We start from the raw sequence: 54,400 nt of genomic DNA on the forward strand, positions 1-54,400 counted from the left end.
CTTGCCCGCCAGCGGCAAGCGATACTTCGCGATCTGACCGATCCCGATGTTCCGGTATTCCGGCCTTGGTTTTTTTAATGCTTCAGCCACATTAGACCCCTTCCCAAACTGATTGACGATTCGCGCGCCGTCGACGATCGACACGGGCGCGACCCGCCCTGCCGATTCGCTTTGACGAGCAACCGGCAACGTATTCGGGGATAGTTCTAGCCCGCGCACTGCGCGATAGCGGTATTTTGTCGCGCGATTGATATACTGTCCAATATCTATCTCGTCTTTCTGAAATAGCTTTTTCATATATCGCATGGAATTGCGACATCTCCGCTACTTTCTGGCCGTCGCCGAGGAACGCAATGTGACGCGCGCGGCCGAGCGGCTCGGCATCGGACAGCCGCCGCTCAGTCAGCAGATTCACGCGCTCGAAGACGAACTCGGCGTGCGGCTCTTTCGCCGCACGGGGCACGGCGTCGTGCTGACGGAAGCCGGCGAGGCGTTCGCCGCCGACGCGAAGCGTCTCGTCGACGACGCGCGTCTCGCCGTCGAGAAAGCGCAGAGCGCGGGGCGCGGCGAGATCGGGCAGCTCAATATCGGCTTCACGGGATCGGCGGCGTTCAATCCGGTCGTGTCGAAGCTCATACGGTCGTATCGGCAGGCTTATCCGAACGTCATGCTGACGCTGACCGAAGGCAATACCGCGCAACTGCTCGCGCATCTCGACGCCGGCCGCGTCGATGTCGCGTTCGTCCGTCTCGGCAGCCAGTCGCCCGCGGGCGTGCAGATCAATCACATCGCGATCGAGCCGATGAAAATCGTGCTGCCCGCCACGCACAAGCTCGCGAAAAAGCGCAAGGTGCCGTTGGCGACGCTGGCGGAGGATCCTTTCGTGATGCTTCCGCGCGAGGCAAGTCCGACATTGCACGACGTCATCATCGGTGCATGCCGTGAAGCGGGATTCGAGCCGGTCGCCGGACAGCAGGCGCCGCAGCTATCATCGGTCGTCAATCTCGTCGCGGCGGAATTCGGCGTGTCGCTGGTGCCGGCGTCGGTGTGCCAGATTCAGGTCGATGGCGTCGCCTACACGGATGCGCTCGGCAGCGCGATCACGATTCGTCTGGCGCTTGCATCGCGCATCGATGCGACAGCCGCCAAGACCGCCAACTTTCTCGATATCGCGCGGCAGATCGTTACGTCATCGACCTGACATTGTCATCAGAACAAGCGTGCATTGCATTCGACGATTTTTCGTCCAACACTTCATCTCGCAAAGAGCGTTGAAGAAGGCCGATTCCCGTCAGGTCGAGGAGCAAGGTCATGCGCGAAGATCTGAAGCATCCGCTGCAATGCACGCCCGCGTGCCGCCGGAGCTTTCTCAAATCAGTTGCGTCTGCAACTATCGCCGGGCTCGCGGTTCCGCCGCTCCTCATGACATCCGCTCACGCCGACGCGTTGACGCACGCGCAGCGCGACGCGATGTCGCCCGAGCAGATTCTCGATGCGATGAAGCGCGGCAACGAGCGTTTCCGCAGAGGCGAACGCAAGGCGCGCAACTACCTTGCCGAACAAAAGACGAGCGCAAAGGGACAATATCCCGCGGCCGTGCTGCTCAGTTGCATCGATTCGCGAGCGCCCGCCGAGGTAATCATGGATCTGGGCATCGGCGATATCTTCAACTGCCGCGTCGCGGGGAACATCGAAAACGACGACATTCTCGGCAGCATGGAATTCGCGTGCAAGCTGATGGGCGCGAAAGTCGTGCTGGTGATGGGACATACGTCTTGCGGCGCGATCAAAGGCGCGATCGCCAATGCCGAACTAGGTCATCTCACGGCGTTGCTCGCGCGCATCAAACCCGCCGTGGAAGCCACGAAGTACGACGGCGAGCGCACGGCGACCAATTACACGTTCGTCGACATGGTGGCGCGCAAGAACGTCGAGTCGACCATCGCGCAGATTCGCCAGGAAAGCGCCGTGCTGAGCGACATGGAGAATCAGCACGCCATCAAGATAGCCGGCGCGATGTACAACCTCGGCACCGGCGCGGTGGACTTCTTCGGCTCTTAACTTTCGACGCGCTCGCGAAGTTCTTCCGTTTGCCTGACGACACCGCGCTTCGCGGACCAATACTCGGTTCGCACGCCGATGTCCTCCGACACGAACGGTCCGCCGCGCGTCGAGCGGTAGTGCGCGAGCGCCTTGTACACGAGACGTTGCCCGATCAGCAGAATCGGCACGTTGAGCAGCACCATCACGATGTTCATCAGATCGGAAAGCGCCCACAGGTTAGGCAATTCGAGTCCCGCAAGCACGGTGAGCGCGCCGAACGGCACGAACACGAGCGAGCCGACGACGCGAATGCCGATGATGAAACCTCTGCTTCGTGAAATGAAGTTGGCCGAGATTTCGGCGAACGAAATCATGCCGAGCAACGTCGTGAACGCAAAGAGGCCGTAGCACACGCACATCACGATCTTGACGACATGCGCGACCGAAACCGGCACGAGCGTTTCGACCGATGCGAGATAGACCGTGATCTTCGATGCCCTGACCGACTCCCACGCCTGACCGTCCACCGTGCCGGTCCATACGTGCGCCATCACGACGATGAAGCCGGTCATCGTGCAGATGACCATCGTGTCGAAGAACACGCCGAGGCTCTGCACGAAGCCCTGTTCGCAAGGGTGATCGTTGTCGGCGATCGCCGCGGCCATCGTGATGGTGCCCTGCCCCGCTTCGTTCGACATCAGCCCGCGCTTGACGCCTTGAGCGAGCGCCGTGCCGATCGCGCCGCCGAAGAGCGCATGCGGCGCGAATGCACCGACGATCACCTCATGAAAGAAGTAGGGAATCAGCGGCAGATTGATGACGATGATGACGAGCGACATCAGACAAAAGAGCGTCGCCTTGATCGGCACGAGCACATCGGTATAAGCGGTCACGCGGCGAATGCCGCCCATGATGATGAACGAGCACGCTGCGATGAGCACCGCCGCGATGACGTAATACACCGTCGACTGACGCCCGAGATGCGTGCCGGTCACCGTATCGGCGATGGTGCCGATCGCGGTGAACACGTTGAACGTTTGCGGCGGCACATTGAAAAGCGCATAGACGATGAATACGAGCGACAGCAACGTGCCGACGAAGCGCTTGTCGCCGAGAATGCGCCGCCCATAGAACGGCAAGCCGCCGACGAACTCGTCGTGCTTTTTCTCCTTGAAGAGCTGCGCGAGCGTCGATTCCATGAACGCGGTCGCCATGCCGAAGAACGCGGCCACCCACATCCAGAACAACGCGCCCGGTCCGCCGACGGAAATCGCGCCCGTAATGCCGACGATATTGCCGGGCCCGGCACGCATCGCGAGCCCGAGCATGAACGACGCAAGCGCGCTGACGCCGGTTTTCGACGACTGCCTGCGCAGCATCATGCGAACGATCTTGCCGACGTTCATCGTCTGGATGAAGCGCGTGCGGATCGTGAAGTGAATGCCCACGCCGACAAGCAAAAGGATCGCGAACGAAAACTGCCCGAGCACGGGGATTTGTGAATAAGCCTTGAAATTCGTGGGGAAATCCCACAAGAAATCCGAGACGGGCGCAATGCAGGCAAACAATGCATTCACGGATTGGAAGAGACTTTCCACGCTTGGGCGTTCCTTTCTTGCTTCGGCCTGTCTGAGACAGGGGTTCGGGATGTTGATAAACGAGTCGTCGCGCGTGCCGCAATGGACGCGCAAACGTGTGCGAGGCCGCGATTATACGGGTCGGCGTCGTACATTCATCCGACGATCGTTTCGTGCAGAAAGGCGCTGGCGCAACGAGACAGTTAGTTGCAGCGAGAAATCAAGCTCATCTCATTCTTCTCTTGCACAATCACGTTCCCAACGCTGCTGGAGAATGAAGATGAAGATGACCGAACGCCTCGCGAAACTTCTCGTCGTGGCTTCGATGGCCCTGCTCGCGTCGCTCGTCAGCTTTGGCAATCTGACGGACTACGGCAGCAACCTGCAGTTCGTCGAGCACGTCATGCGAATGGACACGACGTTTCCCGGCAACGCGAACATGTATCGCGCGATCACGTCGCCGGTGCTTCAGCATCTCGGCTATGACGCGATCATTTTTCTCGAAACGCTCACCGCGCTTCTTTGCTGGACAGGCGTCATCGCGATGGCCCGCGCACTGCGCCAGGAGAGCGCGGCCTTCGCGCGAGCCAAACGCTGGGCGATCGCGGGCCTCACGCTCGGCTATCTCACCTGGCAAGTCTGCTTCATGTCGATCGGCGGCGAATGGTTCGGCATGTGGCAATCGCAGCAATGGAACGGCACCGAAAGCGCGTTTCGCTTCTTCATCACGTTTCTTCTGATATTGATCTTCGTGGCGCGTAGCGAATCAGGTTGAACGCCGATCAGTTCAACGCGACCGCAGCCGCCGCGCCAACGGGCGTGCCTTCGATCGCCACCGACTTCTGCCCGTCCGGCCCCACGGGCACATCGCCGACGAGCGTCGTGCGATACAACTGGCGATCGAAGTCGAGATCGAAGATATCCGTCGGCGCGAGATGCGCGGTCGTGCGGTTGTCCCAGAACGCGATGCTGCCCGGCTCCCACTTGAATCTCACCGTGAATTCCGGCCGCGTCACATGCTCCCATAGCAGTTCGAGCAACACCTGACTTTCGCGCGGCGCGAGCCCCGCGATGTGCTTGAGAAAACCCGGACTGACATACAGCGCGCGTTCGCCGGTCTCCGGATGCACGCGCACCAACGGATGCTCGGCGACGAGCGTGTGATCCGTCACGGCCTTCGTGAACGCATCGGTGCCGCTTGCGCCTTGCGGCGGCGCGAAACGATGCACGCCGCGCAGACCATCGACGAACGCGCGCAGCGGCGCCGACAGCTTCTCGTATGCGATCACGAGATTGGTCCATTGCGTATCGCCGCCATAGGGCGGAATCGTGACGCCGCGCAGGATCGATGCGAACGGCGGATTCACCGCGGCAGTCACATCCGTATGCCAGCCCGTCCACGGACGCAGCACCGATTGCCCTTCGAAGCGCGTGGCCTTGCGAAACTTCGAAATCGAGTAAATCTCCGGATGCCCGTCGACGTGGCCGAACACCGGATGCCCCACCGTGAGCTCGCCGAAGTGCGCCGAGAACGCGATGTGTTGTTCGTGACTCAGGAACTGCTCGCGGAAGAAGACCACGCGCCATTTGAGCAACGCGGCGCGAATTGCTTCGACCTGTGCGGAAGACAAGGGACGCGTAAGGTCGACGCCGCCGATCTCCGCGCCGATATGCGCCGACAGCGGGCTGACAGTCACTTCCGTTTCATTCCCGATGGCCACTGCATTCATTTCGGATTCCTTTGGATGATGGATAAATGAAAGACGTGTCAACTGCCTTGCGCGCTCGAATCGTCAGCGAAGAAATAGTCGCGCCATGATTTCGGCTCGTGACGAATCACGCCGACCTTATGCAGGAATGTGCCCAGTTGGAGCGTGTTTTGCGGCGTCGTCGCGAAGCTCGCTTCCTTGTCGCTGAGAATGCGCTCGACGAACGCAGGCGAGAGCTTCGACCCGTCCTGACGAATATAGATGGCCGCCGCTTGAGCCTTGTCCTTCTCGACGAGCTTCGCCGCATCGTCGAGCGCCGCGCGCACGGCGGCGTAGGTCTTCGGATTGTCCTTGCGCCATTTGTCGGAAGTCACGACAACACTGCCCGTCGACGGTCCGCCGAGGATTTCGGTGGAACTCGTGACCTTGTGGATCTTCGGATCTTCGAGTTCCTGATACTGATAGGGCGCGTTGGAGAAATGCAGATTGACGACCGAGTTGCCCGATAACATCGCGGTCGTCGCATCGGCGTGCGGCATGTTGACTTCGAAACGGTCGAGCCGCGCATACTCGGCATCGCCGAACGCCCTGGCCGACGCCAATTGCAGCAGACGTCCCTGCTGCGACACTGCGACGGACACTACCGCGATGCGATCCTTCTCGCCGATATCCCTGATGCTGCGAATGCGCGGATCGTTCGTCACGAGATACACCGGCACCGCGCTTTGCGCCGCAATGGCCCGAAAATCCTGATGCCCGCGCGTGCGATCCCAGATCGTCATCAACGGCCCGATGCCGATAGTCGCGATATCCGCCGCGCCTGAGAGCAGCGCTTCGTTCACGGCCGCGCCGCCGGAAAGCGTGTTCCACTGCACGTCGATATCGAGGCCCGCGCGCGCGCCGGCCTTCTCGATGAGCTTCTGGTCCTTCGCGACCTTGAGCAGCAACGAGCCGATGCCATATTGATCGACGATCTTCACCTTGCCTTCGGCGTGCGCGCGATGCATCGGTAAAGCACATGCCGCCATCAACGCGAGCATGGCGAAGAGGCGATGCAATGAAGTCGTCGGGATCATGCGGGGATATCGTGGATGAGCGGCGAGCGATCAATGTACTAGCCGCTTCCTCACACGCGAACGAAGAAATCCCGATACGGATAGCTTCGTTCGCGATAAGCGCCAGGGCGGCGCTCACGACGATTCGATGCACTGCGCCGTTCGAAAGACGCAGTGCGGTGCAACATGCTTACCAGTGATAGTTCATGCCGGCGAACACCTGACGTCCGTAACCGAACGCACACCAGCTGCCGTAGTAGCACGACGCGACGTATTCCTTGTTGAAAAGGTTCTGCGCGTTCACATACAGCTCGACGCCCTTGAACTGCGGCATGGCGCGGCCGAGATCGTAGTTCAGCGTGGCATCGACGAGGAAGAAGCTCGACACCTTGAAGCTGTTGTCGCTGCTATACGTCGTGCCGGTGTAGCGTCCGCCCGCGCCCATCGAGAGACCGGCGAGCGGTCCGCGATTGACCGTGTAATACGCCCACAACGAAGCCTGATTCTGCGGAATCGCGGGCAGGAACTTGCCTTCGAGACCGCTGTTGTCCTTCGTGTACTTCGTGCTGAGATACGTGTAGCTCGCCGTGACGTTCAACGAATCCGTGAGGCTCGCCTTCGCTTCGAGTTCGACGCCGAGCGAGCGCGCTTCGCCGACCGCCGACTGGAAGTTCGGGTTGTCCGCATTGACCGTCAGCAGATTCTTGCGCGTCAGGTCGAACAGCGCGGCCGAGAAGAACGCGTTGTAGCCCTTCGGCTGGAACTTCACGCCGACTTCATACTGACGTCCCTTCTCCGGCGAGAACTGCTGACCGTTGATGTCCGTGCCCGCTTGCGGCGTGAACGATTCGGTGTAGCTGACATACGGCGCGATGCCGTTATCGAACACATACGTGAGGCCCGCGCGACCCGTGAACGCGCGATCGAACTGATGCGACACGACGCCGTACGTCGTGTTGTTCGAATCGCTGCTCGCCCAGTCCTCGCGTCCGCCGAGCGTGAGAATCACGTTGCCCCAGCGCGCCTGATCCTGCGCATACACGCCGTATTGCGTGCCGCTCAGGATCTGGTGATAGCGGTCCGGCGGCGTGATCGCCTGGTTGTAGTTCGGCGCGAACATGTCGAGCGACGGCGCGGTGCCGAAGCCCGCATCGAAGTTGCTCGCATAGTGCTGGTAATCGAAGCCGAACAGCAGCGTATGGTCGATCGGGCCGGTCGAGACGTTGCCTTCGAGCTGATTGTCGAGCTGAATCGTGTTCAGGTTGTCCTTCGACGCAGCCGTGCCGCGATCGAGCGTGCGCAAGTCGTCTTCGAGCGCGCTCGCATAGACGCTCTTGTAGTCCTGCGCGAGATGCAGCAGACGTCCGTTCGAGCGGAACGACCACGCGTTGTTGAGCTTGCGGTCGAACTTGTAGCCGATCGATTCCTGCACGCGATTGAAGCTCTCGAAGTTGTGATCGCCGTCGTAAAAGTCGCTCGGCAGCTTGCCGTTCGGGTTGTAGAGCACCGTGCCTTGCGGCGGCACGCTGCCGTAGGACGTGCTGTCCGGATCGTGCTGATAGAGGCCGTACAGCGTGAGCGAAGTCTTGTTGTCCGGACGCCACGTGAAAGACGGCGCGATCGCGATGCGCTTGTTGTACGTCGATTGCACTTGCCCGTCTTCCGAACGCGCGATGCCGGTGATGCGGTACAGATAGCGATCGTCGCCCGCGATCGGCCCGGAGAAATCGAACTTGGCCGACTTGTGCGCGTAGTTGCCGAACTCGATGCCCACTTCATGCAGCGGCACGACCGTCGGCATCTTGCTTTCCTGATCCAGCAGGCCGCCCGCCGCCGCCTGACCGTACAGCACCGAGACCGGGCCCTTCAGCACTTCGACGCGCTCCATCAAATACGGATCGATCTGCGGCACCGCGTACCAGCCGTTGTCGAGCAGCTTGAGACCGTTCCAGTACTTGTCGGCGTCGAAGCCGCGCACTTTGAGCATGTCGTAACGCGTCGCGATGCCGCCGCGCGTTTCGGGCGTCACACCCGACACATAGCGCACGGCCGCATTGAGCGTCTGCGCGTTCTGCTGATCCATCTGCTCGCGCGTGACGACCGAGACGGACTGCGGTGTCTCGAGGAGCGACGTGCCCGTCTTGAGCGCCGTCGATTCTTTCGCGACGTAGCCTTTCGTCGGACCATACGGTTCATCGACGTTCTGCGCCGTGACCTTCACCGCGGGCAGCGTGCTTTCGGCCGGCGCGTTCGACGCCGCAGCCGCCGATGCACCCGACGGCGCATCCGCGGACTGTGCGTGGGCGAGCGGCGCTGCCGCGAACAGCAGCAAGGCGGCCAGTTTCAAAGGCCGCATCGCGACCGGGCTCGTCGTTCCTGTCTTCATGCTCATTTCTTTTGGAAGTCCATTGCGTGTGAATGCGAATCGTTATTATTTGCGTCCGCATTGTGACAAGATGTTTTGTCTTTGTAAAGAATCGATTGGAAATCTTTAGTCCAAAAACGACACTCTCGATCTGCCCGAGCCGCGCCAGGCACGCATGGCCTGGACTGGATTCGTTAATGCGGATGCGGTCGACATCGCCGCATTCATCGGCGCATGGACGCGCGCAGCTCAACGAGCCGCTTTCTTCTTCGCTTTCGTCTGATTCAACGAGATCGCCGCGCGCACGAGATTCTTAAGCGCGTGTGCATCGATCTTGTCGCCTTCGAAAAAATCGATTGCACGCCGCGCGTTGCCTTCGAGGCTCGCGTTGAAGAGTTTGTCGGGGTCCGGCAGGCTCGCTCCGTGCGCGAAGGTGAGCTTCACTTTGTCCTTGTGCGCGTTGCCCACCGCGATCATGCCGTCGCGATACCAGACCGGGCTGCCCATGTACTTCCACTCCTCGACGATCCCTTCGTCCGCCGCGAGGATGATCTTGCGCACATTGGCGAAGGTCTCGCCGCGCCAATCCGCGATGCCCGCGATCAGTTCGTCGATACGTTCCGATGCATTCATGCATTTCTCCTGTTTTTATTCGTGAGCGACATCAGCGGACGAGGCCCGGACTGCCTATGGTGATTTGCAGCCTTTGCGCCTGATCGAGATGAAAGATGAATGAAGGACGCGAGCGGATCAGCAAGGTTCGCGCGTCCGCGCTGCGCGCCGTGCGGATATAGCCTTCGACGGTACGCACCAGCTTCTGCAACGAGACGACCTCGTGTTCGAGATACGCTTCGTCGAAATCGTAGGTGCTGGTTTCATCGAGCTCGGCGATCTCGCTGTTGCTTTGCTTCGTCAATGCGTCGCTCGTCGCGCTGCGTTGCGGCTCCGTGCCGAAGCGCTGCGTCAGCGTCATGATCTCCTGATTGACCTGCGCGTGTTCCGACACGATCCGTTTCGCGTAGACCTGCAGGCTGTTGGAGCGCGTCTTGCGCAACGCGAGATTGGCCGCCGCGATCTCGGCCTGATTCGCGACGAAGACGACGCCGAGCATCTGTTCATCCGTAAGCGAAGGCTCTTGCGCGTACACACGAGCCGTCCAAAAGAGCAACACGAGCAACGCCGCGACGATGCGCTTGCCGTTCATGCGCGCCTCCCGATCATGTCGACGGCGATGACTTTACCTTGAAACATGTGCTTCACCTGTCCGAAACGGTGGCCTTTCGTGTTCGATATGCGAGCCTTCAGGTCGCCCACTCCTCGCAAAGCAGCGTCCAGTATGGAGTGCAGGCCGATGCGTGGACTAAGATGTAGCCTTTGATCCAAACCAAGCTCCTGCCGCTTTTTACGAAGACGGCGGCACATCAACTTTCCCTTCAACTCTATGAACGCCGAAACGGTTTGGCCCGAGCAATCCTTCGACTGTGAAGGCTGGCGCGGCGAGATGGCTTCGCGCATCGCCAGCTTCGACTGGTCGGACACGGCCATGGGCCCGATCGATCGATGGTCGAAGAGTCTGCGGGCAGCCGTGCAACTTCTGCTTGCTTCGCCTGTGCCGCTCGTCATGCTCTGGGGCCGGCGCGGCACGATGATCTACAACGACGCCTATGCGGGCTTCGCCGGTGGACGTCATCCGTTTCTGCTCGGCAAGCCTGTCGAAGACGGCTGGCCCGAGATCGCCGCGTTCAATCGCAATGTCGTGGACACCTGTTTGTCCGGCGCAACGCTGTCCTACGCCGACAAGCGTCTCACGCTGCATCGCAATGGCCGGCCCGAAGACGTGTGGATGGATCTGCACTACAGTCCTGTCGCAGAAGACGACGGTCATCCGGCAGGCGTGATTGCCGTCGTCGTCGAAACGACTCGCAAGGTACTTGCCGAAGACAAGCTGCTCAAGCTCATGCAGACGCTGGAAGAACGCGTCGCGGAAGCGGTCACGGCGCGCGTCGAGGCCGAGGAGCGGTTTCGTCAGGTGCAGAAGCTGGAAGCCATCGGCAATCTGACGGGCGGCGTCGCGCACGACTTCAACAACGTCTTGCAGATCATCTCCGCGAACCTGCAGTTGATCGAACTCGCGACGCGCGACAAACCCGATCTCACACGCAGGCTGCGCGTGATGAGCGAAGCCGTCGCGCGCGGCGGCAAGCTCGCCTCGCAGATGCTCGCCTTCGCGCGACGTCAGCCGCTCAATCCCGCCGTCGTCGATCCGGCGAAGCTCGTCGCGGACATGTGCGAGTTCCTGCAACGCGCGCTGCCCGAATCGATCAAGCTGAAGACCACGGTATCGTGCGATGCCTGGAATCTCTTCGTCGATCGCCATCAACTGGAAAACGCGCTGCTCAATCTCGTCATCAATTCGCGGGACGCGATTCATGAAGGCGGCAACATTCAGCTCGAAGTCTCGAACGCGACCCTCGGCGATCAGATGACGACCGGTCTCGCGTTGCCCGCGGGCGATTACGTGAAGCTCGTTGTTACCGACGACGGCGATGGCATGCCCGACAGCGTAAAAGCACGCATGTTCGAGCCTTTCTATTCGACGAAAGCCGAAGGCCAAGGCACCGGCCTCGGCCTGAGCATGGTGTTCGGCTTCGTGTCGCAAAGCGCGGGCTGCGTGGATGTCGAAACGCAGGTGGGCGAAGGCACATCCGTCGCGTTGTACTTCCCACGCTGCACGCAAGTCGAATCGACGAATGCGCACGGCGCGCGCCCGCGTGCATCGAGCGGCGGCGAAGTGGTGCTCGTCGTCGAGGACGATGCCGACGTGCGCCTCGCGACCATCGACATGGTTGCGCAGCTCGGCTACAAGGTGCTGTCGGCGCCGAGCGCGGAATCGGCGCTTGCCGTCCTGCAGAAGCATGGCCACGTCGATCTTCTTTTCAGCGATGTCGTGATGCCCGGCACGCTGCGCGCGAACGAGCTCGCGAAGATCGCGAGCGCGCCGCCGTATAACGCGACCGTGGTGTTCGCATCGGGCTATACGCGCGACATCATCTTTCACGAAGGGCGGCTCGACAAAGGCGTCGTGCTGCTGAAAAAGCCCTTCACGTTCGATGACCTCGCACGCACGATCCGCCATGCGCTCGATGCGCGGCGCTGAACGTCAACGCGACACGCGCGCCTTCGCCCAGTCGGCCTTCTTCGCAAGCGCGATGAACGCCGCGAGATATTCGACGCTGACATCGGCTTCGCGCGTGCCGAGATAAATCTTCTTCGCAATGCCCTTCCTCCCTAGCTTGAGCACGGCGAGCGGCATGCGGTCCGCGTATTCTTCCGCGAGCCAGCGTGGCAGCGCCGCGACGCCACGCGCACTCGCGACCATCTGCATCATGATGTCGGTCGTCTCGATCGTCTTGTGCCTTCTCGGCACGACATTCGCGGGCGTGAGGAACTGGGTGTAGATATCGAGGCGATCGGTTTCGACCGGATACGTGATCAGCACTTCCTGCGCGACCTGCTCCGGCGTGACATGAGCGGCATCGGCGAGCGTGTGCGCTTCGGGCACGACGAGCACCTGCTCGTAATCGAAGACGGGCGTGAAGCGCAAGCCCGGTTTCTTCAGCGGATCGGGTGTCACGAGCACGTCGATGTCGTAACCGAACAGCGCGCCGATGCCGCCGAACTGAAAGCGCTGCTTCACGTCTACATCGACATCGGGCCAGCGCGCGAGATACGGCGACACGACCTTCAACAGCCACTGATAGCACGGATGACACTCCATGCCGATGCGCAAGGTGCCGCGCTCGCCTTCGGCATATTGCTTCATGCGCGCTTCGGCGAGTTCGAACTGCGGCAGCATGCGATTGGCGAGGCCAAGCAGATACTGGCCCGCCTGCGTGAGCCGCATGCTGCGCCCTTCGCGCGTCCACACCGCCGTGCCCAACTGCTGCTCCAGCTTCTTCACCGTATGGCTCAGCGCGGATTGCGTGAGGTTGAGCACGGCGGCGGCGGCGGTCAGCGAGCCTTGGTGCTCGACTTCTCGCACGACCATCAGATGCGCGCGTTCGAGCATAGGCGTCTCCATGAACAAATTTAATCGATGCATGAAATTAAACCATTTTTATTCATGCATGGGAAATTCTATCATCGTCGCCATTCACTCTCTTTCCGACGAGAACACGCAACGATGGCCACGACACATAACCTCGGTTTCCCGCGCATCGGCGCAAACCGCGAGCTGAAGTTCGCGCTCGAAAAGTACTGGAAAAAAGAGTCATCGCGCGACGAGTTGAAGGCGGTCGGCGCTCACTTGCGCGAGCGCCACTGGAAGCATCAGTCGCGTCTCGATCTCGTGCCGGCCGGCGATTTCGCGTTCTACGATCAGGTGCTCGACATGAGCTTCACGCTCGGCAATCTGCCCGAACGCGTGCGCGGCTTTCACGGCGATGCGCTCGACAACGCCTTCCGCGTCGCTCGCGGAGGCTCTTCCGAAAGCGCTAAGGAACATGCAGCGTGCTGCGAGGGCGTGGCTGCGGGTGAGATGACGAAATGGTTCGATACCAACTATCACTACATCGTCCCCGAGTTCGATGCGGCGACGCAGTTCACGCTCGATACGTCGCGTCTCGTCGAGCAGCTCGGCGAAGCGCGCGCGCTCGGCGTGAACGCGAAGCCCGTCATCATCGGGCCGGTGACGTATCTCTGGCTCGGCAAGGCGAAGGACGACTCCGACAAGCTCGCGCTTCTCCCGCGCCTGTTGCCCGTCTATGCGGCGCTGCTCGATCACTTCGCGGCGCTCGGTATCGAATGGGTGCAGATCGATGAACCCGCGCTCGTCACCGAACTCGATACGCAATGGCGCGACGCTTTCGTCACCGCTTACGATGCGCTCTCACAACGACGCGTGCGCCTTCTGCTTGCGACCTACTTCGGCCAGTTGCAGGAGAATCTCGATCTCGCGTGCAAGCTGCCGATCGACGGCCTGCATATCGATGCGATCAACGCGCGCGATGACGTCGGCGCCGCTGCATCGCTGTTGCCGGATTCGTCGGTGCTATCGGTCGGCGCGATCAATGGCCGCAACATCTGGAAAACCGATCTGAACGCCACGCTCGACTGGCTCGAACCGCTGCATGCATCGCTCGGCGACAGGCTGTGGATCGCGCCATCGTGCTCGCTGTTGCATACGCCCGTCGATCTTGCGAGCGAAATGAAGCTCGATGCCGAAATCAGATCGTGGCTCGCATTCGCGCTACAAAAGCTCGATGAACTCGATGTGCTCGCGCGCGCCTTGAACGACGGTCGCGCCAGCGTCGCCGATGCGCTCGCGTGCAACGCGGCCGCGATCGCGAGCCGCCGCGCATCATCGCGCGTGCATAACCCGGCGGTGAAAGAAGCGCTCACAAAGATCGACGCGACGCTCGGCCAGCGCGCGAGCGCATACGAAACGCGCGCGCAGAAGCAGGCCGCGATGCTCGCGCTGCCCGCCTATCCGACGACGACCATCGGCTCGTTTCCGCAAACGAACGAAATCCGTCATGCGCGTCGTCAGTTCAGGAGCGGACAGCTCGATACAGCCACCTATCGCGCCGCGATGGAACGCGAAATCACGCGCGCCGTGAAGGAACAGGAGGCGCTCGGGCTCGACGTGCTCGTGCACGGCGAAGCCGAGCGCAACGACATGGTCGAGTACTTCGGCGAGCGGCTCGACGGCTATGCGTTCAGCGAGTTCGGCTGGGTGCAGTCGTATGGATCGCGCTGCGTGAAGCCGCCGATTCTGTTCGGCGATATCAGCCGTCCGAAGCCGATGACCGTCGAATGGACCCGCTATGCGCAAGCGCAAACCCGGAAGCCGATGAAAGGCATGCTGACCGGTCCCGTCACGATCCTGAACTGGTCGTTCGTGCGCGACGATCAACCGCGTTCCGAATCGTGCCGGCAACTCGCGCTCGCGATCCGCGCTGAAGTGCTCGATCTGGAGGAGGCCGGCGTTCGCGTGATCCAGATCGATGAGGCCGCGTTGCGCGAAGGCCTGCCGCTGCGCCGCGCGCAATGGGATGGCTATCTGCGCTGGGCGGTGGAAGCGTTTCGCATCGCCGCGAACGGCGTGCGCGACGAAACGCAGATACACACGCACATGTGCTATTCGGAGTTCAACGACATCATCGCATCGATCGCCGATATGGATGCCGATGTCATCACCATCGAAACGTCGCGCTCCGACATGGAACTGCTCGAAGCCTTCGACCATTTCAAGTATCCGAATCAGATCGGGCCGGGCGTGTACGACATCCACTCGCCGAATATCCCGAGCGAAGCGCAAATCGTCGCGTTGATGACGAAGGCAGCGGAGCGGATTCCGCGCGAGCGTCTGTGGGTGAATCCCGACTGCGGACTCAAGACGCGTCAATGGGGCGAAGTGATTCCCGCGCTGCGCAACATGGTCGCGGCCGCGCATACGCTGCGTGCATCGGCGTAAATCGCTTCATACGGTCAGCATGTTGCGGCCCGCGAGCTTCGCACGATATAGCGCGACGTCCGCATGGCGGCATTGCGGCATGGCCCTTGCTCGCCGAATACACATATCCTCGTCCAAAGGAGACGCGCATCATGAAGCTCTATTACGCGCCCGGCGCATGCAGTCTCGCCGATCACATCGCGATGCACGAAGCCGGCCTGACCTTCGACCGCGTGAAGGTCGATCTCAAGACCAAGGTGACGGAAGACGGCACGCCCTTCGGCGAAATCAACCCGAAGAGTTATGTGCCCGTCGTCGAGTTCGACGATGGCAAGCGTCTCACCGAAAACGTCGCGATTCTTTCGTGGGTCGCGCAAAAAGCGCCATCGCTCGCGCCTTCCGGCGACGACGGCCATCTGCGTCTGCTGGAAATGCTTGCGTTCATTTCGACCGAGATCCACAAGCAGTTCGGACGCGTGTTCCGGCCCACATCCGATGCGGAAGCGTCGGCGGCGCGCGAGAAAATCGGCCAGCGCTTTGCGTATGTCGCGAAGACGATGCGTGGCGATTATCTCTTCGGCAACGATGTAAGCGTCGCGGATGCCTATCTCTTCACGATGCTGACGTGGGCGCAGAAAATGGGCGTCGATATGCCCGCCGAGCTCCAGGCGTTCTACAAGCGCATGCGCGAGCGCCCCGCAGTGAAACTTGCGTTCGAGCACGAAGGGCTTGAATGAGGGAAACGCGTTGCTGGCCGCAAAGCCCGGAACGCGCCTTGCGCCATGCTTCGTACCAACATCGACATACGGAGGCAGGTCATGCAAGCGAACAGAACCATCGCGATTTCGGCTTTACTGATGGCGCTCTCGGGCGGCGCATTCGCCGCAGCCGATCAGACGCAGCCGGGCGCAAGCCACGGACCGTCGAGCGCGAGGAACGCGCAGGATGCGGCCGGCATCACGCCGAACTCCGGCCACAGCAGCGCGCCGTCGACGGGGCCGTCCGGCGTGGGCGGCTCATCGAATGGAACGAGCGGCGCGGGTGCGGGCACACGCCAAGGATCGGGCGGCATGCAGCCGCGTCTGAACGGCAGCGGCGGCACGAACGGCCAGACGAGCCCGTCGACGACCGGCGGCGGCGCGCAAGGCTGGTAATGCGTCAGGGCGTGTCGGGTGTGTCGAACCAGTCGTCGGCGGCGCGAAGTTCGAGCGAGCATTCGTTCGCGTTCGCCTGACCCGAGCGCGACTGGTCGAACGCACTCCGCACGTGCGCGATCACGCGATCCTGCACGATGAGGCGCTGCGCGGTATCCATCGCGCCATATCGCTCGAACTGACGCGCCGCGATGCGCAACACGACGCTGCAACGCGCATCGAGCGTCGTGTCGCGGCCCGTCTCGATGGCCCACGATACGTTGATGACGATGTCGTCGCCTTCGTCCACCACGCCTACGAACGGCGTCTTCCGCGCATCGAACGCACGCGACAACGCCACCTGCAATTCCTCCACGCGCTGATCCTGATCGGTGTATTTCATTCCTCGCTCTCCTGGATGCCTGTTCGATAATCGCCCAGCAAGCCGCGCTCCTGTCTGTAACGCGAACGGGTCCGTTGCTTGCTGCGCCCGATACGAAGGCGCGCGCCGCGTGCCGCATCACGATTCCGGGAGGCACATCATGACGCCAGACAAGCCCGTGCCGCATGCCACCGCCGACGATATGGACGAACCCGTAGGCGAAGACACGAAGCAGCATCAACTCGACGAACGCGAAAAGCGCACGCACGACGCATCGGAAAACGAATTGCCGTCGACGCAGGAAAAGAATCCCGTTCCGCCCAATTCCAACGCAACGTAGCCGATGCATCGCGCAGGTCATTCAACGAGGGATCACATCATGTCTACCGAGACTTACGTTCGCAACGGACATCGCGTCGAGATCACGATCGATCACGATCCAACGGGTCAATGCACCTGGTCCTACACGATCGATGCGGACGGCTTCACTGAAATGCGCGATCGGCCGTTGGAAAGCGCGGACGCCGCGAGGGAAGCGGCCACGACGCACGCGAACGCCAAGGCCGACGCACTGCCCCCCGGCGACGAGGCCGGGGCCTAAGCGCTCCGGCGGTCTTTGATTCGGCGGATCGCCGATGGGATGCGGCGCGCCATCGGGCGGCACGGGATCGTCATCCGGTACGGAAGGATCGGGATCGACGTCGGGCGGCGGGATTTGCATGCGTTGGTCGGCGTCTGCGGAAAAGCGCGGTGAGTTCATCCTCATCTCCGGTTTGTCGGTCAGATGAACTTCCGCATTCCCCATGCCGCGGCCCTTGTCATGGCAACAACGTCGATGAATCCAGATCGGCGAGCTTGCCGAGTTCTTCGCGCCGCGTATCGCATGCATCGCGCACGCGCTGCCCAAAGCCGATCCAGATCGCGAACGCGACGACAGACAAACTTCCAAGCGTGATGAACGCCGCCGGATAGCCATAGTGATGCGCGATCCAGCCGCCGAGCATCGGGCTCAGGCACGCGCCCGCCGCCTGGACGCCAAGCACCGCGCCCTGCCCCAGATTCACTCGTCCGCTTCCGTGCAGGAGATGCACGACGAGCGCGGGCACCGCGACGGTCTGCAAGCCCGCGCCGATGCCATCGAGCACCTGCACCGGCACGATGCCCCATGAAGGCGCGATCCACGCGGCCGTCATCGCGCGCAGCGGCAGCGTCGCGAGCGTGACGAGGATGATGCACCAGAAGCCCCATCGGCGAATCAGGCGGCTCGCATAGGCCGCCGCGACGAGCATCACGATCTGCGAGATCACGATATTGGCGGCCGTCACATGGCTGGGATCGGCAGTATGCGCCGACGCGACCGCGAGACTGTAGAGCGGCAGCATCGCGGAATTGCCGAGGTTGAACGCCGCGAGCGCGGCCGCCAGCACGAGCAGCGAGCGGTTGCGCAGCAGAACCTGTATGGCATCGGCGCGCGTGTCGGAGGGATCGTCGTTGTCGTCCTTTGCAATGCCGCGCGCGAAATGCCGATGCACCGAGCGCGGCGGAATCCACAGCGCCGCGAAGATGCAGCCCGCACCGAACGCCGCGCTCAACGCGAAGATGTACGGCATGCCGAGCCACGCGCCGAGCCAGCCCGAAAGCACCGCGGCCGCAATATTGCCCGCGTGATTCGCCACCTGATTGCGTCCGAACTGGCGATCGAAATCCTGCCGTCCGACGATGCCGAGCGTGAGGCCCGCGAGCGCGGGGCCCATCGTCGCGCCTGCGATCGCCGTGGCCACTTGCGACAGTGTGACGGGCCAGAAGCCTTGCCACATCCAGATGATGATCGCCGCGACGATGGACAGCGCGCTCGCGACCGCGACGATGGCGCGCCGGTGCGGCGTGGCATCGACGAGCGCGCCGGCGGGCGTCGTCACGAGCATGCCGACGATGCCGCCGATGGTCAGCACCGTGCCGATGCGGTCCGGCGTCCAGCCGTGCGCTTGCAGATAGATACCGAGAAACGGGCCGACGCCCGCCTGGACGTCCGCCGCGAAGAAGCTCACGGCGATGAGCGGACGGGTTGGCTTCACATTGTGTATTGGCATGTTTTGGATTCAGAGCACGACCTGCACGCTAGGTTCGACGACACCTTCGCTTCGAAGTCCGTAGTATTTTGCGCTCGATGCCGAATGGATCTTAGCGCGCAGCATGAGCCCGTTAACGCTTGCTTCGGCGCTGGCGTCGATCGACGATCGATGCCGTCATCGCGCGCGGGGCGCAAGGCGCGATGCTCGCGTGCATCGTTCGATGTGAGTGTCATCCGAGGTATGCGTCTCCTTTATGCCGTGCCGAACGCACAGCAAATCGCATTCCGCGTGCTCGCGAGCAGTGGCGAACTGGGACTGTCGCTTGCTGCCTCTTCAACGTTCTGACCTTTTTCGGGAAATGTTCATGAACACCTTTGAAGAAGCGCGGGAACGCATGGTCGAACGTCAGTTGAAGGGGCGCGGCATCAGGAACGCGCGCGTGCTCGAATGCATGAGCGCCATCGCCCGCGATGCCTTCGTTCCCCCAGCCCTTGCCGAATTCGCCTACGAGGACAGCCCGTTGCCGATCGCCGCGGGTCAGACGATCTCGCAACCGTACATCGTCGCGCTGATGCTCGAAGCCGCCGACCTGCAACCTGGCGATCATGTCCTCGACATCGGCACCGGCTCGGGTTATGCGGCGGCGATCGCGGCATGTATCGCGGCGCGCGTCGATACCATCGAACGGCATCGCGAACTCGCCGACGATGCCGCCGCCTTGCTCAAGGCGCTCGGGCTCACGAACGTCAGCGTGCATCATGCGGACGGCACGCTCGGCATGCCGCAGCACGCGCCCTTCGACGCGATCATCGCGGCGGCGGGCGGTCCATCCGTGCCCGACGCATGGCGCGCGCAACTCAAGATTGGCGGACGGCTCGTGATGCCCGTCGGCGACGCGCGCGAATCCCAGCGTCTGATGAAATACACGCGCACGGACGACGATGTGTGGCGCGACGAAGACCTCGGCGGCGTGATGTTCGTGCCGTTGATCGGCGCGCAAGGCTGGAGCGACGAACCCGACATTCGCACGGACAAACCCACGCTCGAGGAGTCCGTTGCGCGCACGTTGCCCGATCTGATCCGCGCATCGGCGGTGCGTCTGCCCGCGCTCGGTGCGCCCGACTTCGCACATGCGTTCGATCGTTTCGCGGACAAGCGCGTCGTGTTGCTCGGCGAAGCGAGCCACGGCACCGCCGAGTTCTATGTAGCGCGCGCCGCCATCACGCGGCGTCTCATCGAACGGCACGGCTTCAGTTTCGTCGCGGTGGAAGCGGACTGGCCCGATGCCGCGATCATCGACGAGCACGTTCGCGGCCGTCCGCGCGCGCGACCCGAAGCACGACCGTTCACGCGTTTCCCTACGTGGATGTGGCGCAATACCGAGTTCGCCGCGTTCGTCGCGTGGCTGCGGCAGCACAACGCCGCGTTGCCCGACGAGCGCCGCGCCGCGTTCTATGGACTCGACCTGTATAGCCTTTCCGAATCCATCGCCGCCGTGCTCGCGTATCTCGACGCACAGGACCCGGGCGCGGCGCGCATTGCCCGCGTGCGCTATGGATGCCTCACGCCCTGGCAGAAAAACCCCGCTGTCTATGGACGCGCCGCGTGGCAGGCGGGCTTCGGCACATGCGAGGAAGCCGTCGTCGCGCAATTGCGCGATCTGCTGGACAGACGGCTCGCCACGTCCGCGAGCGATCACGGACTGCTCGACGCGACGCATAACGCGCGGCTCGTCGCATCGGCGGAGCAGTACTATCGCGCGATGTACGGGGCATCGGCGGAAAGCTGGAATCTGCGCGACACGCACATGTTCGACACGCTCGACAGCCTGCTCGATGCATGGGGACCGGACGCGCGCGCGGTCGTATGGGCGCACAACTCGCATCTCGGTGATGCATCCGCGACCGAGATGGGCCGCATGCGCGACGAGTTGAACGTCGGTCAGCTATGCCGCGAGCGCTTCGGCGACGACGCCGCGCTCATCGGCTTCGGCACGCACGCGGGCACGGTCGCGGCGGCATCGGACTGGGAGGAGCCGATGCAGATCATGCAGGTGCGGCCATCGCGCGCCGATAGTTACGAGCATCAGTTTCATCTTGCGGGCGCGAGTCCGTGCCTCGTCGATCTTCGTGCCGGCGTGAACGATGCACTGCGCGACGCATTGGGCGAGGAGCGGCTCGAACGCTTCATCGGCGTGGTCTATCGGCCCGATACCGAGGTGTACAGCCATTACGCGCAAGCCGAGCTGTCGGCGCAATTCGATGCGTTCGTGTGGTTCGATACGACGCGCGCGGTCAGCGCGATCGAGCCTTCACAAGTCACGCACGAGACGCCAGAAACCTTTCCGTTCGGCGTCTGACGCGCGTTTGCGCGTAATGGAGCGCGTAATGGAACGTAAGCGTTGCTTACACATGCTCACGTCATTTTCGTTGCCCATTGCGTACAGTCCGGGCATCCAGAACATCTCTTTGCCACTTCGAGAGGAACGAACATGAAGAAGAGTCGAATCGTCGCCGCACTGGTTTGCGCGAGCATCGGACTGACGACGGGCGCCGTTTTCGCACAGCCCGCACCCGGCGGTCCGGACGGCTATCACGACGCGCATCGCGCACCGGGCGGTCCGGGCGGTCCCGCTGCCAAGGGCGGTCCCGGCGCGCCGGGTCATGGTCCGGAGATGAATGGCCGCGACGCGCCCCGCCCGCCGCAGCATGCCAACGATGAGCCGCGTCGCGACTGGCGCAAGGGCGAGCGTCTTGATAACGATTACCGAAGCCGTCAGTACGTCGTCGACGACTGGCGCGGACAAGGCCTGCGTCAGCCGCCGCGCGGTTATCAGTGGGTCGGCGTCGGTGCGGACTATCTGCTGGTTGCGGTCGCGTCGGGCGTCATCGCGCAGGTCGTGTTGTCGCATTGATCTGCGTTGAATGCGCATAAAGAAAAGCCCGCCTGTCGAGGCGGGCAAGATGCGCTTAAACGAGAGGGGGTCGAAGCGCACATCCAACGCGGTACGTTACGAATGATTCGTGCGACTACAGCTTCCTGCGAATCGTGCCGGGCGAATCGGCGCTTTCCGTGGTCCTTGCCGGCGGGTCCGGCACAGCGACCGTCTGATCGAAAACGAAGCCCATTGCGATGTGCTCGGTGTTCGTGGATCCACATGCGGGGCACGTATCGTCTTCGACAGCATCGTCTGAATATATGAGCTTGTTGCATGCTGCACAGCGTATAAGCATCTGTACTCCCGAAGTTCCAAGAAGATCGTCTCTCATTTATATGTCAAAACGAACGCACAGCCAATTGTTCTTTATGGGTGCCTTATGGGTCGCCTGTCGGGTCCCCTCTTAGGTCGCCTCGAGCACGCTTTAACCACCACGTTAATACGCTGTACACCGTTCAGCGGATGATGCTCCACTCGGACTCGATCGCGCCCGCAGCCATCGCGCACTCGCTGAACGGCGGCACCGGCTGCGCATCGGGCGTGCCGTGCCAGCGCACTTCGAAGCGCTCTTCCATCCGTTCCGGTCCCTTCGCCGCGCCCGCAATCGAGGCGAGCCTGCAACCCGCGGCCTGCATCGATTCAGCCAGCGTGTCCCGCGAAAAGACGCCTCTTTCATAAGTTATCCGGAGCTCCGCATGGTTCTCGCGCGGTATGCGTCTTTCGACCTCCTTCAGAAACCAGAGCACGACGATCCCGAGCCCGAGTCCCGCCGCGCCGAGTCCGAGCTGACCGCCGCCGAAGCACAGTCCGACCACGGTCACGAACCATAACGTCGCCGCTGTCGTCACGCCTTTGACGAGGCCATCCTTGCGAAGAATCGCACCCGCGCCGATGAAGCCCACGCCCGACAGTATCCCGAGCGGCAGGCGCATCAGATCGATCTGCACGAACGAACCGGGCGTCTTGCCCGTCTGAGCAAGCAATGCGTTGACTTGCAGCATCGCGAGACACGCCGCGAGGCATACGAGCAGCGTGGTTCTCAATCCGGCGACCTTGCCCGATTCGCCGCGATTCAATCCGATGAGAACGCCGGCAAGCACCGCCAGCGATATTCGAATGCAGACATCCGGCCATTCGAGGGTGAGAGGCATGAGCGCCATCGTATGTGTCCTGAAGCAATCGTCCGCGTAAAGCGCTCTAGCAATCATCACGCCCGCATGGGTTCATCGCACCTTGCAGCGATTGAAAGACAGCGGCATGGCCATTGCGCGCAAGCCAAACAAGGCGTGCATGCAATGCGGCGCATTCTTTCGATCGTGTTTTCCGGAGACTTCAATCATGGCTATTACCGTCGGCGATTTTCTGGTCGATCGCCTGCATGCATGGGGCGTGCGCCGCATTTACGGTTATCCCGGCGACGGCATCAACGGCGTATTCGGCGCGCTCAGTCGCGCGAAAGGCAAGATCGAATTCATTCAGGCGCGTCATGAAGAGATGGCTGCGTTCATGGCATCGGCACATGCGAAGTTCACCGGCGAGTTGGGCGTATGCATCGCGACATCCGGTCCGGGCGCGGCGCATCTCCTCACCGGTCTCTACGATGCGCGCCTCGATCACACGCCCGTTCTCGCCATTGCGGGCCAGCAGGCACGCGCCGCATTGGGCGGACACTATCAGCAGGAAGTCGATCTGCCCGCGATGTTCAAGGACGTCGCCGGCGCCTTCGTTCAACAGGCGAGCGTGCCCTCGCAGATTCGTCATCTCGTCGATCGCGCGGTGCGTATCGCGCTATCGGAGCGCAAGGTGACGGCGCTCGTGCTGCCCAACGATCTGCAGGATCTGGAATACGAGCCGCCGGGCCGCAAGCACGGCACACTGCATTCGGGCGTGGGCTATCGCGCACCGAAGACGGTGCCTTATGCCGACGATCTGCAACGCGCCGCCGATGTGCTCAACGCCGGCAAGAAGGTCGCGATTCTCGTCGGCGCGGGCGCGCTGGAAGCCACGGACGAAGTCATCGCTGTCGCGGACAAACTCGGCGCGGGCGTCGCGAAGGCGCTGCTCGGCAAGGCCGCATTGCCGGACGATCTGCCCTTCGTCACCGGATCGATCGGCCTGCTCGGCACCGAGCCGAGCTACAAGCTGATGACCGAATGCGACACGCTCTTCATGATCGGCTCGGGCTTTCCCTACGCCGAGTTCCTGCCGAAGGAAGGCGAGGCGCGCGGCGTGCAGATCGACCTCAAGGCGGACATGCTTTCGATCCGCTATCCGATGGAAGTGAATCTCGTCGGCGACAGTGCCGAGACCTTGCGCGCGTTGCTGCCGCTTCTGGAACAGAAGACGGATGGCGCGTGGCGCAAGGACATCGAAGGCTGGATGGACGACTGGTGGAAGAAACTCGAAAAGCGCGCGATAGAGCCTGCGAAAGCCGGCGTGAATCCGCAGCGCACGATCTGGGAGCTGTCGCCGCGCGTGGCCGCGAACGCCATCGTCACGAGCGATTCCGGTTCGGTCGCGAACTGGTACGCGCGCGATCTCAAGGTCAAGCGCGGCATGAAGTGCTCGCTCTCGGGCGGTCTCGCCTCGATGGGCGCGGCCGTGCCCTACGCGATCGCGGCGAAATTCGCGTATCCGGAGCGTCCGGTGATCGCGCTCGTCGGCGATGGCGCGATGCAGATGAACAACATGGCCGAGCTCATCACGGTCGCGAAGTACTGGAAGCAATGGTCGGATCCGCGCTGGATCTGCATGGTACTCAACAACGAAGACTTGAATCAGGTGACGTGGGAACAGCGCGTGATGGAAGGCGATCCGAAGTTCGAGGCATCGCAGGACATTCCTTCCGTGCCTTATCACAAGTTCGCGGAATTGATCGGGCTGAAGGGCTTTTATGTCGACGATGCCGAGCGCATGGCCGCCGTGTGGGACGAAGCGCTCGCGGCGGATCGTCCCGTCGTGATCGAAGTGAAGGCCGATCCGAACGTGCCGCCGCTGCCGCCGCACATCACGATCGCGCAGGCGAAGGCTTTCGCGACCACGCTCATGAAGGGCGATCCGAACCAGAGCCATGTGATCGTCGATACGGCGAAGCAAGTGCTGGGCGCAGTGCTGCCGGGCCACAAGGACAAGTGATCGTCCATGCTTCTGAGGATTCACGACGGCTCGGCATATCCGACCGTCGGCGGCGTGAATCCTTCTCTCACCATTCAGGCGATCGCGCGTTGCACGGCGGACGAAATCGAAGCGCTTGCCGCACGCGGGGAGTTATCGCGATGAGAAAGCCTCGGGTCGTGGTCATCACCGGAGCGAGCGCGGGCGTGGGCCGCGCGACGGCGCTCGAATTCGCCCGACGCGGCGTGGACGTCGCGATGATCGCGCGCGATCCGCAAGCGCTCGAAGACGCCGCCGCCGACGTGCGCGCGCTCGGCGTGCGTGCGCTGAGCATCGCGCTCGACGTGAGCGAAAGCGGCGCGCTCGACAGTGCCGCCGCGCGCGTCGAAGCCGAGCTCGGTCCCATCGACGTATGGGTCAACAACGCGATGCTGACCTCGTTCGCGCGCTTCGCCGATATGCCCGAACGCGATTTCAGGCGCATCACGGACGTCACGTATCTCGGCTTCGTGTGGGGCACGATGGCCGCGTTGAAACGCATGACGCCGCGCAATCGCGGAGTCATCGTGCAGGTCGGTTCGGCGCTCGCGTATCGATCGATTCCGCTGCAATCGGCCTATTGCGGCGCGAAGCACGCGATACGCGGGTTCACCGATTCGCTGCGTTGCGAGTTGCATCATGCCAAGAGCCGCATCCATCTGACGATGGTGCAGATGCCCGCGCTCAACACGCCGCAATTCGACTGGGCCAGGAGCGCGATGCCGCACGCGCCGCGTCCCGTCGCGCCGATCTACGAACCCGAAGTCGCAGCGCGCGCGATATGGTGGGCGGCCACGCATCGGCGGCGCGAGCTGTGGGTCGGCATGTCGTCGGTCAAGGCGATAGTTGCGAATGCAATCATCCCCGGTTTGCTCGATGTCTATCTCGGACGCACGGGCTTTCGCGCGCAGCAGGACCCCGCTCTCTCCAGCGGCGAACGTCCGGGCAATCTCTCGCAACCGGTCACTGAACTGCATCGTGTGCATGGGCGCTTCACAGACGAGGCGAAGCGCGCGAGCGCGTCGTTTTGGGTGGACACGCATCGCGGCCTGCTGCTTTGCGCGGGGCTCGGGCTGGGCGCCATCATCGCGCGCTTGATGCGTCGGCGCGCGTAATGACGATGACCGGCATTCGCTTCATGCGTTGTGATCGTGCGCGGTGATGCCATGACGCGCGCCATGCTTGCGCAGCGCGTCCTCGAAGAACGCGGGCGGCATCGGCTCCGGCAAGCCGTATTGCGGCTTCAGTTCGGCAAGCGCACGATCGAAGCGCACGAAGGTCGCGAAGTCGCGCGGATAACGCCGTGCATCGACACCGAGAAAGCGCCCTTCGCGTTTCGCCTTGGCGGTCAACGCGCCCCATTCGTCGATGCTCGTCACGCCGACGCCTTCGGTGCCATGCGAGAACAGCATCATGTCGATCTCGTCGAAGGACTCGCGTTCGAGAAAGCGGCGCAGCGTCTCTGCCGAAGGGTCGGTGCAGAAGACGAGCCAGAATGGGATCGCGCGCAATCGCAGCGTCGTGTACGGGTCCATCAGAAGGAATGAATCGACGACGAGCCGCTTCGACTCGATCCCCATCTCGCGATACCACGCGCGATACAACTCGGCCGTGGCGAAGCTGAACGCTTCCGGCTCTTCGAAGCGCCATTCGACGACGCGCCAGTTCTTCTGCTTCGCCAGCGCGACGATGGATTCGGTGAGCGCCACGTCATAGCCCCATTCGGCTTCGGGCGCGCGCAGGGTCGGCGCGGGCGCGTCCCATCGCGTGCGCTTCACGCCATAACGCGCGAGATAGCGCGCGACACGCGGCCCGCCTTCGAAGTACTCGCGCTCGGTCGCGCCGCCCAGCGCGCCGAACTGATAGAACGATCGGTCGCCGGTGCGCGTAACGGGCCAGTCGCGCGTGCATCGGACGATATGAAGCGTCGCGTCCGGCGCGAGACTGCGCAGCAGAAACTCGCGATACGCCAGCGGCAGCGCGCGCAGCTTCAACCGGAAGTAGCTCATCGCGGAGAGCATCAGCCGGTCCTGATTCGGATCCTGCATATGATGAATCGCGATACGCGGATCGGCGCGAAGCAACGCATCGACGGCGGCGAGGCCGTCATCGAAGCCGCTTTGCGCATCGTCGGGATCGCTGAAGGGCGCGCGCACCGGGCACAGAAACGTCTGCGGCAGCCAGGGCACGCCGAGCGCCGCCGCAACGTGCATGAGCGCGCCATTCGACGAACCGATGAACGCGGCATCGTAGGTGCGCTGCGGGTAAAGCCCCGCGATCCATTCGCCGATGCCTTCCACATCGAGACGCCGCGCCTGCCGCGCCGTGATGCCCTCCGACATGCCGCCCACGGTGTACACCCATTCGCGGGCGCGCTTCGGCAGCAGGTTGATCGGCGGCATCAGGCTATCGAGCAGCGGCGACTGGCTCGGGCTGCTGAAGCGTTCGCCATGCAGACACGCGGCGAGCGCCTGCACCATGCCCGCGGCCGAATCGAAGCGGGCAATGCCGCGCGGTGGCTTCGTCATCTCGATGCGCCGCCCTGGAGAAGAAACGCGCGGATCGCGAGCGCGAAGCTATGCGGATAGACATAGTTGAGCGTGTGCGTGCCGCCGTCTATCGCCAGCAACGCGCCGTTCGGCACGCGCGCCGCCACTTCGCTCGCCCACGCGAGCGGCGCGACGGGATCGCGCGATCCGGCGACGACGAGCGTCGGCGCAACAATGCGCGACAGCTTGCGCTCGATGCGATCGCGCATGAGTTCGCGCATCGTCGCGAGCGCGCGCACCACGCCCGCTTTCGCATAATCGATGCGCCCGATCGGCGCCGACGATCTCGCCTGTTCGAGCCGTCCATTGCGCCAGTCGCGACAAACTTGCGTGAAGAGCGAGCGCGCATCGCGATCGACGGTCGGTCCTTGCAGCACGAGCCGGTCGACCGACTCGGGATAGCGCGCGGCGAAATCCGCGAGAATCTGGCAGCCGAAGGAATTGCCGATGAACATCGCCCGCTCGATGCCGCGCGCGCCGAGCCAGAGGCGCAACGCATCGGCGAGTTCGGGCACCGACAGCGCGCCGCCGCGCAGTTTGCTTTCGCCGAAGCCGGGCAGATCGGGCGCGTACACGTCGAAGTCGCTGCGCAACGCGAGCGCGAGCGGCTCCATGTAGCGGCTCGATATCACGAGACCATGCACGAGCACCACGGGCAGGCGCTTCGCGTGGCCACCTTCGCATGCCGCGTGACGCGAGAACATGCGATACGGTCCGGCCTGCGTGTAGCGCGCCGTGATGCCCTTGCGGGCGCTTTCATCGGAAAGTGCGGGCGTGCGCTTGAGGCGCGTCCATTCGATCGCCGCCCAGGCCACGAACGCGCACGCGCCGACGCCCGCGACGATGCGCCATGAAGGCCGCGCGGCCGTCACGCGGCGGGATCGAGCGCGACCTTGATCCATCCCGGTTGCCTTTGATCGAATGCCTTGTATGCGTCGATGACGTTCATCATCGGCTCGCGTGTCGACAGCACGCGCAGCGGATCGAACGATCCGTTCCTCACGCGCTCGACGAGTCCGGGCGTCACCGCGCGATGATTGCAGTTGCCCATCTTGATGGTGAGATTCTTGTTCATCGCCACGCCGAGCGGAAAGAAGCGGTCGTTCGGCGGATACACGCCGATCACGCCGAGCGTGCCCGCCTTCGCCAATGCAGCCACGCCCCAGTCGAGCGCCTGCGTGGGCGCATCACCGGGAATCCAGTTGCCGTCGTGTTCGTTGCGCTGCGCCGTCACGGTCCTGCTTTCCGCTTCGCCCTGCTTGACGGCATCCTGCGATGCAGCCGGCCCGCCCTGCGCGTGCACTGCATCGACGCCCACGGCATCGATCACACGATCCACGCCGATGCCGCCCGTCAACGCGAGAATCGTTGCGACGGGATCCTCCTCGTCGAAGTTCACCGCTTCCGCACCTTGCGCGCGCGCCATCGCGAGACGATCCGTCAGGCGATCCACGACGATCACGCGTCCCGCGCCGAGCATGAACGCACTCGCGACGGCGAACTGGCCGACCGGTCCCGCGCCGAACACCGCGACGGTATCGCCGTCACGCACCTCGGCAAGTTGCGCCCCGAAAAAGCCCGTCGGAAAGATATCGGACAGCAGGATCGCGCGTTCGTCGTCGATATTCTCCGGCAATTTGATGAGGCTCGCATGGGCTAGCGGCGTGCGCGCGTATTCGGCCTGCAATCCGTCGATCGGCCCTGTCGACTTCGGTCCGCCAAAGAACGCCGTGCCCGCGGCCGCGCCATTGGGATTCGCCGAGTCGCACTGCGCCGTGTAGCCCGTGCGGCAATACGAACAGCAGCCACACGAAATCGTCGATGGAATCAGCACGCGGTCTCCCGGCTTCAGGTTGCGCACGCCGCGACCGACCTGCTCGATCACGCCGACGCCCTCGTGGCCGAGTATCGTGCCCGGCACCATCCCTGGCAGCGTGCCGCGCACCATGTGCAGATCGGTGCCGCAGATCGCGCTCGCGGTCAGGCGCACGATCGCGTCCTGATCGTGACGAATCGAAGGGTCGGGCACGTTATCGAGCGATATATCGCCTATTCCATGAAACACAACCGCTTTCATTGCACACTCCTTGAATGGCCGGGTCCGTGTGCGATTTCAGCAATGGATGCGCCCGCGCACCGCATTAGGGACTTCGTTTCAGCGAGAAGCAACAGCGGGTCCAGACCGGGTACGGCGCTTGCCCGCATGTTCGACACACATCGAGGAATGCGCCATGAATACGCTGCGCATCGGCGATCTGCATCCGACGCAGGCGACGCACGGAGAACGGCAGGTCCGCCGCAAAGCCGAGGAATATCGCGCGCTGAACGCACATGAACTGGCAATGTCGATAGCCGCGAAGCCGATTGCCGTCGTGCTCGGGCCGGGCGGCGAGCCGTATGTCATCGACCATCATCATGTGGCTTGCGCGCTGGCCCGCATCGGCGTGCAGGACGTGCCGTTCGTGCTGGTGCGGGACTTGTCGTCGTTATCGCGCGCGGCGTTCTGGCTGACGATGGAGAACGAGGCGTGGGTGCATCCCTACGACGCCGATGGCCGCCGCATCGCTTTCAAGGACATGCCGGTGCATATGCGGGACGCCATCGACGACGATTTCCGCAGCCTTGCGGCCTTCGTGCGCAGCGCGGGCGGCTACGAAAAAACCGACGTGCCGCTTGCCGATTTTCGCTGGGCGGACTTCTTTCGCGCGCACTTCCCGCGACCGCGCGACGATGCGCAATTCGACGCGCTGCTCGAACGCGCCGCCGGTCTGGCGCGCAGCGACGCGGCTCTCGGCCTTCCCGGTTTCATCGGATGATCTTCAACGCGGATTCGCCGCGATGAAATTCTTGAGCGCGGTATAGACGGGTTTCTTCGTCACGCCGTCGTTGAGCATGATGCCGTAAGGGCCCTGACCGGTGGGCGGATCGTCGTAGAGCTCGTAGACCTGTATCGACTGAATGTTGTATTGCGGCGCGATTGAGAGAAGCCTGCCCATCATGTCGTTGGCCATGTAAGTGGCCGCCTGATCGACGGTGCCGGGAAAGTCCGGACGCATGCCCACTTCGTTGATCCAGATCGGCTTGCCGAACGACAGCAGCGTGCCGACTACGTTGTAGCAGCGGATTCCGCATGCGTGCGTGATATCGCCCTGCTCCGAGTACCAGTGCCACGCGGTGATGTCCCACGTCACGATGGGATGTCCGCTCGTGCCGTCGGGTTGCGTGCCGTTGGCGAGCATCGTATCGAGGCCGAGGTGCATCCACGTATTGCCGCCGATGATTATCTTGCCGACAGCATCCACCGACTTGATGCCCGCGATCAATCCGCGAATCACGCCGCGCGCGATCCGATAACAATCGTTGTGGTAATCGGCCGGATTCACGCCGTCGACCGCACCGACGAGACATGTCGGTGCAAGTTCGTTGGTGACTTCGTAATAGGCATATTGCTGCACGCTGACGATTTGCTGAGCGAGCGTGAAGCTCGCCTGATAAGCCGAATTCTCATCGGCGAAGTTGAGGTCTTGCAGGATCACCGGATAAACCATCACGCCGGATTGCGCCATGATCTTCGCGAACTTCGCGAGATTTTTCGCGCCGGCTACGTTGGAAATGTCGTTGCGGTACATCGTCATGTTGAGGTCTTTCAGTTGCGCGGCTTGTTGCTCCGGCGTCGACGTCTGATATGGACCGACCCAGTTGGCATGACCGTTCATGCCATAAAACACGCTGCCCGCAGGCGCAATCACAGGCTTTGCGGTGCTGCTCGTGCCGCCGGGGCTGCTCGCCGCCGACGGCGCCGATGCAACCGCTGGCGCCGATGCAACCGCAGGCGCCGACGCTCCGTCGTCCGAAGGGCTCGACGCCGCTATGGGACTCGATGCACCCGAAGGACTCGATTGCGCGCCACCGGTCGTGCTCGCGCCGCCAGTTTCACCGCCGCCGCATGCGGCCAACAGAAGCGCGATCGCGAAACCCGGCCATATCGAAAGCCGCCCCGCTGAAATAATGCGCCGCGATTTGAAGATGTGAGCAACGGATCGAATGAAAGTAATGGCTTTCATGGCGCGTTCGGAATATTCAAAATGAATATCGAGCGGCCGGTTCATTGCCGGAATTGAAACGCCCGCGTCGCGCGGCGAAATGCGAGCGCGAACAGGCACAGCCGCGTTCGACGAATGACGAACGCGGCCCCGCTTCGATACGAGAGATAAGACGACGCCCCACTGACCGATGCGCGCAAACGCGATGGCGCGAGCGTGGCAATCGCCGGACGCAACAAAGGGCCTTCGCGCTGCGTTTCAATCGAGCGCGCGAAGGAGAATCGGAAACCATCGAAAGACACGAACATGCATGGACATGCATGTCGCAAATACGTTAGTACATCATAACGTCGGTGCGCGCTTATTCAAGCATTGCGAGTGAATCGGCGAAGAATACTTATCGAATCGATAAGATCCATTGAACTGATGAAAACGCTTCGCGAAATAAAGCGCATTACATGCGTTGCGCCGTAAGGCTATCGTTGGGATCGTGGATTGCTCGGGGAACGAAGCCCCGCGCGCCCGTCTGGCGTGCCGGAACCTCACTGCGAGCCAATCTTTCAAGGAGATACATGCGGATGCCTGCTACGCACAAAGCGATCCATTGTGCCAGCCGGAGCACCCGCGCCATGATCGCTTTTCTCGCCGCATTCGTTTGTCACGCGAGCGCGCGCGCCGACGCGCCGCTCAATTACTTCCTCCACGCCGACGGTCCCGCCGCCACGCCGACGATGCGTCTCGGCTGGGCGCTCGCGGCACTGGCCGTCGCCGTCGCGCTGATCGTGAGCGTATTGCTCGTCGGTGCGATCATCCGCAAGCGTCCGCCGCCCACGAAGCGCGATGCATCGCACGTGCAGGGCGAAGGCGGCGGCATGCGCTGGGTCTGGATCGGCACGGGCATCTCGTCGGTCGCGCTTTTCGTCGCGCTCGCCTATGTGCTGGTGACGCTCGAATCGGTCGCGTCGCCGAGAAAGGAGCCCGCGCTGACCATCGCGGTCACGGCCTACGACTGGTGGTGGAAGATCGACTATGCGGGCGTGACCACGGCCAACGAGATTCACATACCGGTCGGCGAGCCTGTGAAAATCGAATTGCGCAGCGCCGATGTCATTCATGCGTTCTGGGTGCCGCGTCTCGCGGGCAAGACTCAGACGATACCGGGTGTCGTCAACGAGCAATGGATTCAGGCGGATCGCGCGGGCGTGTATCGCGGGCAATGCTCGCAGTTTTGCGGCGCGCAACACGCGCATATGGCCTTCGAAGTGATCGCGGAACCGCGTGCTCAATTCGATGCGTGGTACGCGGCGCAAGCGCGCCCGCATGCCGCCGACGCCACCGCGAGCGCCGGGCAGCGACTCTTTCTCGATCGCTGCGCGGGCTGTCACGCCGTGCGCGGCAGCGATGCGAACGGCACGCAAGCGCCCGATCTCACGCATCTGAATTCGCGCAGGCTCATCGCCGCCGGCACGTTGCCGAACACCGAATCGAATCAACTCGACTGGATACGCCATGCACAGCGCATCAAACCGGATTCGCTGATGCCATCGATCGCGCTCACAGCGGCCGAAGCCGCCGCGCTCTCCGCTTATCTTCGGACACTGCAATGACCGAACACGCCACGTCCCCGCCGCCGCTGCAACGCACGCTGGCGATCGGCCGCATCGAACCCGGCAGCGCCGAAGAACGCAAGCTGCGCGAGACATGGGAAACGCCACCGGGATGGCGCGGCTGGCTTTCGACCGTCGATCATAAAAGCATCGGCTTGCGCTATCTCCTCACCGCGTTTGCGTTTCTGATCGCGGGCGGCATCGAGGCGCTCATCATGCGCGTGCAGCTTGCGCGCCCGGACTCGACGCTGCTCACGCCCGAGCAATACAACCAGCTCTTCACGATGCACGGCGTGACGATGATCTTCCTTTACGCGTTGCCCGTGCTCTCCGGCTTCTCCAACTATCTGTGGCCGCTGATACTCGGCGCGCGCGACATGGCGTTTCCGCGCCTGAATGCGCTGTCGTACTGGATCTTTCTTTTCGCCGGACTCTTTCTGTATGCGAGCTTTCCGTTCGGCGAAGCGCCCAACGCCGGCTGGTTCAACTATGCGCCGCTTGCCGGTCTCACTTACAACACCGGTCCCAACATCGATGTCTATGCGCTCGGCATGGTGCTGCTCGGCATCTCGACGACAGTCGGCTCGATGAACTTCGTGGTCACGTTCCTGCGCATGCGCGCGCCGGGCATGTCGCTCGATCGCGTGCCGGTGCTCGTGTGGGGCACGCTCACCGCATCGGGCGGCAACCTGCTTGCAGTGCCATCGGTGAGTCTCGCGTTCTTTCTGTTGTGGCTCGACCGGCGCATCGGCACGCATTTCTTCGACGTCGTCAACGGCGGCCGCGCGCTGCTCTGGCAGCATCTCTTCTGGATCTTCGCGCATCCGTGGGTGTATGCCGTGGTGCTGCCCGCGATGGGCATCGTCTCCGATGCGCTCCCGGTCTTCTGCCGCAGGCCGCTGGTCGGCTATCTGCCGGTCGCGCTGTCGACTGTCGCGACGATGGTCATCGGCTTCGTCGTATGGATCCATCACATGTTCGCGACGGGCATTCCCGCGCTCGCGCTGTCGTTCTTCGGCGCGGCGAGCATGGTGATCGCGATACCGAGCGCGGTCGCGACGTTCGCATGGATCGCGACGATATGGACGGGACGTCCCGTGTTTCGCGTGCCTTTTCTGTATTTCGCGGGCTTCGTGTTTCTCTTCGTGGTCGGCGGATTGTCGGGCGTGCTCACCGCAGCGGTGCCTTTCGACTGGCAACTCACGGATACCTATTTCGTCGTCGCGCATCTGCATTACGTGCTGCTCGGCATCAACGTGTTTCCCGTTATCGGCGGCATCTACTTCTGGTTCCCGAAATTCACCGGGCGCATGATGAGCGAGAGGATCGGGCGCATCGGCTTCTGGATTCTGCTCACGGGCTTCAACATCGCGTTCTTTCCGATGCATATCGCGGGCTTGCTCGGCATGCCGCGACGCATCTATACCTACGCGCCGGACATGGGCTGGAACACGGTCAACATGATTACGTCGATCGGCGCGTTCCTGTTCGCGTTCGGCGTGCTGATCTTCATGTGGGACTTCGTGTACAGCCTGCGGCGCGGTCCCGTTGCGGGCGATAACCCCTGGGATGCGCCCACGCTCGAATGGGCGACTTCATCGCCGCCGCCGCCGTATAACTTCGCGATCGCGCCGCGCATCGCGAGCCGTCATCCGCTATGGGAGGAACGCATTTCCGGCAAGATGCGTTCGCGGCTCGACGAAGGGTACATCCTCGACAAGGGACGCGAGGCGCTCGGCACCACCGCGCTCGACGGCGATCCCGACGTGATTCTCAAGATGCCGGAAGACTCGTATGCGCCTTTCTGGCTCGGCGTCGCGTCGCTGGTGTTCTTCTCGGGCCTCGCATTGACCGCATGGTGGCTCGCGGCGCTCGGGTTGATCGGATGCGGCGCGGCCATCGTCGTATGGTTGTGGCCGCGCCGCGAACTCGGCCAGCGCGACGATACGCCCGAGCCGCACGAAACCGGAGCGACACCATGAGCGATTTCGCGGAAGCGTTGCCCGAACGCGCGCGTCTGCCCATCGGCAGTCCGGGCGAACGCTCGGGCGGATGGTGGGGATGTCTCACGCTCGTCGCGACCGAAGCGGCGCTCTTCGGCTATCTGATCTTCTCGTATCTGTATCTCGCTTCGCAGACGACACAACACTGGCCGCCCGAAGGCATGCCGAAGCTCGGCCTCGGCATCGCGAACACCTGCATTCTGTTGTCGAGCAGCGTGTTCGTATGGGCAAGCGAGCGCTTCGTGCGGCGCGGAAAACGCGGCATGGGCGTGCTGATGCTCGCTATCGCGCTCGCGCTCGGGGCGATCTTCGTCGGCATACAACTCAAGGAATGGGCCGATCATCCCTACGGCCTGACGACGCATCTCTACGGCTCGCTCTACTTCACGATCACCGGCTTTCACATGATGCATGTGCTCGTCGGCCTCGTCGTGCTCGCGTTCCTGCTGCTATGGACCGCGCTCGGCTACTTCGACCGGGCGCGTTCGGCGGCGCTGACCATCGGCGGCTTGTATTGGCATTTCGTCGATGTCGTATGGCTCTTCATCTTCGCGACGCTGTATCTGTCGCCCTACGTGCTGGCGAAATGAAATGAACGACGCATCGCCCATCGACGAAAAGCGGCATCCCGTGCGTCCGGGCGGCATGGCGCTCGCGATCGGCCTCCTGCTCGCACCCGCCGCGTGGATGACGCAGACGACGCTCGCGCAGACCATCGCCGCGTGGGGCTGCTTCCCGCATGAGCGTCCGGTGAACGCGCCCGCGATGCCTTGGCTCGAGCACGGCATCGTGCTGCTGGCGCTGGTCGCGTTGCTGCTGGGCGTCGCGGGCGGCGTCGTCGCGTGGCGCAACTGGCGGCGTACGGGCGAGCTTGCATCGACGCTGAAAGAGCATGGAACGATCGACAGACATGCGTCCCGCGATGCGTTCATCGCGCGGGCGGGGGCGCTCGCGAGCGCGCTCTTCGTGTTCGCGCTGATCGCGACGGATCTCGCGTGGCTGCTCGTGTCGCCATGTGGAGGACGCTGATCGTGACGACGCTCCGACGCCGCGCGCTCTTCTGCGCTTTCACGCTGATCGCATCGATGCCGCTCGCTCGCGGACAGACGCCCGATCTCGTCACGCGCGGCGCGTATCTCGCGAAGGCCGCCGATTGCGCCGGCTGTCACACCGCGCCGCCCGCGCCCGGCAAACCGCAGCCGCATCCGTTCGCGGGCGGCCTGCCGATGGGCTCGCCCTTCGGCACGATCTGGTCGAGCAACATCACGCCGGACCCGCAACATGGCATCGGGCGTTATAGCTACGAGGACTTCGCGCGCGCGTTGCGTGAAGGCGTCGCGCCGGGCGGCAAGCATCTTTATCCGGCGATGCCTTATCCATCGTTCTCGAAGATCAGCGACGGCGACATGCGCGCGCTCTATGCCTATTTCATGCACGGCGTGGAACCCGTCGCGCAAGCCGCGCCCGAAACGCATCTGCCGTTTCCGTTCAGCCAGCGCTGGGCGCTCGTCTTCTGGAATCTCGCCTTCAGGCCGACGGAACCGTTCACGCCCGATCCGAAGCGCGAAGCGCAATGGAATCGCGGCGCCTATCTCGTGCAATCGCTCGGGCACTGCGGCGCGTGCCATACGCCGCGCGGACCTGCCTATAACGAACGCAGCTATACCGAATCGTCGCGGACGTATCTCACGGGCGGCACCAACGATCACTGGTACGCGCCGAACCTGACCGGCGTATCGGGCGCGGGACTGGGCCGCATTGCACCCGACGACATCGCCGCGTTTCTCAAGACGGGGCACGGCGCGGGTCTCGCCACCTTCGGCAGCATGGTGCAGGTGGTCGAAGACAGCACGCAATATCTCGACGATCAGGATCTGCTCGCGATCGCGTCGTATCTGAAGAGCCTGCCGGCGAACGGAAACGGCGGCACCTACGATGCGCGCTCGCGCGCGGCGCAACAGAGCGTGGCCGCATTGCGCACCGGCGACGACGAGCGTCCCGGCGCGGGTCTCTATCAAAGCGCATGCGCGCGCTGTCACAAGAGCGACGGCGCGGGTGAAGCGTTCAAGTATCCGCGGCTTGCGGGCAATCCGGCCGTGCTGTCGGAGAAGCCCGATTCGCTCGTGCGGATGGTGCTGCAGGGCGGCAACGCGCCATCCACGGAACATGGGCCGCAGCCGAAGAAGATGCCCGCGTTCGCCGACAAGCTCACCGATACGGAAATCGCCCGCGTGCTGACCTTCGTTCGCTCGGCATGGGGCAACGATGCTTCGCCTGTCACGACGCGCGACGTGCGCAGCATGCGCGATGCGGTCTCGAAGCGCGCGCAACCTTGAATTGACGAAGCGAAAGTACCGATTCACTGCGCCGCATCCGCCGATCGCGGCGCGTTGTACCATGGTTGACTGGACAAAATTTCCTACTACGCGAACGTCCGCCATGGCCAACACCAAAGCTTTAGAGGAACTCGCGCGTCTTGACCTGCATATCGAGAATTGCGGGCGGCGCATCGTCGAGCAGACGGAACGCCTCGAATCGCTCCGACAGTGCGGATGGAACACCGACGACTCGGAAAGCCTGTTGCGCAATCTCATCACCAGCCTGCGCGCGCTCGATCAGCTTCGCAAGACCGTGGTCAAGGAAGTCGACGAAGCGGACCACTGATCGCCATTTCCGCTCTTCGCGCGTCGTAAGGCGCCGATTCCGCACGCCGTGTTTCGATTCCTGGAACGCTCGATGCTGACACGACCGCATGACCGCGCATGCGGTCGTCTTTCTAACCAGCACCGGAGTCGTGAATGAAAACACTCGTCAATGAAAGAGCGCGCAGCGCCGCTCGTACAGGCGCCCTCAGGGAAAGCCGGGCCACGGTCGTTCTTGAAGCGGCAGCGTAAGGAGCACGACATGAGCAATACCACCGATAGCGGATACCCACGCCCGCCGATGCCGGCGCAACAGCAGGACAATCGCCCGGGACTCACCGGCCCGATGGACCCGCCGCCCGATCACGGCGAATCGAGCTACAAGGGCAGCAACCGGCTCGCCGGCAAAGTCGCGCTCATCACGGGCGCGGACAGCGGCATCGGCCGCGCGGTGGCGATCGCCTATGCGCGCGAAGGCGCGGACGTCGCCATCTCCTATCTCAACGAGCATGACGACGCCGAGGAAACGAAGCGCTGGGTCGAGAAAGCCGGACGCCGCGCGCTGCTTCTGCCCGGCGATATCACGGATCGCGAGCATTGCAAGCAGATCGTCGCGAAGACGGCCGAAACGTTCGGGCGCATCGACGTGCTCGTGAACAACGCGGCGTATCAGGCGACTTACGACAAGCTCGAAGACATCAGCGACGACGAATGGGACAAGACCTATTCGACGAATATCGGCGCGATGTTCCGCATCACGAAGGCCGCGCTCGCGCATATGAAAGAAGGCAGTTCGATCGTCAACACGACGTCCGTCAATGCCGATGCGCCGAATCCCGGACTGATCGCGTATGCGAGCACGAAGGGCGCGATCCAGAACTTCACGGGCGGGCTTGCGCAACTGCTGGCCGAGCGCGGCATACGCGCGAACTGCGTGGCGCCGGGGCCGATCTGGACGCCGCTGATTCCATCGACGATGCCGCCTTCGAGCGTCGAGAACTTCGGCAAGCAGGTGCCGATGAAGCGCCCCGGACAGCCTGCGGAACTCGCGGCGCCTTATGTGATGCTGGCATCGGACGAGGCGAGCTACATATCGGGCGCGACCATCGCGGTAACGGGCGGCAAGCCGATTATTTAGCGCGGCCGGGGCACAGCGAATGCTGTATTGAAAGCATGAAAGGCTTCGCGCAAACCCGCGCGAAGCCAATGACAAGAGCGGGCGATGAGCCCGAACAATCATGCAATCCGACATGTTGAAGCTGGCCCGTGAATCCGGAATGACCGTTCTGCTCGACGGCAGGATCGGACAGCAGGCGTACATGAGCGTCAGCGGATCGGCGGATGCGCTGCAAAAATTCGCTCGCGACGTGCACGCTTCGCTATCCAGGGAGCCGCGACGCAAGGCACGCGCGGCACGCTCGCCCAGCCTCAATTCGCTCGTCATGGCGCGTATGCGCGAGTGCATCGCCGCACGCGCGTGTCGCGGCGTCGGCACGCTGCATCGCCGCCGGCAGACCCCGCGCGGCGCACGTCCTACGTTAAGATCCCGCTCTTCCACTGCGCGATGCGAGCCACAATGAGCGAGCGATGCTGCATCATGGCCGTCAGCGTGTCTTCGAGCGTGCTGAGCAGCCTGACCGCATCCGTCGTGTCGTGTCCGCCGGAGCGCAGTTGCTCGATGATCTTGCGCTGACGCTCGATGCGTTCCTTGCCTTCGTTGATATCGCGATCAGCCTGGACAAGCGCCAGGCTCTCCGCTTCGAGATCCATTCGATCCTCCGTTTCCCGTCAGTTCGTCAGTTGGCGGATGAAGATGCTGTCTGCACCGCTTCGCGCAACAATTCGACGAGACGTTCCGCTTCGTCGATGCGCGCCTGCTCGATTTTTATCTGATCTTCATTGCCCGACCGCTCCGCCCAGCGCTGCCGCTCTTTCGCGAAGATGACGCGCTCGTGCACCGCGCGCATGGCCGACCAGATCGCCGTCTCCGAACGCGCTTCGATGCCCTCCTCCAGCGACAGCCCGGTGAACGCGTGTCCGGTATGGCAGCGATAGCGCATCGGATGGTCGTCCTTGATGCGCCACAGCGCGCCGCCGCAATCGGGACATGTCAGCGCCGACCGCTCGCCGACTTCGTCGAGCGAATCGATATCCGACAGGCGGCTGGCTGCGAGGCGAGCCTCTTTCTCGAACACGTTCTTGTTCATCTGCGCTCCCTCGGAAGCTTCGTCGGACGACATCCCGTGCACCGCCGCCTGAATGCACCGCGAGAGTTCGCGCTCGACACACAGCATGTCGGCGCCGCACGATTCGAGTGCGGCACGCGGCATGCTCGGCGCTTCGCAATCGTCCGGATTCTGCACAATCGCGAAACCGCGTTGGGCGCGGATGTTGGCGAGACCGGCGGCGCCATCGTCGAGATCGCCGCTCATCACGACGCCGACGACACGCGCCCCGTATTCCATCGCGGCACTGCGAAACAGCGGATCGGCGGCGGGCCGCGAGAAGTTTTCCTTCGCACCCTCGCTGAGCCACACGCGCCCTTTCGACAACACGAGATGCCGGTCCGGCGGCGCTACGCGGATGGTTCCATGTTCGACCTTTTCGCCATGCGTTGCATAACGCGCGATCAACCGTCCCCAACTCGTGAGCAGGTCCGGCAGCATGCTGGCGTGACGGCCGATATGCAGCACGACGAACACCGCAGCCGGAAGATCGGCGGGAAGCGCGCTAACGAGCGCCCTGAGTCCCTGAAAACCGCCTCTCGATGCACCGATCACCACGATGTCCCGTTCAGCCATAGCGCCTCCTGTCTGATCTGGGAAGCAATCGGCGGACCGGCGCCGGTGCTTCAGCCGCCGCGCTCCTTCTCGCGCCCCGGCTCGAGCAATACATCGAGTGTATGAAGCAGCTCCGAAAAATCAACCGGCTTGGTCAGATGCGCGTCGAAGCCCGCCTGACGCGCCGCGCGCTTATCCTCGTCGCGGCCGAACCCCGTCAGTGCGATCGCCTTCACATCCGCGAGCGTCGTGTCTGCGCGCACGCGCCTGATGAACGTGTAGCCGTCGATGCCGGGCAACTGGATATCCGATATCACCGCATCCACGGAACCCTTGCCGAGCAGTTCGAGACCCTGCTCGGCGCTCGATGCGATCTGCACCGACGCCTGCTCGAGCTCGAGCAGCGCGGCGAACGATGCGGTCGCTTCGACGTCGTTGTCGACGAGCAAAAGGCGCGCGCCGCTGACGGGCCGCGCGCGGTCCTCGCTGCGCGGCGGCACGGCCTGTTGCGTCGCGGCGGCGGGCAGCCAGACCGAGACCGTCGTGCCGCGGCCGAGGCCATCGGAACGCGCCTCGATGCGCCCGCCGTGCATGTCGACGAGCTGCTTCGCGAGTGCAAGGCCGATGCCGAGCCCGGACGATGTCGGATTGCGCCCGCCTTGCCGGTACATGTCGAAGATATGCGGCAGCGCGGACGCCTCGATGCCCTGCCCGGTATCCACGACATCGATACGCACCATGCCGCCGTCGCGCGCGATCCGCAGATCGACGGAACCGCCGCGATCCGTGAACTTCAGCGCATTGGAAACGAGGTTCCAGAGAATCTGCTCGCAACGCACAGAATCGGCGAATGCGTAGATCGGCTCCGCGCGATTGCTCCCGAGCAGCGCGATTCCACGTTGCACGGCTTCCGTTTCGGCGACATCCGCGATGCGCGCGAGTACGCCCGCGACATCCACCGGCGCGATGCTCAGCGCGAGCTTGCCGGTGCGAACGCGCGAAAGATCCAGCAGATCGTCGATGATCTGCGCCTGCCCGCGCACCGCGCGGCGGATCGAATCGGCGGTTTCCTGCACCACTTCGATACCGCGCGTTTCCGGCAGGCGCGGCAGGATTTCCGCCTTCATGCCGATGAGATTCAGCGGATGCTTGAGTTCGTGCGACAGCATCGCGATGAAGTCGTCCTTCAACTGGTTCGACAGCGACGCCTTCTCGCGCTCGGCGTGCTCGTGCGCGAGCGCTTCGCGGTTGGCGTCCTCGCGCATCTTGCGCTCGGTCAGATCGCGCGCGATCTTCGCGTAACCCGTGAACGACGGATCGGAGATCGGCGTCACCACGCCGCTGCAATACACGCGGCGTTCGTCGCGCGTGATGTGCCAGCGTTCGTCGTCGGCGCGTCCGTCGCGTTCCGCGAGTTCGCGCTCGTTCGCCGGCACGTTCGCCGCGCGGTCTTCGGGCGAGTAGATGAGCGAGATGTTCCTCCCGACGACTTCCTTCTCCGAGAAGCCGAAGATGCGCTCCGCGCCCGCGTTCCAGGTGACGATCGTGCCGTTCGGATCCTGCACGATGATCGCGTAGTCGGCGGTCGATTGCGCGACGAGCCGCAGACGCTCTTCGCCGATGCGCGCCGTCTCTTCGGCCACATGCCGCGCCGTGACGTCGATGAGCGTGAGCACCGCGCCGTCGATGCGGTCATCGGCCGTGCGGTACGGCAAGAGGCGCATCAGATACCATTTGCCGTCGTGGCTCTCGACTTCGCGCTCGATGAGCTTGAGCGTATCGAAAGCCTGCTTCACGTCGTCCGCGAGCGAGGAATAGCGCAGCGAATGCGTGATGTCGAAGAGCGAGCGGCCGATATCGACGTCGATCAGCTTGAACACGCGCGTCGCGCTCGTCGTAAAGCGCTTGACGCGAATCTGCTTGTCGACGAACACCGTGGCGATTTCCGTCGCCGCGATGATGTTCTGCAGGTCGTCGTTCGCCTTCGCCGTGTCCTCGACGCGCGCCTGCAATTCGGCGTTGACCGTGGTCAGTTCCTCGTTCACCGATTGCAGTTCTTCCTTGCTGCTTTCGAGCTCTTCGGTCGCCGAGCGCAGCTCTTCGTTGATCGCCTGCAATTCCTCGTTCGACGCCTTCAGTTCCTCGACGGTCGTCTCATGCTGCTCGATCGTCGTCGCGAGTTGCTCGCGCGTGTGCTGCAGTTCGCGTTCCAGTTGCAACAAGAGCGGATCCTGGCCGCGTTGCTCGGGCAGTCCTTCGTCGGCCATGTGCTCTTGCACCTCGTCGAACAATACGAGGAAAAAGTCGGCGTTCACGCCGGTGTCATGAAATGGACGCACCGTCATGTTGACCCAGACGGCGCGGCCGTCCTGAGTCAGCTTGACGCGCCGCGCCTCGACGCTGCCGCCCGTCTGATGCGCGCGAAAGAGCGTCGTGCGCAGGTCGAGCCGCAACTCGGGCAGCACGAGCGCCATGATGTTCGAGGACAATTCGCCGCCGCCGTGCCGCAGGAATCGCCCGGCCGTCGTGGACAGATGCACGATGTTCGAATCGCGATCGACAACGACGCTAGGCGGCGCATATTCTTCCAGCACGCGCTGATGCAGCGCCGCGAAGGAGAAGCTGCGGCGCTCCGGCGTTTCGGGCCCGGCGGCCATGCTCACCGGCGCGGCGGTCGTCATCAGCTCTTCGCGCGGCCCGATGTTCGTGGGGCCGAGCGATGGAAACGAGACCGGCGGCTTCACGCGGTTCAGCACGGTGCGCGCGCGATAGATGCGGCTCTTCTTGTCCACGATGGTGAAAAGATCGTCGGCGGTATCGGCGGATTCGGCCGTGCCGAGAAAGAGATAACCGCCCGCCCGCAGCGCGAAGTGAAAGAGCTCGAGCACTTGCCGCTGCACCGCGCGATCGAGATAGATCAGCACGTTGCGGCAGGAGATCAGATCGAGATGCGAAAACGGCGGATCGCGCAGCAGGCTGTGCGCGGCGAACAGAATGCGCTCGCGCACCGATTTGACGATCTGGTAGCGTCCGCCTTCGTGCTTGAAATAGCGGCGCAGAAGCTCAGACGGGATATCGGTCGCGATCGAGCCGAGATAGGAGCCGCTGCGCGCCTGCGCGATGGCGGGCTCGTCGATATCGGTGGCGAAGATCTGATAGGTCGCCTCGAAACCGGCGGTTTCGCGCGCCTGCGCGAGCATGATCGCGAGCGAATAGGCTTCCTCGCCGGTCGAGCAGCCGGGCACCCACACGCGTATCTGCGACTCGCCCTTGGTCGCGTCGAGCAACTGCGGCACGACATCGCGCCGCAGCGCGTCGAACGCCTCGCGATCGCGAAAGAACTGCGTCACGCCGATCAGCATGTCGGCGAGCAGCGACGTGGTCTCGTCCGGATTCGAGCGCAGATGATCGCGGTATGCGCCGATATCGCGCAGCCCGTTCACCTGCATGCGCCGCTCGATGCGCCGCAGGATGGTCGCGCGCTTGTAATGACGGAAATCGTGTCCGGTGCGAACGCGCAGCTGCATGAGGATATCGCCCAGCGCGCGCTCGGCGCTGCCCGCCGTGGGCGGCGTTTCCTTCTCGGCCGCTTCGTTGGCCTCGGCGATCGGCAGGTGGATTTTCTTGGCGTTGTTCCAGAGATCCAGCAGCTTCTCGGGCATCTCCGCCGCCGGCAGGATGAAATCGACCTGGCGCGTGGTGATCGCGTGTTGCGGCATTTCGGCGAAATGCGCGTCTTCCGGTTTCTGCGCGACGGTGATGCCGCCCATCTCCTTGATGCGCGAGAGTCCCGCCGCGCCATCGGAGCCCGAGCCGGACATCACGATGCCGATCGAACGCGTGCCGTGCGCCGAGGCGAGCGTGGCGAAAAAGTGGTCGATGGTCGTGGGCGCGCCGTTGGCCGCGCGATCCACCGCACGAAGATGACCCTCCGACATTTCCAGATGCTTGTCGGGCGCGTTGATATAGATATGGTTCTTCTCGATGGCCGTGGTCGCGGAGACCTGCTTGACCGGCATGTCCGTCACGCGTTGCAGGACTTCATCGGCGCGGCTCAGGCGATCCGCCGGCAAATGCACGATGACCACGAACGCCATGTCCATTTCGGCCGGCGCATTATCGAAGAAATTGAGCAATGCTTCGATGCCGCCCGCGGACGCGCCCATGCCGACTACGGCGAAAGGCAAGGGTTCGAAGTTCTCGGATGCCGCCGCCTTCGATCGACTGCTGGTCATGTCTCCGAATCCTCCGGGTTCATCCCTTGTTTCCGATCACCGCGCATATTGTTTGAGTTCACTCGTGAGCCATGTCGTTGTAATGAAAACGCGGCGCGGGACGCGCGTCGCGCCTCTTGAGGCATCGATTGTAGTGTACGCAACGCGACCATTCGGCGCGCGGGTTTCAATTCGACGCGTTTGGCACGCGTCGTCAGACATGGAAGCATAAAACCGGCCGCTGCGTCAGGACACGCAGGGAGAGAAACGTCGCCCGGAGACGAACCGTGCGTCGCGCTACTTCGCGTCGTTGGCGGCGAGCGGCTCGGGTCCGTCCGGAGCCTCGATGACCGCATGCACCGCGCGCTCTTGCGGCGGAGCGGCGTGCGCGTTGCGCAAGCGCATGATGGTCTGCCGCGACGTGTTGAGCGAGCGGGCGATCTCGGTCACGGTGAGGCCGGCGTCGAGACCGAGCATCGCCTGACGTTGCTGCGCTTCAGAAAGCGAACTCGGGCGGCCCTGCGCGACGCCACGCTCCTTGGCGGCGCTCGCCGCCTCGCGCGCGCGGCTGCGGCGCGTGACGCGTTCGAGCTCTTCCGCGAGCCGCAGCGTCTCGACGAACGCGAGACCTTCCTTCGAGCACAGATCGCTCTTGCCGTACGCGAGACAGATCGTGGCGATGCCGCGCCGCTCCAGCAGGCCGATCGTCGCGACGACGTCCTGCACGCTGTTGCCGAGACACCAGAGTCTCGTCGTGATCATCGTGTCGCCCGCCTGCAGCCGTCGCAACGCGCGCTGGAACGCGGGGCGCGCAGCCGCGGCGATCGTGCAGCTGCAGCGCTCGACGAAGACCGCGCTCATATCGACGAGAAAGCCCGCGGAGTCTATCTCCAGCAAGTCGCGCTCGTGGGTCGGTACACCTCTGCTTTCCTCGAAAACGTATACGACGGTTGCCATCGGTTCGGCCTTTTTCCGGTGCAAAGATCGTGCGCGAGCCATAACGGACAGACGCACGGATGCCTGCAGTATGACAGTCCGAAACGCGCGTTCAAGGTACGAAACCCGTTATTTTCGGACTTTCGGACGCAGTCGAAGGAACGAGCGGGATCCCGCTCGACTTGTTTCGAAACGATGCGAACGATCGTTTCAGGCGGCGGCTGCCGAATGCCACAGACGGCGGTCCACCTCGTCCTTGCCCGCGACGAGCGCGAACGCACGGGCTTCCTCGACGGACGCGAAATGTCCAAGCACGCCCGTCGCGCGCTGGAGCCCTCCGGTGTCGGAGATGATCGTCATCGCGGCGTAGAGACCGCCGTCGAATGCGGCCATCGGCATGATGACGAAGCCGCGATAGGTGACTTGAGGCTGGTTCATGGCGTGCCCTCTCTCTTTTATCTAATGACCGTCCCTTGCTCTTTCGGGCAGTGTGAATGCCCGTAGGCTGTGCGCAGATTGTCCATCAGAAGAATGAGCCGACGATCAGGGGAAACCATAATCAAATATCGTACGAAAGTAATCCCTTTAGGCGGCACGACCGTACGTTCACAACTCCGGGCGCGCCAGGTCGGCCTTCACGAGCTCGTCGCCTCGGTCGAGCGCGGCGGCGACCGCGGCCGCCTTCGACGGAAACGGACCGATGCTGTCGGCGCCGTCGAATGGAAACAGCAGCTTGCCGTCGGTTTTGCGCACGACCTTGAGCGTGCCGAAAAAACCGCTTGCGCTGCTGCCCCGGTACGAGGCGTAAATTTGAAAGTCGTCCTCGCTGGTTCCGGGCGTAGGCGTCATCGTGCGCGTCGGATACAGGACCAGCTTAGGGCGTCGGCCGCTCGATTGATTCACTGGAATCACCGCTTCTCATGTCGATGATTCATTGTGGGACACCGCACATGCGCTCATCGTGTACTTAACGCATCCCTTCGCGCCGCTGTTGCGAAGGGGGTCGACGGCATGTCCATTGCTGCATGCCAAGACCCGAAAACCGGGCGACTTGCGCATAAACCGCGCGAAGTCCCAATGCCCGAGACCGATAACAAGAACGATGAAGGAAGCGCAAATGCGGGCCACCATCCTCTCCCACGAAGTACCGTCGGAAGTATCGTCCGTGGAGGTGCATCGGTTCAGCTTCAGGATCGACGACGAGCCGTCGCGACCCATGACCGAATTCATATCGCTGCGCACGGCGCGCGTGCTCGTGCAGCACTTCGAGGATGGCAACGCGTTCATCCGGATGCTGCGGGCGATCGTCGCCGCGCGTCGCGACGAATACGACGACCTGCTCGGACGCGTGTATACGGATCATCCCGGCTGAAAGGATCAGCGGCGCGCTTCGGTCGCCATTCTCAACGCGAGGCCGGCGAGCACGGTGCCCATCAGCCAGCGTTGGATCAGCAGCCATGCGGGCTTGCGCGCGAGAAAGAGCGCGATGGTTCCGGCGGTCATCGCGACGATCGAATTGACGGTGATGCTGAGGATGATCTGCACGACGCCGAGCACGAGCGACTGGCCGAGCACGCCGCCGTGCGAAGGATCGATGAACTGCGGCAACAGCGACAGATACAGCACCGCGATCTTCGGATTCAGCAGGTTGGTGACGAAGCCCATCGTGAAGAGCTTGCGCGGGCTGTCGATCGGCAGATCGCGCACCTGAAACGGCGAGCGTCCGCCGGGCTTCACGGCCTGCCACGCGAGATAGAGCAGATAGAGCGCGCCGCCGAAGCGCAACGCGTCATGGGCGAACGGGATTGCGATGAGGAGCGCGGTGATGCCGAACGCCGCGAATAGCATGTAGACCACGAAGCCGAGCGCGACGCCGCCGAGCGAGATGAGTCCTGCGCTGCGGCCCTGACAGATCGAGCGCGAGATCAGATAGACCATGTTCGGCCCTGGCGTGAGCGCCATGCCGAGCGCGACCAGGGCGAAAGCGAACAGTTGCGGCGTATGAGGCATCGACGGACTCCGGCGGAAATAATGTCGATGCATTCTCCCGCGCGGTTTTCCACGACGCCAGATACGGAACCGGCGTCGCCCGTCGATACACTTCGTGTTTAACGCATGCCGCCGCTTGCAATGAGACTTTCGCCGGTCATCCAGCGCGCGTCGTCGGATGCGAGGAACACCGCGATCGATGCGATATCGTCCGGCTGACCGAGACGTCCGAGCGGCGTTTGCGCGAGCGCGGCCTTGTCGAAGTCGGAATCGATGATGCCCGCGCTATGCGTGCCTTCGGTCACGACGACACCCGGATTGATCGAGTTCACGCGAATCTTGCGCGCGCCCAGCTCGCGTGCGAGCACGCCCGTGATCGCATCGACGGCGCCTTTGGTGCCGCTGTAGACCGCGCTCGTCGGCGGCGTGATACGCGTCACGACCGAACTCACGTTGATGATGCTCGCGCCTTCGCCGAGGTGTTTCGCGGCGGCTTGCGTCGTCAGCAGCGTGCCGAGGACGTTGATATTGAACTGTCTATGAAAGTGCTCTTCGGTGATCTCTTCGAGCGCGGCGAATTCATAGACGCCCGAGTTGTTCACGAGGATATCGAGGCGTCCGTAGGTCTCGATCGCCGCATTCACGATGCCCTGCGCATCGGCCGCTTTCGACACGTCGCCGCCCACGGCGATCGCCTTGCCGTTCGATGCCGTGATCTCCGCGACGACTGCATCCGCGCCCGCCTTGCTGCTCGCATAATTGACGACGACCGACGCGCCTTCTGCCGCGAGCGCCTTTGCAATCCCGGCTCCGATACCTTTCGATGCGCCCGTGACGACCGCGACCTTGCCTGCGAGTTTGCTCATGATGGAATCCTTGAAGAGGTTATTTAATGCCCGGATGCGCCGTTGCGTTTTGCAAGAGCGGCGCGACAGGATGAAATGTAGCCATCTCCGCCAAGGCGATAAAGCAGCGTAGAGTGAAAAGACTTGAGGCCTCACGCGAATAATCGATCGGAGACGGCGCATGAATACGACTATGCCTCGCACGGACGTTCAGTTCGCCGGTCAGATTCCCGAGCTTTACGAGCGGCTTCTCGTGCCGATGCTCTTTGCGCCCTACGCCGAAGATATTGCAGCGCGCGCGGCGGCGCTCGCTCCATCGCGCGTGCTGGAAACGGCAGCGGGCACCGGCGCCGTCACGCGCGCGATGGCGCTTGCATTGCCCGCTCATGTCGATATCGTCGCGACCGATTTGAATCAGGCGATGCTCGATCGCGCCGCGACGACGCCCATCGGACGCACCGTGACATGGCGGCAGGCGAACGCGTTGCAGTTGCCTTTCGACGATGCAAGCTTCGATATCGTCGTCTGTCAGTTCGGCGCGATGTTCTTTCCCGACAAGCCCGCGGCTTTCGCAGAAGCGCGTCGCGTGCTGCGGCCGGGCGGCGCGCTGCTCTTTAACATATGGGATCGCATCGAAGAGAACGCGTTTGCCAATACGATCACCGATGCACTCGGCCATCTCTTTCCCGATGATCCGCCGCTTTTCATGAAGCGCACGCCGCACGGCTACTTCGATCGCGGAGCGATCTCACGCGACCTCGCATCGGCGGGCTTCGACGCGATGCCGCGTTTCGAAACCGTCACGCGACGCAGCCGCGCATCGTCGGCGCAAGAGGTCGCGCTCGCCTATTGCCAGGGCACACCGTTGCGCAACGAGATCGAATCGCGTGCGGGCGCGAGTCTGGACGAAGCGACATCGATATGCGCGCAAGCCATCGCCGCGCGCGTCGGCTCCGACTATCCGGACGGGAAGATTCAGGCGCACGTCATCGAAATCCGGCGCTAACCGAGCACGCGTCCGAGCCATGCAATCAACGCATCCGGCGAGCAACGCGCGCTTCTATAACCGATATGTCCGTCCGGCCGCACGACCCACGCCATGCCGTTCTTCGCGCCGAAGGCATCGGCGAATTCGCGCGCTTCGTCGCTCAACGTCCGATACGCTTCACACGCAGGCACGAACGACGCCGCCTTCGCAACGTCCGGCGACACGATCAGCACCGCGCTCGCCGCCGTGCCGAGTGCGGCGCGCCACGCATCGACCGTTGCAGCGAACGCGGCGACGCGTGCGCCATCGGCATCGTCATCGATATGGCCGATGAGCGTGTGACGTCCGCGTCCGAGATGATCGTGCAAGCGCTGCGCATGACCGATGAACGCCTCCACGAGACCGCCGGCTTGCGGTGCACGATCGCCGGGCGCGGGCAATTCGGGCGTCATGTCGATGGTTTCGTCTGCAACTATCGAGCTGCTGCCGCGATAACTCACCAGCAATTGCGTCTCGCGCATCGCGGGCTTGATCTCGCCGTGCGCGAGAACCGTGTTCAGCGCGCGGCTCGTCGATTCGACGACATCGAGCCCGACTGGCCGCCGCTCCGCTTCGTAACTGTCGAGCAGCGTCTGACTCGCGAGACCGCGCGACGCGAGCGTGAGTTTCCACGCGAGATTGTGGACGTCCTGCAAGCCCGTGTTCATGCCCTGCCCGCCGACGGGCGGATGAATATGCGCCGCATCGCCTGCGAGAAACACGCGGCCGCGCGAATACTGCTGCGCGATCCGGTGACTCACGCGATACACCGACGACCAGCGCATCGACGAAAGCCGCGTGCCCTTCGGCAGGACCGGCAGCATGATGCGCTCGATCTCGTCGAAAGCGGGCGTGGCGTTCGGCGCGTGTCTGGCGGCATCGTCGGGAAGCAGGACCATCGACAGACGATAGCGACGCACCGAACCGCGCACCGGCAACGCGGCGAGCGTCGTCGATGCGGCCCTGTCCTCACCCGACACATTGAAGCGATACATCCTTCCGCGCGGCAGATTCCAGTCGACATCGACATCGGCGAGCATGAAGGTCTGCGGATACTGATCTCCTTCGAACGCGACGTTCAGGTGACGACGCACCGTGCTGCGCGCGCCGTCGCAGCCGACGAGCCAGCGGCATCGAACCGTGCGGCTCTCGCCACATGCGTCCTGTACGCATGCGTCGATGGCATCGGCCGATTCGCTGAAATCGATGAGCGTCGCCCCGTATTCGACGTGCCCGCCGTTGCGCGCGAGCGCCGCTTCGAGAATGCGTTCCGTCTCGAACTGCGCGAGCGAGAGCGCGCCGTACGGCAGCCCGGCGCGCGGCACTTCGGCGCTGAACGCGGGCGCGCCGTCCTGATACGTGTCGGCGCCGGTCAGCCACACGCCCGCATCGATCGCGTCGCGCGCGATGCCGATACCCTCGAAAATCTCAAGCGTGCGCGCCGTGACGCCCAGCGCCTTCACGAAAAACGCGCGCTCGTCGTGTGCATCGATGATGCGCACGTTCACGCCATCGCGGCGCAGTTCGGCAGCCAGCATGAGGCCGACGGGCCCCGCACCGGCGATCAGCACATCGGTCGAATCGAACATGATGCGTGTTTCTCCTGAGGAAACCGGCGAATGTCATCGACTGCCGTCAGGGAGAATAACCGCGAATGCGCGCTCGTGGCGATGTGCATCACCCGGCGAGCGGCCCGAGACGCATGCCGATCGCGCAGCCCGCCGCGATCACGAGAAGCACGGTCGCGGCGATCGTCGCGTAGAGGAAATCGCGTTGCCGCGCGAACATGGCGAGCATCAGCACGACGCGCAGCACCGGCAGCAAGATGAAGAGCGCGACGCCCGCCGTCAGAAGTTTCGTGCCGGCGAAGAGACCCGCGCCGATCAGCGCGCACGCGGCCCACGTGCCGCACTGTAGAAAACCGGCGAGCAGGCGATCGAGCGTTTTCGGCGTGAGGTCTTTCATCGCAGCAGATCGATACCGATGCCTTGCATGAACATCTGACAGGCGACGAGCAGCAGCATCGACAGAAACAGCAGGCGCAGGCGCTCGCCGCGCACTTTCATCAGCACGCGCGCGCCCGCGATCGCGCCGATCACCGAGCCGAGCGCGACCGGTCCCGCGATCGCGCTCACGATCTCCCCGCGCAGAAAATACGCGCTCGCGCTCGCGGCGGCCGTGACGCCGATCATGAAGTTCGACGTCGCCGTCGATACCTTGATCGGCAGACGCAATGCGTTGTCCATCGCCGGAATCTTCAGGATGCCGCTGCCGATGCCGAGCAGCGCGGAAACGAGTCCTGCCGCGTACATCAACGTGAGGCCGACGGGCACGCGGCGCACTTCGTAAGGGATGTCGCGACGCAAGGTTCTGTCGGGATAGCTGGAATGGAGGCCGAGCGCGGCGGCGAGTCCGTTCGATGGAATCGGCCTCGACGTGCCCGCCGGATCTTCGCGGCGGATGAACATCTGCCACGCCGACACCAGCAGCACGCCCGCGAAGAGGAAATCGAGCGCGGCCACCGGTACGACGCCCGCGACGAACACGCCCGTCAGCGCGCCGAGCGTCGTGGCGGTTTCGAGTACGACGGCGAGCCGCACGTTCGTCAGACCGCCGCGCAGAAACGCGGCCGCGCCGCCGCAGGAACACGCGATCACCGACACGATGCTCGTGCCGATGGCGGCGTGCATGTCGATATGGAAGAACATCGTCAGGATGGGCACGATGAACAGGCCGCTCGCCATGCCCAGCATGCCGCCCGCCGCGCTCGCGCCCAGGCCCGTGCAAAAGAGCCAGAATGTGGCTTCGAAGCTCATCGTCAAAGCATCGGTGAGGTATCGCCAAGGAATCAATATAACATGTTATATCGAGCCGCAAAAGCCGACGATGCATGGTCTCGCGCTATGATTGCCCATTGCACGACGACAACGACAGCCAACATGGCCCGACGAAGCAAACAGGAAGACATTCAGGCGGAGACTCTCGACACGACGGATGAGGACGCGTCATCTGGCGGCGGTTCCAGCTATCTCGTGCCGGGCCTCGAACGCGGCTTGCGCATCCTCGCCGAATTCTCGGCGCGCGAGCCGGTGCTGGCCGCGCCGGAGCTCTCGCGGCGCATCGGCATTCCGCGCACGACGACGTTCCGTCTGCTGCAAACGCTCGAAGCGCTGGGCTTTCTCGAACGCGTGAACGGCGATCGTAGTTTCCGGCTCGGCGTCGCCGTGCTGCGGCTTGGGTTTGAGTACGTCAACTCGCTGGAGCTGACCGATTTCGGCACGCCGATTCTCGAACGTCTGCGCGATGCGACCGGACTTTCGACGCATCTGCTGATCCGCGATCAGCGCGATGTCGTGTTCGTCGCGAAAGCGCAGAGTCATGAGCCGCTGTTCAGCTCGGTGAAGGTGCATGTCGGTACGCGTCTTCCTGCTCATGCGACCGTGCATGGTCATGTGCTGATGGGCGATTTGTCGATGGCCGCGCTGAAGGCGCTTTATCCCGAGGCTCAACTGGAGAAGTATACGGAGCGGACGCCCGCGACTATCGAGGAGCTTTACGAACGCGTGGAAGAATGTGCTTCGCTCGGGTATGGGCTCAGTGAAGCATCGTTCGAGCGGGGGATTTCGGTCGTTACTGCGCCCGTGCGGGATCATTCCGGCGCGATCGTCGCGGCGGTGGCGGCGACCGTGCCGCGGTCGGATATCGGCGCCGATGATGAGAAAGCGCGGCTTGTCGCGAAGGTATGTGGCGCTGCCGTCGAGCTTTCCATGCGGCTGAATTATCGGCCTTCTGAGGGGGATCGTACTGTGGGGCGCGCTGCGAGTGCTTGAGGTTTTCTCTCGCCGGATCCCGTTTTCTTTTTGGTCTATTAGCACTGCCCCTGTGCGGGGCGGCGGTCACTTTCTTTGCTGCAAAGAAAGTAAGTTTTCTGATCTACGAGTTTAATATTAAAAGAATTTCTCGACCGTCGAATACCGCGAGCGTACACATTGGTAGACACTAGGAGTGTCGAGCAAAAACGCCGCATCGACGCTTTCGCGCATTCCGCCAAGTTCGGTCCTGAGACAAGCCGCGCTTGTTACGTCGCGCATTTCATAAAGACTGTCTTCATGGTTGCGCATCGTGTCGACGGTTCTTTTAAGCGTGCGAAACAGCAGTCGCATGGCAGCGATACGTGGATCGAGTGTAGAAGGCTCGGAATACGCTGAGGAAGGTTGTCGCCGTGAGGATGCGTGTGAGACTGCCGATTGTTTTTGATGTAGCACCGGTCTAGCTCCTGTTTTGGACAAACCCGGAGCCGCCCCCTGTCTCCCAGTTGGGGGCGGGCGGGAACAATGACAGGGTTGGAAGACCGGGACGCTACACCATTGCCAACAACCCTCGCGGGTTCTCTGCCACGTCCCGCTCTTAGGCCCGACAAAGCATCGAGCGCCGTTGGTCAGATGGCGCACGTGGTCTAGCTGCGCTCCATGTCGAAAGAGCGCGACGAACGTCAGCCGGCATTGCGCGGGCTCACGGGTGCAGAGTGTCTTCAAAACCGCCGAGTCCTGACTGGCGCTACCACGCGCCAGCGATGTAATTATGCGTCGCACCTGCGCGAAATCATTTTAAGAGAAATCCGACCTTGTATTGCTGCTTCTTGGCAGTGTCTTTGGCCTAAGGGTTTTTTTTGCTTCCTCTCGAAATAATTCCCGCCTACGTTTCGCCGGTCGTGCGCTGAATCCGTATGCGCCCGATTAGATAGGAATGTTTATCAGGCCATGGCCTGACAGCATCTCGATGCAGGGAATCCGAATGGAAGCACAAACAAAGCGATCCACCGCCCTCGCGCGCTGGATCACGGGCAGGCAGAACTACTATCTCAAGGTGCGAGGCGCACCGCCG

At 63.1% G+C, this 54,400-nt stretch carries 50 protein-coding genes and 1 pseudogene; 24 read left to right on the forward strand and 27 right to left on the reverse strand.

All coding sequences use genetic code 11. From position 1 onward, the window contains the following. Positions 1-306: pseudogene (locus NCR93_RS26640) on the reverse strand (hypothetical protein); the annotation flags it as partial. Between NCR93_RS26640 and NCR93_RS26645 the strand changes: the two are divergent. Together NCR93_RS26645 and NCR93_RS26650 are read left to right on the forward strand one after the other, a co-directional pair. After that, positions 305-1,201 (forward strand): LysR family transcriptional regulator, encoded by an 897-nt coding sequence (locus NCR93_RS26645; protein WP_008345920.1) that lies wholly within the window; start codon positions 305-307, stop codon positions 1,199-1,201. The pseudogene NCR93_RS26640 and the gene NCR93_RS26645 sit on opposite strands and share 2 nt — an antisense overlap. A 110-nt stretch (positions 1,202-1,311) precedes the next feature. Continuing rightward, the gene (locus NCR93_RS26650; RefSeq protein ID WP_034470037.1) at positions 1,312-2,061 is read left to right on the forward strand and encodes a carbonic anhydrase family protein; all 750 of its coding nucleotides are present in this window, start codon (positions 1,312-1,314) and stop codon (positions 2,059-2,061) included. Here NCR93_RS26650 and NCR93_RS26655 read toward each other — a convergent pair. Continuing rightward, complete coding sequence (locus NCR93_RS26655) at positions 2,058-3,641, reverse strand: alanine/glycine:cation symporter family protein (RefSeq protein ID WP_175981901.1); 1,584 nt, start codon at positions 3,639-3,641, stop codon at positions 2,058-2,060. The two genes, NCR93_RS26650 and NCR93_RS26655, sit on opposite strands and share 4 nt — an antisense overlap. 265 nt (positions 3,642-3,906) lie before the next feature. Between NCR93_RS26655 and NCR93_RS26660 the strand changes: the two genes are divergently transcribed. Then, on the forward strand, positions 3,907-4,395 hold the full coding sequence (locus NCR93_RS26660) for a DUF2165 family protein (RefSeq protein WP_175982105.1): 489 nt from the start codon (positions 3,907-3,909) through the stop codon (positions 4,393-4,395). A 7-nt stretch (positions 4,396-4,402) separates the two neighbouring features. On the opposite strand, the gene NCR93_RS26665 is transcribed toward NCR93_RS26660, so the two are convergent. From NCR93_RS26665 to NCR93_RS26690, 6 genes are all read right to left on the reverse strand, one after another. Beyond that, complete coding sequence (locus NCR93_RS26665; protein ID WP_175981903.1) at positions 4,403-5,350, reverse strand: TauD/TfdA dioxygenase family protein; 948 nt, start codon at positions 5,348-5,350, stop codon at positions 4,403-4,405. 38 nt (positions 5,351-5,388) lie between these two features. Then, positions 5,389-6,405, reverse strand: coding sequence for an ABC transporter substrate-binding protein (locus tag NCR93_RS26670; RefSeq protein ID WP_175981905.1), 1,017 nt, complete (start codon positions 6,403-6,405; stop codon positions 5,389-5,391). 169 nt (positions 6,406-6,574) lie between these two features. After that, the gene (locus NCR93_RS26675) at positions 6,575-8,770 is read right to left on the reverse strand and encodes a TonB-dependent siderophore receptor (RefSeq protein ID WP_239295451.1); all 2,196 of its coding nucleotides are present in this window, start codon (positions 8,768-8,770) and stop codon (positions 6,575-6,577) included. A 228-nt stretch (positions 8,771-8,998) separates the two neighbouring features. Then, positions 8,999-9,382 (reverse strand): DUF1801 domain-containing protein, encoded by a 384-nt coding sequence (locus NCR93_RS26680; RefSeq protein WP_239295450.1) that lies wholly within the window; start codon positions 9,380-9,382, stop codon positions 8,999-9,001. A 31-nt stretch (positions 9,383-9,413) separates the two neighbouring features. Next, a complete protein-coding gene (locus tag NCR93_RS26685; protein WP_175981911.1) occupies positions 9,414-9,953 on the reverse strand; it encodes a DUF4142 domain-containing protein in 540 nt (179 codons plus the stop codon). After that, positions 9,950-10,294, reverse strand: coding sequence for a hypothetical protein (locus NCR93_RS26690; RefSeq protein WP_162483417.1), 345 nt, complete (start codon positions 10,292-10,294; stop codon positions 9,950-9,952). The genes NCR93_RS26685 and NCR93_RS26690 overlap by 4 nt, the downstream gene beginning before the upstream one ends. Here NCR93_RS26690 and NCR93_RS26695 point away from each other — a divergent pair. Then, positions 10,191-11,906, forward strand: a complete 1,716-nt coding sequence (locus NCR93_RS26695; protein ID WP_372492626.1) for an ATP-binding protein — start codon at positions 10,191-10,193, stop codon at positions 11,904-11,906. The genes NCR93_RS26690 and NCR93_RS26695 overlap by 104 nt on opposite strands. Positions 11,907-11,909: 3 nt before the next feature. Here the strand turns inward: NCR93_RS26695 and NCR93_RS26700 are convergent, their stop codons facing one another. Further along, a complete protein-coding gene (locus tag NCR93_RS26700; protein WP_175981915.1) occupies positions 11,910-12,818 on the reverse strand; it encodes a LysR family transcriptional regulator in 909 nt (302 codons plus the stop codon). A gap of 114 nt (positions 12,819-12,932) precedes the next feature. Between NCR93_RS26700 and metE the strand changes: the two genes are divergently transcribed. From metE to NCR93_RS26715, 3 genes are all read left to right on the forward strand, one after another. Then, positions 12,933-15,224 carry a 5-methyltetrahydropteroyltriglutamate--homocysteine S-methyltransferase gene (metE, locus tag NCR93_RS26705; protein WP_175981917.1) on the forward strand — a complete coding sequence of 764 codons (2,292 nt, stop codon included), beginning with the start codon at positions 12,933-12,935 and terminating at the stop codon, positions 15,222-15,224. A gap of 131 nt (positions 15,225-15,355) precedes the next feature. Then, complete coding sequence (locus tag NCR93_RS26710) at positions 15,356-15,940, forward strand: glutathione binding-like protein (protein ID WP_008345933.1); 585 nt, start codon at positions 15,356-15,358, stop codon at positions 15,938-15,940. 81 nt (positions 15,941-16,021) lie between these two features. After that, on the forward strand, positions 16,022-16,357 hold the full coding sequence (locus NCR93_RS26715) for a hypothetical protein (protein ID WP_175981919.1): 336 nt from the start codon (positions 16,022-16,024) through the stop codon (positions 16,355-16,357). A gap of 4 nt (positions 16,358-16,361) precedes the next feature. Here NCR93_RS26715 and NCR93_RS26720 read toward each other — a convergent pair whose 3' ends face one another. After that, the gene (locus NCR93_RS26720) at positions 16,362-16,739 is read right to left on the reverse strand and encodes a DUF3022 domain-containing protein (protein WP_175981921.1); all 378 of its coding nucleotides are present in this window, start codon (positions 16,737-16,739) and stop codon (positions 16,362-16,364) included. Positions 16,740-16,878: 139 nt separating this feature from the next. Between NCR93_RS26720 and NCR93_RS26725 the strand changes: the two genes are divergently transcribed. Next, positions 16,879-17,058 (forward strand): hypothetical protein, encoded by a 180-nt coding sequence (locus tag NCR93_RS26725; protein ID WP_175981923.1) that lies wholly within the window; start codon positions 16,879-16,881, stop codon positions 17,056-17,058. A gap of 39 nt (positions 17,059-17,097) precedes the next feature. After that, a complete protein-coding gene (locus tag NCR93_RS26730) occupies positions 17,098-17,319 on the forward strand; it encodes a hypothetical protein (protein WP_008345935.1) in 222 nt (73 codons plus the stop codon). A 217-nt stretch (positions 17,320-17,536) separates the two neighbouring features. Here NCR93_RS26730 and NCR93_RS26735 read toward each other — a convergent pair whose 3' ends face one another. Then, positions 17,537-18,808 carry an MFS transporter gene (locus NCR93_RS26735; protein WP_175981925.1) on the reverse strand — a complete coding sequence of 424 codons (1,272 nt, stop codon included), beginning with the start codon at positions 18,806-18,808 and terminating at the stop codon, positions 17,537-17,539. 346 nt (positions 18,809-19,154) lie between these two features. On the opposite strand from NCR93_RS26735, the gene NCR93_RS26740 reads away from it, so the two are divergent. Both NCR93_RS26740 and NCR93_RS26745 read left to right on the forward strand, forming a co-directional pair. After that, a complete protein-coding gene (locus NCR93_RS26740) occupies positions 19,155-21,149 on the forward strand; it encodes a protein-L-isoaspartate(D-aspartate) O-methyltransferase (protein ID WP_239295449.1) in 1,995 nt (664 codons plus the stop codon). 132 nt (positions 21,150-21,281) lie between these two features. After that, positions 21,282-21,704 carry an RcnB family protein gene (locus NCR93_RS26745; protein WP_239295448.1) on the forward strand — a complete coding sequence of 141 codons (423 nt, stop codon included), beginning with the start codon at positions 21,282-21,284 and terminating at the stop codon, positions 21,702-21,704. A gap of 479 nt (positions 21,705-22,183) precedes the next feature. On the opposite strand, the gene NCR93_RS26750 is transcribed toward NCR93_RS26745, so the two are convergent. Further along, positions 22,184-22,888, reverse strand: a complete 705-nt coding sequence (locus tag NCR93_RS26750) for an MgtC/SapB family protein (protein ID WP_239295447.1) — start codon at positions 22,886-22,888, stop codon at positions 22,184-22,186. A 178-nt stretch (positions 22,889-23,066) separates the two neighbouring features. Between NCR93_RS26750 and NCR93_RS26755 the strand changes: the two genes are divergently transcribed. Continuing rightward, positions 23,067-24,863 carry a thiamine pyrophosphate-requiring protein gene (locus NCR93_RS26755; RefSeq protein WP_250532306.1) on the forward strand — a complete coding sequence of 599 codons (1,797 nt, stop codon included), beginning with the start codon at positions 23,067-23,069 and terminating at the stop codon, positions 24,861-24,863. 140 nt (positions 24,864-25,003) lie between these two features. Next, positions 25,004-25,996, forward strand: coding sequence for an SDR family oxidoreductase (locus NCR93_RS26765; RefSeq protein WP_175981927.1), 993 nt, complete (start codon positions 25,004-25,006; stop codon positions 25,994-25,996). A gap of 21 nt (positions 25,997-26,017) precedes the next feature. Here the strand turns inward: NCR93_RS26765 and NCR93_RS26770 are convergent, their stop codons facing one another. The 3 genes from NCR93_RS26770 to NCR93_RS26780 are packed head-to-tail and all read right to left on the reverse strand — an operon-like array spanning position 26,018 to position 29,507. Beyond that, on the reverse strand, positions 26,018-27,409 hold the full coding sequence (locus tag NCR93_RS26770) for a hypothetical protein (protein WP_175981929.1): 1,392 nt from the start codon (positions 27,407-27,409) through the stop codon (positions 26,018-26,020). Then, the gene (locus tag NCR93_RS26775) at positions 27,406-28,332 is read right to left on the reverse strand and encodes an alpha/beta fold hydrolase (RefSeq protein ID WP_008345945.1); all 927 of its coding nucleotides are present in this window, start codon (positions 28,330-28,332) and stop codon (positions 27,406-27,408) included. Before NCR93_RS26775 ends, NCR93_RS26770 begins: the two co-directional genes overlap by 4 nt. Next, positions 28,299-29,507 carry a zinc-dependent alcohol dehydrogenase gene (locus NCR93_RS26780; RefSeq protein WP_034470047.1) on the reverse strand — a complete coding sequence of 403 codons (1,209 nt, stop codon included), beginning with the start codon at positions 29,505-29,507 and terminating at the stop codon, positions 28,299-28,301. Before NCR93_RS26780 ends, NCR93_RS26775 begins: the two co-directional genes overlap by 34 nt. 154 nt (positions 29,508-29,661) lie before the next feature. Between NCR93_RS26780 and NCR93_RS26785 the strand changes: the two genes are divergently transcribed. Continuing rightward, positions 29,662-30,246 carry a ParB-like protein gene (locus tag NCR93_RS26785; RefSeq protein WP_175981931.1) on the forward strand — a complete coding sequence of 195 codons (585 nt, stop codon included), beginning with the start codon at positions 29,662-29,664 and terminating at the stop codon, positions 30,244-30,246. Between the two features lie 3 nt (positions 30,247-30,249). Here the strand turns inward: NCR93_RS26785 and NCR93_RS26790 are convergent, their stop codons facing one another. Beyond that, the gene (locus tag NCR93_RS26790; protein WP_239295445.1) at positions 30,250-31,494 is read right to left on the reverse strand and encodes a hypothetical protein; all 1,245 of its coding nucleotides are present in this window, start codon (positions 31,492-31,494) and stop codon (positions 30,250-30,252) included. Positions 31,495-32,102: 608 nt separating this feature from the next. Between NCR93_RS26790 and coxB the strand changes: the two genes are divergently transcribed. The 7 genes from coxB to NCR93_RS26825 all read left to right on the forward strand — a co-directional run bounded on the left by coxB (position 32,103) and on the right by NCR93_RS26825 (position 38,863). Next, positions 32,103-33,080 (forward strand): cytochrome c oxidase subunit II, encoded by a 978-nt coding sequence (gene coxB / locus NCR93_RS26795; RefSeq protein ID WP_008345950.1) that lies wholly within the window; start codon positions 32,103-32,105, stop codon positions 33,078-33,080. Beyond that, positions 33,077-35,062, forward strand: a complete 1,986-nt coding sequence (gene ctaD / locus NCR93_RS26800; protein WP_175981935.1) for a cytochrome c oxidase subunit I — start codon at positions 33,077-33,079, stop codon at positions 35,060-35,062. Before coxB ends, ctaD begins: the two co-directional genes overlap by 4 nt. Next, positions 35,059-35,673, forward strand: a complete 615-nt coding sequence (locus tag NCR93_RS26805) for a cytochrome c oxidase subunit 3 (RefSeq protein ID WP_008345952.1) — start codon at positions 35,059-35,061, stop codon at positions 35,671-35,673. The genes ctaD and NCR93_RS26805 overlap by 4 nt, the downstream gene beginning before the upstream one ends. A gap of 1 nt (position 35,674) precedes the next feature. Beyond that, positions 35,675-36,112 carry a hypothetical protein gene (locus NCR93_RS26810; RefSeq protein ID WP_175981937.1) on the forward strand — a complete coding sequence of 146 codons (438 nt, stop codon included), beginning with the start codon at positions 35,675-35,677 and terminating at the stop codon, positions 36,110-36,112. Continuing rightward, positions 36,097-37,419, forward strand: a complete 1,323-nt coding sequence (locus NCR93_RS26815) for a c-type cytochrome (protein ID WP_175982106.1) — start codon at positions 36,097-36,099, stop codon at positions 37,417-37,419. The genes NCR93_RS26810 and NCR93_RS26815 overlap by 16 nt, the downstream gene beginning before the upstream one ends. A gap of 103 nt (positions 37,420-37,522) precedes the next feature. Then, entirely contained in the window at positions 37,523-37,747 is a 225-nt protein-coding gene (locus NCR93_RS26820) for a hypothetical protein (protein WP_008345955.1), read from the forward strand. 240 nt (positions 37,748-37,987) lie between these two features. Then, positions 37,988-38,863 carry a glucose 1-dehydrogenase gene (locus NCR93_RS26825; RefSeq protein ID WP_175981939.1) on the forward strand — a complete coding sequence of 292 codons (876 nt, stop codon included), beginning with the start codon at positions 37,988-37,990 and terminating at the stop codon, positions 38,861-38,863. Between the two features lie 395 nt (positions 38,864-39,258). On the opposite strand, the gene NCR93_RS26830 is transcribed toward NCR93_RS26825, so the two are convergent. From NCR93_RS26830 to NCR93_RS26855, 6 genes are all read right to left on the reverse strand, one after another. Then, a complete protein-coding gene (locus tag NCR93_RS26830; RefSeq protein WP_008345957.1) occupies positions 39,259-39,495 on the reverse strand; it encodes a hypothetical protein in 237 nt (78 codons plus the stop codon). A gap of 26 nt (positions 39,496-39,521) precedes the next feature. Then, positions 39,522-40,526 carry a chemotaxis protein CheB gene (locus NCR93_RS26835; RefSeq protein WP_175981941.1) on the reverse strand — a complete coding sequence of 335 codons (1,005 nt, stop codon included), beginning with the start codon at positions 40,524-40,526 and terminating at the stop codon, positions 39,522-39,524. A 50-nt stretch (positions 40,527-40,576) separates the two neighbouring features. Then, positions 40,577-44,740: a CheR family methyltransferase gene (locus NCR93_RS26840; RefSeq protein ID WP_175981943.1), complete on the reverse strand. Its 4,164-nt coding sequence runs from the start codon at positions 44,738-44,740 to the stop codon at positions 40,577-40,579. 276 nt (positions 44,741-45,016) lie between these two features. Then, positions 45,017-45,676 (reverse strand): recombinase family protein, encoded by a 660-nt coding sequence (locus NCR93_RS26845; RefSeq protein ID WP_051078960.1) that lies wholly within the window; start codon positions 45,674-45,676, stop codon positions 45,017-45,019. A gap of 189 nt (positions 45,677-45,865) precedes the next feature. Beyond that, the gene (locus tag NCR93_RS26850; RefSeq protein WP_034470053.1) at positions 45,866-46,093 is read right to left on the reverse strand and encodes a hypothetical protein; all 228 of its coding nucleotides are present in this window, start codon (positions 46,091-46,093) and stop codon (positions 45,866-45,868) included. Between the two features lie 168 nt (positions 46,094-46,261). Beyond that, the gene (locus NCR93_RS26855; protein ID WP_033536913.1) at positions 46,262-46,504 is read right to left on the reverse strand and encodes a DUF6723 family protein; all 243 of its coding nucleotides are present in this window, start codon (positions 46,502-46,504) and stop codon (positions 46,262-46,264) included. Positions 46,505-46,772: 268 nt separating this feature from the next. Here NCR93_RS26855 and NCR93_RS26860 point away from each other — a divergent pair, with 268 nt between their 5' ends. Beyond that, a complete protein-coding gene (locus tag NCR93_RS26860; RefSeq protein ID WP_144403779.1) occupies positions 46,773-47,027 on the forward strand; it encodes a hypothetical protein in 255 nt (84 codons plus the stop codon). Between the two features lie 5 nt (positions 47,028-47,032). Here NCR93_RS26860 and NCR93_RS26865 read toward each other — a convergent pair whose 3' ends face one another. Both NCR93_RS26865 and NCR93_RS26870 read right to left on the reverse strand, forming a co-directional pair. Continuing rightward, positions 47,033-47,665 carry a LysE family translocator gene (locus tag NCR93_RS26865; protein ID WP_250532307.1) on the reverse strand — a complete coding sequence of 211 codons (633 nt, stop codon included), beginning with the start codon at positions 47,663-47,665 and terminating at the stop codon, positions 47,033-47,035. A gap of 98 nt (positions 47,666-47,763) precedes the next feature. Next, positions 47,764-48,510 (reverse strand): glucose 1-dehydrogenase, encoded by a 747-nt coding sequence (locus NCR93_RS26870; RefSeq protein ID WP_008345970.1) that lies wholly within the window; start codon positions 48,508-48,510, stop codon positions 47,764-47,766. A 160-nt stretch (positions 48,511-48,670) separates the two neighbouring features. On the opposite strand from NCR93_RS26870, the gene NCR93_RS26875 reads away from it, so the two are divergent. Further along, positions 48,671-49,495 (forward strand): class I SAM-dependent methyltransferase, encoded by an 825-nt coding sequence (locus NCR93_RS26875; RefSeq protein ID WP_175981948.1) that lies wholly within the window; start codon positions 48,671-48,673, stop codon positions 49,493-49,495. Here NCR93_RS26875 and NCR93_RS26880 read toward each other — a convergent pair. From NCR93_RS26880 to NCR93_RS26890, 3 genes are all read right to left on the reverse strand, one after another. Beyond that, entirely contained in the window at positions 49,492-51,105 is a 1,614-nt protein-coding gene (locus tag NCR93_RS26880; RefSeq protein ID WP_175981950.1) for an FAD-dependent monooxygenase, read from the reverse strand. The genes NCR93_RS26875 and NCR93_RS26880 overlap by 4 nt on opposite strands. A gap of 88 nt (positions 51,106-51,193) precedes the next feature. Beyond that, positions 51,194-51,481 (reverse strand): DUF1634 domain-containing protein, encoded by a 288-nt coding sequence (locus NCR93_RS26885; protein WP_175981952.1) that lies wholly within the window; start codon positions 51,479-51,481, stop codon positions 51,194-51,196. Then, a complete protein-coding gene (locus NCR93_RS26890; protein WP_175981954.1) occupies positions 51,478-52,332 on the reverse strand; it encodes a sulfite exporter TauE/SafE family protein in 855 nt (284 codons plus the stop codon). Before NCR93_RS26890 ends, NCR93_RS26885 begins: the two co-directional genes overlap by 4 nt. A gap of 123 nt (positions 52,333-52,455) precedes the next feature. Between NCR93_RS26890 and NCR93_RS26895 the strand changes: the two genes are divergently transcribed. After that, positions 52,456-53,346, forward strand: a complete 891-nt coding sequence (locus tag NCR93_RS26895) for an IclR family transcriptional regulator (RefSeq protein ID WP_008345979.1) — start codon at positions 52,456-52,458, stop codon at positions 53,344-53,346. The last annotated feature ends 1,054 nt before the right edge of the window (positions 53,347-54,400 follow it).

The organism is Caballeronia sp. ATUFL_F1_KS39 (genome assembly GCF_023630985.1).
GTDB classification, from domain to species: domain Bacteria; phylum Pseudomonadota; class Gammaproteobacteria; order Burkholderiales; family Burkholderiaceae; genus Caballeronia; species Caballeronia zhejiangensis.

Coding starts and splice junctions, on each gene's coding strand:
- NCR93_RS26645 (WP_008345920.1), top strand. CDS start 305: ATGGAATTGCGACATCTCCGCTACTTTCTGGCCGTCGCCGAGGAACGC.
- NCR93_RS26650 (WP_034470037.1), top strand. CDS start 1,312: ATGCGCGAAGATCTGAAGCATCCGCTGCAATGCACGCCCGCGTGCCGC.
- NCR93_RS26660 (WP_175982105.1), top strand. CDS start 3,907: ATGACCGAACGCCTCGCGAAACTTCTCGTCGTGGCTTCGATGGCCCTG.
- NCR93_RS26665 (WP_175981903.1), bottom strand. CDS start 5,350: ATGAATGCAGTGGCCATCGGGAATGAAACGGAAGTGACTGTCAGCCCG.
- NCR93_RS26670 (WP_175981905.1), bottom strand. CDS start 6,405: ATGATCCCGACGACTTCATTGCATCGCCTCTTCGCCATGCTCGCGTTG.
- NCR93_RS26675 (WP_239295451.1), bottom strand. CDS start 8,770: ATGAAGACAGGAACGACGAGCCCGGTCGCGATGCGGCCTTTGAAACTG.
- NCR93_RS26680 (WP_239295450.1), bottom strand. CDS start 9,382: ATGAATGCATCGGAACGTATCGACGAACTGATCGCGGGCATCGCGGAT.
- NCR93_RS26685 (WP_175981911.1), bottom strand. CDS start 9,953: ATGAACGGCAAGCGCATCGTCGCGGCGTTGCTCGTGTTGCTCTTTTGG.
- NCR93_RS26695 (WP_372492626.1), top strand. CDS start 10,191: ATGAACGCCGAAACGGTTTGGCCCGAGCAATCCTTCGACTGTGAAGGC.
- NCR93_RS26690 (WP_162483417.1), bottom strand. CDS start 10,294: ATGGCCGTGTCCGACCAGTCGAAGCTGGCGATGCGCGAAGCCATCTCG.
- NCR93_RS26700 (WP_175981915.1), bottom strand. CDS start 12,818: ATGCTCGAACGCGCGCATCTGATGGTCGTGCGAGAAGTCGAGCACCAA.
- metE (WP_175981917.1), top strand. CDS start 12,933: ATGGCCACGACACATAACCTCGGTTTCCCGCGCATCGGCGCAAACCGC.
- NCR93_RS26710 (WP_008345933.1), top strand. CDS start 15,356: ATGAAGCTCTATTACGCGCCCGGCGCATGCAGTCTCGCCGATCACATC.
- NCR93_RS26715 (WP_175981919.1), top strand. CDS start 16,022: ATGCAAGCGAACAGAACCATCGCGATTTCGGCTTTACTGATGGCGCTC.
- NCR93_RS26720 (WP_175981921.1), bottom strand. CDS start 16,739: ATGAAATACACCGATCAGGATCAGCGCGTGGAGGAATTGCAGGTGGCG.
- NCR93_RS26725 (WP_175981923.1), top strand. CDS start 16,879: ATGACGCCAGACAAGCCCGTGCCGCATGCCACCGCCGACGATATGGAC.
- NCR93_RS26730 (WP_008345935.1), top strand. CDS start 17,098: ATGTCTACCGAGACTTACGTTCGCAACGGACATCGCGTCGAGATCACG.
- NCR93_RS26735 (WP_175981925.1), bottom strand. CDS start 18,808: ATGCCAATACACAATGTGAAGCCAACCCGTCCGCTCATCGCCGTGAGC.
- NCR93_RS26740 (WP_239295449.1), top strand. CDS start 19,155: ATGAACACCTTTGAAGAAGCGCGGGAACGCATGGTCGAACGTCAGTTG.
- NCR93_RS26745 (WP_239295448.1), top strand. CDS start 21,282: ATGAAGAAGAGTCGAATCGTCGCCGCACTGGTTTGCGCGAGCATCGGA.
- NCR93_RS26750 (WP_239295447.1), bottom strand. CDS start 22,888: ATGGCGCTCATGCCTCTCACCCTCGAATGGCCGGATGTCTGCATTCGA.
- NCR93_RS26755 (WP_250532306.1), top strand. CDS start 23,067: ATGGCTATTACCGTCGGCGATTTTCTGGTCGATCGCCTGCATGCATGG.
- NCR93_RS26765 (WP_175981927.1), top strand. CDS start 25,004: ATGAGAAAGCCTCGGGTCGTGGTCATCACCGGAGCGAGCGCGGGCGTG.
- NCR93_RS26770 (WP_175981929.1), bottom strand. CDS start 27,409: ATGACGAAGCCACCGCGCGGCATTGCCCGCTTCGATTCGGCCGCGGGC.
- NCR93_RS26775 (WP_008345945.1), bottom strand. CDS start 28,332: ATGGATCAAGGTCGCGCTCGATCCCGCCGCGTGACGGCCGCGCGGCCT.
- NCR93_RS26780 (WP_034470047.1), bottom strand. CDS start 29,507: ATGAAAGCGGTTGTGTTTCATGGAATAGGCGATATATCGCTCGATAAC.
- NCR93_RS26785 (WP_175981931.1), top strand. CDS start 29,662: ATGAATACGCTGCGCATCGGCGATCTGCATCCGACGCAGGCGACGCAC.
- NCR93_RS26790 (WP_239295445.1), bottom strand. CDS start 31,494: ATGAAAGCCATTACTTTCATTCGATCCGTTGCTCACATCTTCAAATCG.
- coxB (WP_008345950.1), top strand. CDS start 32,103: ATGATCGCTTTTCTCGCCGCATTCGTTTGTCACGCGAGCGCGCGCGCC.
- ctaD (WP_175981935.1), top strand. CDS start 33,077: ATGACCGAACACGCCACGTCCCCGCCGCCGCTGCAACGCACGCTGGCG.
- NCR93_RS26805 (WP_008345952.1), top strand. CDS start 35,059: ATGAGCGATTTCGCGGAAGCGTTGCCCGAACGCGCGCGTCTGCCCATC.
- NCR93_RS26810 (WP_175981937.1), top strand. CDS start 35,675: ATGAACGACGCATCGCCCATCGACGAAAAGCGGCATCCCGTGCGTCCG.
- NCR93_RS26815 (WP_175982106.1), top strand. CDS start 36,097: ATGTGGAGGACGCTGATCGTGACGACGCTCCGACGCCGCGCGCTCTTC.
- NCR93_RS26820 (WP_008345955.1), top strand. CDS start 37,523: ATGGCCAACACCAAAGCTTTAGAGGAACTCGCGCGTCTTGACCTGCAT.
- NCR93_RS26825 (WP_175981939.1), top strand. CDS start 37,988: ATGAGCAATACCACCGATAGCGGATACCCACGCCCGCCGATGCCGGCG.
- NCR93_RS26830 (WP_008345957.1), bottom strand. CDS start 39,495: ATGGATCTCGAAGCGGAGAGCCTGGCGCTTGTCCAGGCTGATCGCGAT.
- NCR93_RS26835 (WP_175981941.1), bottom strand. CDS start 40,526: ATGGCTGAACGGGACATCGTGGTGATCGGTGCATCGAGAGGCGGTTTT.
- NCR93_RS26840 (WP_175981943.1), bottom strand. CDS start 44,740: ATGACCAGCAGTCGATCGAAGGCGGCGGCATCCGAGAACTTCGAACCC.
- NCR93_RS26845 (WP_051078960.1), bottom strand. CDS start 45,676: ATGGCAACCGTCGTATACGTTTTCGAGGAAAGCAGAGGTGTACCGACC.
- NCR93_RS26850 (WP_034470053.1), bottom strand. CDS start 46,093: ATGAACCAGCCTCAAGTCACCTATCGCGGCTTCGTCATCATGCCGATG.
- NCR93_RS26855 (WP_033536913.1), bottom strand. CDS start 46,504: ATGACGCCTACGCCCGGAACCAGCGAGGACGACTTTCAAATTTACGCC.
- NCR93_RS26860 (WP_144403779.1), top strand. CDS start 46,773: ATGCGGGCCACCATCCTCTCCCACGAAGTACCGTCGGAAGTATCGTCC.
- NCR93_RS26865 (WP_250532307.1), bottom strand. CDS start 47,665: ATGCCTCATACGCCGCAACTGTTCGCTTTCGCCCTGGTCGCGCTCGGC.
- NCR93_RS26870 (WP_008345970.1), bottom strand. CDS start 48,510: ATGAGCAAACTCGCAGGCAAGGTCGCGGTCGTCACGGGCGCATCGAAA.
- NCR93_RS26875 (WP_175981948.1), top strand. CDS start 48,671: ATGAATACGACTATGCCTCGCACGGACGTTCAGTTCGCCGGTCAGATT.
- NCR93_RS26880 (WP_175981950.1), bottom strand. CDS start 51,105: ATGTTCGATTCGACCGATGTGCTGATCGCCGGTGCGGGGCCCGTCGGC.
- NCR93_RS26885 (WP_175981952.1), bottom strand. CDS start 51,481: ATGAAAGACCTCACGCCGAAAACGCTCGATCGCCTGCTCGCCGGTTTT.
- NCR93_RS26890 (WP_175981954.1), bottom strand. CDS start 52,332: ATGAGCTTCGAAGCCACATTCTGGCTCTTTTGCACGGGCCTGGGCGCG.
- NCR93_RS26895 (WP_008345979.1), top strand. CDS start 52,456: ATGGCCCGACGAAGCAAACAGGAAGACATTCAGGCGGAGACTCTCGAC.